This is a genomic window from Bacillus sp. NPDC094106, assembly GCF_044764345.1.
Lineage (GTDB): Bacteria > Bacillota > Bacilli > Bacillales > Bacillaceae_G > Bacillus_A.
Genome location: NZ_JBIWHY010000007.1, coordinates 173,015 through 230,685, shown reverse-complemented (window position 1 = coordinate 230,685; position 57,671 = coordinate 173,015). Strand labels below are relative to the sequence as shown.

Annotated in this window: 52 protein-coding genes, 4 tRNA genes and 1 pseudogene (2 of these 57 running past the window's edge); 48 read left to right on the top strand and 9 right to left on the bottom strand. The window is 35.8% G+C overall.

Features of this window, described 5'->3' with window-relative positions:
- Together soj and ACIQ7L_RS13250 are read left to right on the top strand one after the other, a co-directional pair.
- Window positions 1–559, top strand: the 3' portion of a protein-coding gene (gene soj / locus ACIQ7L_RS13255) for a sporulation initiation inhibitor protein Soj (protein ID WP_097894522.1). Its footprint begins 203 nt before the window's first position; the window shows 559 of its 762 coding nt (coding positions 204–762); its start codon lies off the left edge, out of view; its stop codon occupies window positions 557–559.
- Window positions 552–1,403, top strand: a complete 852-nt coding sequence (locus tag ACIQ7L_RS13250; protein WP_400569723.1) for a ParB/RepB/Spo0J family partition protein — start codon at window positions 552–554, stop codon at window positions 1,401–1,403. The genes soj and ACIQ7L_RS13250 overlap by 8 nt, the downstream gene beginning before the upstream one ends.
- Before the next feature lie 20 nt (window positions 1,404–1,423).
- Here ACIQ7L_RS13250 and yyaC read toward each other — a convergent pair whose 3' ends face one another.
- Window positions 1,424–2,020, bottom strand: coding sequence for a spore protease YyaC (gene yyaC, locus ACIQ7L_RS13245; protein ID WP_400569721.1), 597 nt, complete (start codon window positions 2,018–2,020; stop codon window positions 1,424–1,426).
- 300 nt (window positions 2,021–2,320) lie between these two features.
- Between yyaC and ACIQ7L_RS13240 the strand changes: the two genes are divergently transcribed.
- The 24 genes from ACIQ7L_RS13240 (at window position 2,321) to ACIQ7L_RS13125 (ending at window position 22,246) form a co-directional block, all read left to right on the top strand.
- Window positions 2,321–3,178, top strand: coding sequence for a mechanosensitive ion channel family protein (locus ACIQ7L_RS13240; RefSeq protein ID WP_400569719.1), 858 nt, complete (start codon window positions 2,321–2,323; stop codon window positions 3,176–3,178).
- Window positions 3,179–3,198: 20 nt separating this feature from the next.
- Complete coding sequence (locus ACIQ7L_RS13235; protein WP_000436053.1) at window positions 3,199–3,396, top strand: DUF951 domain-containing protein; 198 nt, start codon at window positions 3,199–3,201, stop codon at window positions 3,394–3,396.
- 115 nt (window positions 3,397–3,511) lie between these two features.
- The gene (ychF, locus tag ACIQ7L_RS13230; RefSeq protein ID WP_400569717.1) at window positions 3,512–4,612 is read left to right on the top strand and encodes a redox-regulated ATPase YchF; all 1,101 of its coding nucleotides are present in this window, start codon (window positions 3,512–3,514) and stop codon (window positions 4,610–4,612) included.
- A gap of 192 nt (window positions 4,613–4,804) precedes the next feature.
- On the top strand, window positions 4,805–5,095 hold the full coding sequence (gene rpsF / locus ACIQ7L_RS13225; RefSeq protein ID WP_097894516.1) for a 30S ribosomal protein S6: 291 nt from the start codon (window positions 4,805–4,807) through the stop codon (window positions 5,093–5,095).
- A gap of 27 nt (window positions 5,096–5,122) precedes the next feature.
- Window positions 5,123–5,644 carry a single-stranded DNA-binding protein gene (gene ssb / locus ACIQ7L_RS13220; protein WP_400569714.1) on the top strand — a complete coding sequence of 174 codons (522 nt, stop codon included), beginning with the start codon at window positions 5,123–5,125 and terminating at the stop codon, window positions 5,642–5,644.
- 45 nt (window positions 5,645–5,689) lie between these two features.
- Window positions 5,690–5,923 carry a 30S ribosomal protein S18 gene (gene rpsR, locus ACIQ7L_RS13215; RefSeq protein WP_000918874.1) on the top strand — a complete coding sequence of 78 codons (234 nt, stop codon included), beginning with the start codon at window positions 5,690–5,692 and terminating at the stop codon, window positions 5,921–5,923.
- Window positions 5,924–6,003: 80 nt separating this feature from the next.
- On the top strand, window positions 6,004–6,942 hold the full coding sequence (locus tag ACIQ7L_RS13210; protein WP_400569712.1) for a YybS family protein: 939 nt from the start codon (window positions 6,004–6,006) through the stop codon (window positions 6,940–6,942).
- A gap of 154 nt (window positions 6,943–7,096) precedes the next feature.
- A complete protein-coding gene (locus tag ACIQ7L_RS13205) occupies window positions 7,097–9,070 on the top strand; it encodes a DHH family phosphoesterase (protein WP_400569710.1) in 1,974 nt (657 codons plus the stop codon).
- Window positions 9,067–9,513, top strand: a complete 447-nt coding sequence (gene rplI / locus ACIQ7L_RS13200; protein ID WP_400569708.1) for a 50S ribosomal protein L9 — start codon at window positions 9,067–9,069, stop codon at window positions 9,511–9,513. Before ACIQ7L_RS13205 ends, rplI begins: the two co-directional genes overlap by 4 nt.
- A gap of 27 nt (window positions 9,514–9,540) precedes the next feature.
- Entirely contained in the window at window positions 9,541–10,902 is a 1,362-nt protein-coding gene (gene dnaB / locus ACIQ7L_RS13195; RefSeq protein WP_400569706.1) for a replicative DNA helicase, read from the top strand.
- A gap of 214 nt (window positions 10,903–11,116) precedes the next feature.
- Complete coding sequence (locus ACIQ7L_RS13190; protein WP_400569704.1) at window positions 11,117–12,406, top strand: adenylosuccinate synthase; 1,290 nt, start codon at window positions 11,117–11,119, stop codon at window positions 12,404–12,406.
- 154 nt (window positions 12,407–12,560) lie between these two features.
- Window positions 12,561–12,636, top strand: a tRNA-Lys gene (locus ACIQ7L_RS13185).
- A gap of 13 nt (window positions 12,637–12,649) precedes the next feature.
- Window positions 12,650–12,721 (top strand) — tRNA-Glu (locus ACIQ7L_RS13180).
- Between the two features lie 18 nt (window positions 12,722–12,739).
- Window positions 12,740–12,815, top strand: a tRNA-Asp gene (locus tag ACIQ7L_RS13175).
- A 42-nt stretch (window positions 12,816–12,857) separates the two neighbouring features.
- A tRNA-Phe gene (locus tag ACIQ7L_RS13170) sits at window positions 12,858–12,930 on the top strand.
- A gap of 283 nt (window positions 12,931–13,213) precedes the next feature.
- The gene (gene walR, locus ACIQ7L_RS13165) at window positions 13,214–13,921 is read left to right on the top strand and encodes a cell wall metabolism DNA-binding response regulator WalR (RefSeq protein ID WP_400569702.1); all 708 of its coding nucleotides are present in this window, start codon (window positions 13,214–13,216) and stop codon (window positions 13,919–13,921) included.
- Window positions 13,922–13,924: 3 nt separating this feature from the next.
- Window positions 13,925–15,757 (top strand): cell wall metabolism sensor histidine kinase WalK, encoded by a 1,833-nt coding sequence (gene walK / locus ACIQ7L_RS13160; protein WP_400569700.1) that lies wholly within the window; start codon window positions 13,925–13,927, stop codon window positions 15,755–15,757.
- Window positions 15,754–17,091, top strand: a complete 1,338-nt coding sequence (locus tag ACIQ7L_RS13155) for a YycH family regulatory protein (RefSeq protein WP_400569698.1) — start codon at window positions 15,754–15,756, stop codon at window positions 17,089–17,091. Before walK ends, ACIQ7L_RS13155 begins: the two co-directional genes overlap by 4 nt.
- Entirely contained in the window at window positions 17,078–17,920 is an 843-nt protein-coding gene (locus tag ACIQ7L_RS13150) for a two-component system regulatory protein YycI (protein ID WP_400569696.1), read from the top strand. Before ACIQ7L_RS13155 ends, ACIQ7L_RS13150 begins: the two co-directional genes overlap by 14 nt.
- On the top strand, window positions 17,904–18,698 hold the full coding sequence (locus ACIQ7L_RS13145) for an MBL fold metallo-hydrolase (protein ID WP_400569694.1): 795 nt from the start codon (window positions 17,904–17,906) through the stop codon (window positions 18,696–18,698). Before ACIQ7L_RS13150 ends, ACIQ7L_RS13145 begins: the two co-directional genes overlap by 17 nt.
- Window positions 18,699–18,761: 63 nt before the next feature.
- The gene (locus tag ACIQ7L_RS13140) at window positions 18,762–19,946 is read left to right on the top strand and encodes a S1C family serine protease (protein ID WP_400569693.1); all 1,185 of its coding nucleotides are present in this window, start codon (window positions 18,762–18,764) and stop codon (window positions 19,944–19,946) included.
- Between the two features lie 54 nt (window positions 19,947–20,000).
- The gene (locus ACIQ7L_RS13135; protein WP_400569691.1) at window positions 20,001–20,186 is read left to right on the top strand and encodes a CxxH/CxxC protein; all 186 of its coding nucleotides are present in this window, start codon (window positions 20,001–20,003) and stop codon (window positions 20,184–20,186) included.
- 59 nt (window positions 20,187–20,245) lie between these two features.
- Entirely contained in the window at window positions 20,246–20,725 is a 480-nt protein-coding gene (rlmH, locus tag ACIQ7L_RS13130) for a 23S rRNA (pseudouridine(1915)-N(3))-methyltransferase RlmH (RefSeq protein WP_400569762.1), read from the top strand.
- A gap of 642 nt (window positions 20,726–21,367) precedes the next feature.
- Window positions 21,368–22,246, top strand: a complete 879-nt coding sequence (locus ACIQ7L_RS13125) for a radical SAM/SPASM domain-containing protein (protein ID WP_400569689.1) — start codon at window positions 21,368–21,370, stop codon at window positions 22,244–22,246.
- Window positions 22,247–22,304: 58 nt separating this feature from the next.
- Here ACIQ7L_RS13125 and pepF read toward each other — a convergent pair whose 3' ends face one another.
- Entirely contained in the window at window positions 22,305–24,119 is a 1,815-nt protein-coding gene (gene pepF, locus ACIQ7L_RS13120) for an oligoendopeptidase F (protein WP_400569688.1), read from the bottom strand.
- Window positions 24,120–24,306: 187 nt separating this feature from the next.
- Window positions 24,307–25,290 carry a GMP reductase gene (gene guaC / locus ACIQ7L_RS13115; protein ID WP_400569686.1) on the bottom strand — a complete coding sequence of 328 codons (984 nt, stop codon included), beginning with the start codon at window positions 25,288–25,290 and terminating at the stop codon, window positions 24,307–24,309.
- 505 nt (window positions 25,291–25,795) lie between these two features.
- Here guaC and ACIQ7L_RS13110 point away from each other — a divergent pair.
- The 10 genes from ACIQ7L_RS13110 (at window position 25,796) to ACIQ7L_RS13065 (ending at window position 37,171) form a co-directional block, all read left to right on the top strand.
- On the top strand, window positions 25,796–27,229 hold the full coding sequence (locus ACIQ7L_RS13110; protein ID WP_400569684.1) for an amino acid permease: 1,434 nt from the start codon (window positions 25,796–25,798) through the stop codon (window positions 27,227–27,229).
- A gap of 260 nt (window positions 27,230–27,489) precedes the next feature.
- Window positions 27,490–28,812 (top strand): 4-aminobutyrate--2-oxoglutarate transaminase, encoded by a 1,323-nt coding sequence (gene gabT / locus ACIQ7L_RS13105; protein WP_400569682.1) that lies wholly within the window; start codon window positions 27,490–27,492, stop codon window positions 28,810–28,812.
- Between the two features lie 36 nt (window positions 28,813–28,848).
- Window positions 28,849–30,291, top strand: coding sequence for an aldehyde dehydrogenase family protein (locus ACIQ7L_RS13100; RefSeq protein ID WP_400569680.1), 1,443 nt, complete (start codon window positions 28,849–28,851; stop codon window positions 30,289–30,291).
- A 34-nt stretch (window positions 30,292–30,325) separates the two neighbouring features.
- Window positions 30,326–30,685 carry a DUF3870 domain-containing protein gene (locus ACIQ7L_RS13095; protein ID WP_097894484.1) on the top strand — a complete coding sequence of 120 codons (360 nt, stop codon included), beginning with the start codon at window positions 30,326–30,328 and terminating at the stop codon, window positions 30,683–30,685.
- Window positions 30,686–30,835: 150 nt separating this feature from the next.
- Entirely contained in the window at window positions 30,836–31,012 is a 177-nt protein-coding gene (locus tag ACIQ7L_RS13090) for a hypothetical protein (RefSeq protein WP_400569678.1), read from the top strand.
- A gap of 275 nt (window positions 31,013–31,287) precedes the next feature.
- Window positions 31,288–32,226, top strand: a complete 939-nt coding sequence (gene glaH, locus ACIQ7L_RS13085; protein ID WP_400569676.1) for a glutarate dioxygenase GlaH — start codon at window positions 31,288–31,290, stop codon at window positions 32,224–32,226.
- A 243-nt stretch (window positions 32,227–32,469) separates the two neighbouring features.
- A complete protein-coding gene (gene lhgO, locus ACIQ7L_RS13080) occupies window positions 32,470–33,702 on the top strand; it encodes an L-2-hydroxyglutarate oxidase (protein ID WP_400569674.1) in 1,233 nt (410 codons plus the stop codon).
- A 606-nt stretch (window positions 33,703–34,308) separates the two neighbouring features.
- A complete protein-coding gene (locus ACIQ7L_RS13075) occupies window positions 34,309–35,754 on the top strand; it encodes a DEAD/DEAH box helicase (RefSeq protein ID WP_400569672.1) in 1,446 nt (481 codons plus the stop codon).
- Between the two features lie 261 nt (window positions 35,755–36,015).
- Window positions 36,016–36,567 carry a sigma-70 family RNA polymerase sigma factor gene (locus ACIQ7L_RS13070; protein ID WP_400569670.1) on the top strand — a complete coding sequence of 184 codons (552 nt, stop codon included), beginning with the start codon at window positions 36,016–36,018 and terminating at the stop codon, window positions 36,565–36,567.
- Window positions 36,557–37,171, top strand: coding sequence for a hypothetical protein (locus ACIQ7L_RS13065; RefSeq protein ID WP_400569668.1), 615 nt, complete (start codon window positions 36,557–36,559; stop codon window positions 37,169–37,171). Before ACIQ7L_RS13070 ends, ACIQ7L_RS13065 begins: the two co-directional genes overlap by 11 nt.
- A 122-nt stretch (window positions 37,172–37,293) precedes the next feature.
- On the opposite strand, the gene ACIQ7L_RS13060 is transcribed toward ACIQ7L_RS13065, so the two are convergent.
- On the bottom strand, window positions 37,294–37,854 hold the full coding sequence (locus tag ACIQ7L_RS13060; protein WP_400569666.1) for a DUF1836 domain-containing protein: 561 nt from the start codon (window positions 37,852–37,854) through the stop codon (window positions 37,294–37,296).
- A 154-nt stretch (window positions 37,855–38,008) separates the two neighbouring features.
- Here ACIQ7L_RS13060 and trhA point away from each other — a divergent pair, with 154 nt between their 5' ends.
- The 3 genes from trhA to ACIQ7L_RS13045 all read left to right on the top strand — a co-directional run bounded on the left by trhA (window position 38,009) and on the right by ACIQ7L_RS13045 (window position 40,903).
- Window positions 38,009–38,656, top strand: a complete 648-nt coding sequence (gene trhA, locus ACIQ7L_RS13055) for a PAQR family membrane homeostasis protein TrhA (RefSeq protein WP_400569664.1) — start codon at window positions 38,009–38,011, stop codon at window positions 38,654–38,656.
- 192 nt (window positions 38,657–38,848) lie between these two features.
- A complete protein-coding gene (gene galE, locus ACIQ7L_RS13050; protein ID WP_400569662.1) occupies window positions 38,849–39,865 on the top strand; it encodes a UDP-glucose 4-epimerase GalE in 1,017 nt (338 codons plus the stop codon).
- 447 nt (window positions 39,866–40,312) lie between these two features.
- Complete coding sequence (locus tag ACIQ7L_RS13045) at window positions 40,313–40,903, top strand: AmiS/UreI family transporter (RefSeq protein ID WP_400569760.1); 591 nt, start codon at window positions 40,313–40,315, stop codon at window positions 40,901–40,903.
- A 190-nt stretch (window positions 40,904–41,093) separates the two neighbouring features.
- On the opposite strand, the gene sodA is transcribed toward ACIQ7L_RS13045, so the two are convergent.
- The gene (gene sodA, locus ACIQ7L_RS13040; protein WP_400569661.1) at window positions 41,094–41,720 is read right to left on the bottom strand and encodes a superoxide dismutase [Mn]; all 627 of its coding nucleotides are present in this window, start codon (window positions 41,718–41,720) and stop codon (window positions 41,094–41,096) included.
- 231 nt (window positions 41,721–41,951) lie between these two features.
- On the opposite strand from sodA, the gene ACIQ7L_RS13035 reads away from it, so the two are divergent.
- Window positions 41,952–43,022 carry a nitric oxide synthase oxygenase gene (locus ACIQ7L_RS13035; RefSeq protein WP_400569659.1) on the top strand — a complete coding sequence of 357 codons (1,071 nt, stop codon included), beginning with the start codon at window positions 41,952–41,954 and terminating at the stop codon, window positions 43,020–43,022.
- Between the two features lie 47 nt (window positions 43,023–43,069).
- On the opposite strand, the gene ACIQ7L_RS13030 is transcribed toward ACIQ7L_RS13035, so the two are convergent.
- On the bottom strand, window positions 43,070–44,368 hold the full coding sequence (locus ACIQ7L_RS13030; RefSeq protein WP_400569657.1) for an MFS transporter: 1,299 nt from the start codon (window positions 44,366–44,368) through the stop codon (window positions 43,070–43,072).
- Between the two features lie 541 nt (window positions 44,369–44,909).
- Here ACIQ7L_RS13030 and ACIQ7L_RS13025 point away from each other — a divergent pair.
- From ACIQ7L_RS13025 to msrB, 5 genes and pseudogenes are all read left to right on the top strand, one after another.
- On the top strand, window positions 44,910–46,685 hold the full coding sequence (locus ACIQ7L_RS13025; RefSeq protein WP_400569655.1) for a LytS/YhcK type 5TM receptor domain-containing protein: 1,776 nt from the start codon (window positions 44,910–44,912) through the stop codon (window positions 46,683–46,685).
- A complete protein-coding gene (locus ACIQ7L_RS13020; RefSeq protein ID WP_400569653.1) occupies window positions 46,660–47,400 on the top strand; it encodes a LytR/AlgR family response regulator transcription factor in 741 nt (246 codons plus the stop codon). Before ACIQ7L_RS13025 ends, ACIQ7L_RS13020 begins: the two co-directional genes overlap by 26 nt.
- Window positions 47,401–47,487, top strand: a pseudogene (locus ACIQ7L_RS13015) (antiholin LrgB); the annotation flags it as partial.
- Between the two features lie 316 nt (window positions 47,488–47,803).
- Entirely contained in the window at window positions 47,804–48,838 is a 1,035-nt protein-coding gene (locus tag ACIQ7L_RS13010) for an AI-2E family transporter (RefSeq protein ID WP_400569651.1), read from the top strand.
- 99 nt (window positions 48,839–48,937) lie between these two features.
- On the top strand, window positions 48,938–49,903 hold the full coding sequence (msrB, locus tag ACIQ7L_RS13005) for a peptide-methionine (R)-S-oxide reductase MsrB (RefSeq protein ID WP_400569650.1): 966 nt from the start codon (window positions 48,938–48,940) through the stop codon (window positions 49,901–49,903).
- A 25-nt stretch (window positions 49,904–49,928) separates the two neighbouring features.
- Here msrB and ACIQ7L_RS13000 read toward each other — a convergent pair whose 3' ends face one another.
- On the bottom strand, window positions 49,929–53,045 hold the full coding sequence (locus ACIQ7L_RS13000; RefSeq protein WP_400569648.1) for an efflux RND transporter permease subunit: 3,117 nt from the start codon (window positions 53,043–53,045) through the stop codon (window positions 49,929–49,931).
- Between the two features lie 150 nt (window positions 53,046–53,195).
- Here ACIQ7L_RS13000 and ACIQ7L_RS12995 point away from each other — a divergent pair, with 150 nt between their 5' ends.
- On the top strand, window positions 53,196–54,071 hold the full coding sequence (locus ACIQ7L_RS12995; protein WP_400569646.1) for a TetR/AcrR family transcriptional regulator: 876 nt from the start codon (window positions 53,196–53,198) through the stop codon (window positions 54,069–54,071).
- 59 nt (window positions 54,072–54,130) lie between these two features.
- Here ACIQ7L_RS12995 and ACIQ7L_RS12990 read toward each other — a convergent pair whose 3' ends face one another.
- Entirely contained in the window at window positions 54,131–55,723 is a 1,593-nt protein-coding gene (locus ACIQ7L_RS12990; protein ID WP_097894465.1) for an ABC-F family ATP-binding cassette domain-containing protein, read from the bottom strand.
- A 129-nt stretch (window positions 55,724–55,852) separates the two neighbouring features.
- On the opposite strand from ACIQ7L_RS12990, the gene ACIQ7L_RS12985 reads away from it, so the two are divergent.
- Both ACIQ7L_RS12985 and ACIQ7L_RS12980 read left to right on the top strand, forming a co-directional pair.
- On the top strand, window positions 55,853–56,425 hold the full coding sequence (locus tag ACIQ7L_RS12985) for a TetR/AcrR family transcriptional regulator (protein ID WP_400569644.1): 573 nt from the start codon (window positions 55,853–55,855) through the stop codon (window positions 56,423–56,425).
- Window positions 56,426–56,481: 56 nt separating this feature from the next.
- Window positions 56,482–57,420, top strand: a complete 939-nt coding sequence (locus tag ACIQ7L_RS12980; protein WP_400569642.1) for an SDR family NAD(P)-dependent oxidoreductase — start codon at window positions 56,482–56,484, stop codon at window positions 57,418–57,420.
- Between the two features lie 73 nt (window positions 57,421–57,493).
- On the opposite strand, the gene ACIQ7L_RS12975 is transcribed toward ACIQ7L_RS12980, so the two are convergent.
- A protein-coding gene (locus ACIQ7L_RS12975) for a glycosyltransferase family 2 protein (RefSeq protein ID WP_400569640.1) crosses the window boundary here: on the bottom strand, window positions 57,494–57,671 show its final stretch. It continues 761 nt past the right edge of the window; only the last 178 of its 939 coding nucleotides appear in the window; its start codon lies off the right edge, out of view — the gene reads right to left on this strand; it ends in the stop codon at window positions 57,494–57,496.

Below are 57,671 nucleotides of genomic sequence, written 5' to 3'. Positions count from 1 at the left end.
AGATGTTCAAGACGTTATACAGAAAACCGCAACTGAAAACTTAGATGTTCTACCCGCTACCATTCAATTGGCAGGAGCTGAAATTGAATTGGTGCCAACCATTTCCCGGGAAGTACGTTTGCAGAGGGCATTACAGCCGATTCGTAACGAATATGATTATATTATTATCGACTGCCCCCCATCTTTAGGGTTATTAACAATTAATGCATTAACCGCAGCAGATTCTGTCATTATCCCTGTTCAGTGTGAATACTATGCATTGGAAGGATTAAGCCAACTATTAAATACAGTCCGGCTTGTGCAAAAGCATTTAAATAAAAATTTAGCAATTCAAGGTGTATTGTTAACGATGTTAGATGCGCGCACGAATCTAGGGATCCAAGTTATAGATGAAGTGAAAAAATATTTCAGGGATAAAGTATATCGCTCGATTATCCCGCGTAACGTTCGTTTAAGTGAGGCACCAAGTCATGGTAAACCAATTATGCAGTATGATGCTAAATCAAGAGGGGCAGAAGTATATATAGATTTAGCAGAGGAAGTGATTGCAGGTGGCTAAAGGCCTAGGAAGAGGAATTAATGCATTTTTTCCTGATTTAGATGTGAAAGAAGAAGAAACAATTCAAGAGATTACAGTAACTGAATTAAGACCCAATCCGTACCAACCACGTAAACACTTTAATAGAGAAGCGATTCAAGAGTTGGCGGCATCTATTAAAGAACATGGTATTTTACAACCTTTAATTGCGAGAAAGAGTATTAAAGGATACGAAATTGTTGCTGGTGAAAGAAGGTATCGAGCTGCTAAGGAAGCCGGTCTTGAAAAAGTTCCGGCTGTTGTTCGACAATTAAGTGAGCAGCAAATGATGGAATTTGCTTTACTTGAAAATTTGCAACGTGAAGACTTAAATCCAATGGAAGAAGCAATGGCGTACCAAATGCTAATGAATGAGTTGAACGTAACACAAGAACAATTAGCAAAGCGTCTCGGAAAAAGTAGGCCATATATTGCGAATTATACTCGATTACTAAGCCTCCCTCCATTTGTTCAAGATATGATTGCAAGTGGAAAGTTATCTATGGCACATGGTCGAACATTACTTACGGTAAAAGATGAAGAACAATTAAAATCTTTACTGAAGCGCATTGAAAAAGAGAGTTTGAATGTTAGACAACTAGAGCAAATTGTTCAAGAAATTAACCAGCGCGTTTCACGTGAAACAAAGAAGGTGAAAATGGAAAGAAATATATTTTTTGTAGAACGTGAAACGCTATTAAGGGAAAAATTTGGCACAGGTGTAAAGATTAAAGAAACAAAAAAAGAAAAAGGTAAAATTGAAATAGAGTTCTTTAATAAAGATGATTTAAATCGTATTTTAGAGTTACTAGCAGGAAACAATTAAAAAGCAAACCATCTTTTTACTTATAGATGGTTTGCTCTTTTTAATGCTGATAATTTTTGATCTGTTTCTTTTATACTTTGAGAAATCACATCAGCCATTTTCATAACTAGACTCAATCTTGTATTCTGAAGGACAAAAAATTCCATAAAGCCATTCAAATTTACAATGCCATGTATGTGTAATTCTCCAACTGCTGGCAATTTCTTATTCATTGCTGCTCCAGGTTTGCTAGGTCCTTTTCCAATCGTTATGGAGCCGATATTTTGGGATTTTCCAAGGCAAGCGTCTATTGCGATAATAAAAGAGTCCAGAATAGAAGTTTGTATATTCTGAATTTTATCTTCGAGATTTAGTGCGTGTACTGGTTCATCGAGCGTGCCGAATACTTGGAAGTTTTGGATCTCCATCTGTTCTAATTTAGTCCCGACTAACGGTCCAAGTGCATCACCAGTTGAACGGTCTGTTCCAATGCAAATGAGAATGAGCGGGATATTTAGTTTAATGGGTATATGTGAGAGTAAGAAATTGCTGATTGTCTCGGAGGCCTCTACGTCGTGGTGCATAACATTTTGCGATTCTTTTTCAAAAAAAGGCAAGCGAAAACTCCCAATGTTCATGAAGCACCCATCCTTTTAATAAATTTTTACAACATGTTATAAAGTGTTTTTATATAAGGCTTTTATTTCATAATGAGTGAAAGAAAAATGTAACATGAAAAATTATAAGTTCATGATGTTTGCAAACTGTTTATGAGGGAGGAAATAATAGTACTAGTATATATATATTCATGTCATTTTATACCTGAATGAAGAAGAACAAATGTAAAGAAAGTCATAAAATTTTTTCAGAAATAGGGAAAACTTCTGATACAATAAAGAGTGAATAAAAAGAAATTTTAGTTGGAGAGGTACAAGTATATGGATTTATTAATACAATGGTTTGATTCGATAAATTGGGCCAATGTAGGAATGAGAACGATAAAAATAATAGTTATTTTAGTACTTGGTGTGATAGTGGTTCGTCTTGCTAGAGCGATTGTAAGAAAAGCATTCCATATGGGGAGTCGTTCGCCTATTCAAATTTCAGAGCGTCGCACAGTTACGGTAGCGAAATTGCTTGAAAATATTGTGGCGTACGTTGTTATGTTTGTTATGCTAATCGCGATTTTAGGTGTATTTGACATTAATGCATCGGGATTACTAGCTGGGGCTGGGGTAATCGGTTTAGCAGTTGGTTTTGGTGCTCAAAGTTTAGTAAAAGACGTTATTACAGGTTTATTTATTTTATTAGAGGATCAATTTTCAGTTGGTGATTATGTAAGAATCGGCCAATTCGAAGGAGCAGTTTTAGAAATTGGACTACGAACAACGAAGATGAAAAGCTGGACAGGTGAAATTCATATTTTACCAAATGGTAGTATTACGCAAGTAACAAACTTTTCCATTAGCAATAGTGTGGCATTCGTTGATGTATCGATTTCTTATGAGAGTGATATCAATCGAGCAGAGCAAGTAATTGAAAAATTATTACAAGAATTACCTGAAAAATATGAAGAAATGGTAACAATGCCGCAATTATTAGGGGTTCAAACACTTGCTGCATCTGAAGTGGTGTTGCGTGTTATCTCTGAAGTAGAACCGATGAAACATGCGGTTATTGCTAGGGCTCTTCGTAAAGAGATTAAAGCTCGTCTTGATTTACATGGTATTGAAATTCCATACCCGCGTATGGTTTTATATAATCGTGAAGAGTTGATGAGTGAAAAAGCAAATTAGTAGTGAGAGGGGTTTGGAGAGTGGAGCAAAAGCAGTATAACTTGTACGATGTTGTGGAAATGAAAAAAGCCCATCCTTGTGGTGAAAATCGTTGGAAGATTATTCGTATGGGAATGGATATCCGCATTAAGTGCGAGGGATGTGGCCATTCGGTAATGATTCCTCGAAGAGAGTTTGATCGTAAGGTAAAAAAAATACTTGTAAAGCACGAAGAATAGAGAAAAAGTAACAGCTGCCTCATGCAGCTGTTACTTTTTTGAGCTTTTAGGTAACTTGTCATTTTATTCGTTACTATCTATAATGATGGAAGATTGAGACATAGGAGTGAAAAATATGGGATTAACGGCTGGGATTGTTGGCTTACCTAACGTGGGGAAATCAACATTATTTAATGCAATTACACAAGCGGGAGCAGAATCTGCAAACTATCCATTCTGTACAATTGATCCGAACGTAGGGATTGTAGAAGTACCAGATGATCGCTTAAATAAATTAACAGAACTAGTAGAACCGAAAAAAACTGTTCCAACTGTATTTGAATTTACTGATATCGCAGGGATTGTAAAAGGTGCAAGTAAAGGTGAAGGATTAGGAAATAAATTTCTATCTCACATTCGCCAAGTAGATGCAATTTGCCAAGTTGTACGTTGTTTTGAAGATGAAAATATTACACACGTTTCAGGAAAAGTAGATCCAATTGATGATATTGAAACAATCAATTTAGAACTCATTTTAGCGGATTTAGAATCGGTTGATAAACGTATCGAACGTGTAGCGAAGTTAGCAAGACAAAAAGATAAAGAAGCAGTATATGAACACGAGATTTTAGTTCGTTTAAAAGAAGCATTTGAAGCGGGAAAACCAGCTCGTACTGTTGAGTTTACAGAAGAACAGATGAAAATTGTTAAAGGCCTTCATTTGCTTACAACGAAAGAAATGCTATATGTAGCGAACGTAAGTGAAGATGATATTATGGATCCATCTGAAAATAAATATGTGCAAATGGTAAAAGAATTTGCAGCAAATGAAAATTCACAAGTAATTGTAGTTTGTGCAAAAATCGAGTCAGAAATTGCTGAGCTAGATGAAGAGGAGAAAAAAGTATTCCTTGAAGAGCTAGGTATTGAAGAATCAGGTTTAGATCAGTTGATTCGTGCTGCATACGATTTACTAGGCTTAGCTACTTATTTCACAGCTGGTGTACAAGAAGTACGTGCATGGACGTTTAAAAAAGGCATGAAGGCGCCACAATGTGCTGGCGTTATCCATACAGACTTTGAACGTGGGTTTATTCGTGCTGAAACAGTTTCATATGATGATTTAATGGAGAATGGCTCTATGACAGCCGCTAAAGAAGCTGGAAAAGTACGTTTAGAAGGAAAAGAGTATATCGTAAAAGATGGAGATGTTATGCACTTCCGCTTTAACGTGTAAATTTATATTTCCTAGGAAAAATAGGGATATAAGCTTGGCAAACATATCATATGTTTGCCAAGTTTTTTATGTATTGGTAAGTTGATTCATTCAACTTACTATGATATAATCTAAACTCGTGAGTAATTACTATATAATTAATTGCTCCTTGCCCATTATGGGCCGTTTAGACCAAAAGGAGGTGAAAGTGTAATGAAAAAGTACGAAATCATGTACATCATCCGTCCAAACATGGAGGAAGAAGCTCAAAAAGCTTTAGTTGAGCGCTTCGCAGGCGTTTTAACTAACAATGGTGCAGAAATCATTAACACGAAAGAGTGGGGTAAGCGTCGTTTAGCTTACGAAATCAACGACTTACGTGACGGTTTCTACATGATCTTAAACGTAAATTCTAACGCAGAAGCTGTTACAGAATTCGATCGTTTAGCTAAGATCAACGAAGATATCCTTCGTCACATCGTTGTTAAAGAAGAAGAAAAATAATTAAGATATATAGGGAGAGTGGTTCGATTGATGAATCGTGTTATCCTCGTTGGTCGTTTAACTAAGGACCCTGACTTACGTTACACGCCCAATGGTGTTGCGGTAGCTACTTTCACGTTAGCTGTGAATCGCGCATTTGCGAATCAACAAGGTGAGCGTGAAGCTGACTTTATTAATTGTGTAATATGGCGTAAACAAGCAGAAAACGTGGCGAATTATTTGAAAAAAGGTAGCTTAGCGGGCGTAGATGGACGTCTTCAAACTCGTAATTACGAGGGACAAGATGGTAAACGTGTATATGTAACAGAAGTTCTTGCGGAGAGCGTACAATTTTTAGAGCCGCGTAATGGCGGTGGGGAGCAACGCGGTTCGTTCAATCAGCAACCATCAGGAGCTGGTTTCGGTAACCAAAGCTCTAACCCATTTGGTCAATCTAGTAACTCGGGTAACTCAGGTAACTCAGGTAACTCTGGATTTACAAAGAATGACGATCCATTTTCGAATGTTGGTCAACCGATTGACATTTCGGACGACGATTTACCATTCTAATGGTACGAATCGGTTATTTTTAACAAAGAATGGAGGGAAATAAACATGGCAGGACGCAAAGGTGGACGTGCGAAACGTCGTAAAGTGTGTTTCTTCACATCTAACGGCATCACTCGCATCGACTATAAAGATGTTGATTTATTGAAACGTTTCGTTTCTGAGCGTGGTAAAATTTTACCTCGTCGTGTAACAGGAACAAGCGCAAAATACCAACGCAAACTTACAGTTGCAATTAAACGTGCTCGTCAAATGGCACTTTTACCATATGTTGGTGAATAATAGCGTATGAAATGCACAGTAGAGTCCGACTCTACTGTGCATTTTGCTATGCTTTTCTTTTTGGAAAGAGAGGTTAAAAGATGAAACGTACAAGGCTTATTACAGAGGGAGCAGTATTATTAGCTGTATATGCGGTTTTACTTCTTGTATCCCTATATATTCCTATTTTAAGTATGGTTGTAACATTTGCGTTGCCATTACCGTTTTTATTGTTTATGGTAAGACACCCGTTTTCTAGTGCGTGTATGTTTTTTGTGTCTGCACTGTTTGTTACCATTATTGTGAGTTCGCCACTTAGTCTTGTAAAAACATTTATGTGCGGCATAATAGGTATTGCTTTAGGATATATGTATAAAAAGCAAAAAAGACCAGTGGAAATACTATTAGTAGGGACACTTGCATACTTGATTAGTTTTTTATTGATTTATATCGGAAGTGTCAAGTTTTTTAACATAGATTTAATGAAGCAAATGCAGGATATGTTTAAAGAAGGAATTGAACAAAGTGAGAAAATAATGACTGCTGCTGGTGCATCAATCACTGAGGAGCAAAAAGATTTATTAGGACAAATTAGTGACCTGCTTCGCATTCTCCTTCCAAGTTTACTTGTAATTGTTTCGGTAATGTATTCTTGGATTACAGTATTAATGGCGGGAAATGTTTTAAGAAGATTGAAGCATTCTGTAGTGCCATGGCCTAAATTTCGAGATATGCAATTACCAAAGAATATCGTTTGGTATTACGTTATATTTATTGTACTTTCCACATTTATGAAAGTTGAATCGGATTCATATTTACACATAGTGTTTTCTAATTTATATTTCATCTTTTCAATGCTCCTTGTATTTCAAGGTTTTGTGTTTATAGCCTTTTTGGCGCATGCAAAAGGTTATACAAAGGCACTCCCTATTATTAGCTTTATTGTATGTATGTTTATTCCTATGTTGTTCCCTCTTGTGACAATCTTAGGTATAATTGACTTAGGTTTTTCATTGCGTTCTAAAATACAATCAAAATAAGTAATAGCGAGGAGACGTTATAGCAGCTTATTTCATACTATGTGGACCTGTAGTGAACGTTTAACGTGAAGGCGTTTAATCTGTTCAACTAACCAACAGCTACAAGTGGATTATCTGCTAGCTGTGTTAGTTTTACTTTATAGGAGTTGGATCCATGCCTGAATTTTATAAGAGACAGCGTTTTTTATACCCTGTTTATGTATTGGCATTTTTTATGTTTGTGCTTATTACCATTCTTGGTTACTTTCACTGGCTAGTGGGGATGGCCACCTTTTTTATTTTTTGCATTGTACTGTTCTTTGTAATTCGTTTTGAACTTGCCTTTCAGAGGAATTTCGAAAAGTATACAACAGATATGATTACAAGGGTAAAGAAAGTAAGTAATGAAGCATTTAATCAAATGCCAATTGGTATTTTGTTATACAATAAGGATTATGGAATTGATTGGGCAAATCCTTATTTGTCTTCTTGTTTAGGACAGCATTCTTTAGCAGGATGGCATCTGTATGATGTATCAGAAACATTACTTCTTTTTATAAAAGGAGAAACTTCTGATGATATCGTATCTTTAAATAATCGCAAGTTCCGTGTGTTCGTAAGAAAAGAAGAAAAGTTAATTTATTTCTTTGATGTAACAGAGCAAACGGAAATCGAAAAGATGTATGAGGATCAGCGTACGGTTCTAGCGGTCATTTACTTGGATAACTACGATGAGGTTACACAAGGGCTAGATGATCAATTGCGTACGAATATAACAAGCCTTGTTACTTCACGTTTAAACGAATGGGCCATTAAATATGGTGCATATTTAAAACGTGCCTCTTCAGAGAGATTCTTTGTTGTGTTAAATGAAAGCATTTTGGCACAAATGGAGAAAGGAAAATTCGATATTTTAGATCAAGTACGCGAAGAAACGTCAAAACGAAATATTCCACTTACATTAAGTATTGGCGTTGGATCTGGTGATTTATCTTTATCAGAACTTGGAGCTATGGCTCAATCAGGTTTAGATCTCGCATTAGGAAGAGGTGGGGACCAAGTAGCTATTAAACAGGCGACTGGTAAGGTAAAGTTTTATGGCGGTAAGACGAATCCTGTTGAAAAACGTACACGCGTACGGGCACGAGTTATCTCTCATGCATTAAAAGATTTGGTATTGGAAAGTAGCAATGTTATTATAATGGGGCATAAAGCTCCAGATATGGATGCGATTGGTGCTGCAATTGGTATTTTAAAGGTAGCACAATTAAATGAACGTGAAGGATATATTGTATTAGACGAGAACGATTCTGATAAGGGGATTAAACGCCTAATGAATAAGGTGAAGCAAAGTGAAGATCTATGGTCTCGCTTTATTACACCGCAGCAGGCTATGGAATTTGCAACAGATGATTCATTACTTGTTGTTGTTGATACACATAAGCCCTCAATGGTGATGGAGGAAAAACTGCTGCATAAGATTGAAAATGTAATTGTGATTGACCATCATCGGCGTGGCGAAGAATTCATTGAAGATCCACTTCTTGTCTATATGGAGCCATATGCTTCTTCGACAGCAGAGCTTGTAACGGAGCTTCTTGAATATCAACCAAAGCGTTTAAAAATGACGATGCTGGAAGCGACAGCACTACTTGCAGGAATTATAGTAGATACAAAAAGTTTTACATTCCGGACAGGTGCTCGTACATTTGATGCAGCTTCTTATCTACGTTCGCACGGAGCGGATACAGTTCTTGTGCAAGAATTGTTAAAAGAAGATATGCAGCAGTATTTAAGAATTGCAAAAACAATTCAAAATGCTTACATTTATAAAAATGGAATTGCGATTGCCAAAGTAGATGGTGATGAATATTACAATCAAGTGTTAATTGCGCAATCAGCTGATACGTTGTTGACGATGACAGGGATAATTGCATCTTTTGTCATTGCAAAACGTGGGGAAAGCTTCATTGGAATTAGCGGACGTTCTTTAGGTGAAGTGAATGTGCAGCTAATTATGGAAAATCTAGGTGGCGGCGGACATTTAACAAATGCAGCTACACAGATGAAAAATATTACGGTAGATGAAGCTGAAGATAAACTTCAATTTGTTATTGATGACTATTTACAGGGAGGCACACAATCATGAAGGTAATTTTTCTAAAAGACGTAAAAGGTAAAGGGAAAAAAGGAGAAATAAAAAACGTACCAGATGGTTATGCAAATAACTTCTTGTTAAAACAAGGGTTAGCTGCAGAAGCAACTAATAGTAGTATGAAAACATTAGAGGCACAAAAACGTAAAGAAGAAAAAGATGCAGCAGCAGAACTTGAAAATGCAAAAAAATTAAAAGAAACTTTAGAGAAATTAACTGTAGAATTAAAAGCGAAATCTGGTGAAGGCGGTCGTTTATTTGGCTCTATCACAAGTAAACAAATTGTAGATGTAATGCAAAAAGCACATAATATTAAGCTTGATAAACGTAAATTTGAAATGGACGATGCAATTCGGGCATTAGGATATACAAATGTAACTGTAAAGTTGCATCCGCAAGTAGCAGCAACAGTAAAAGTTCATGTTCGTGAACAATAAAAATAAGTTAGGCAAGGAGGATTGCGTATGAGTGACATACTTGCTGATCGTACCCCTCCGCATAATATAGAGGCTGAGCAGGCAGTGTTAGGGGCTATCTTTCTCGATCAAGATGGGTTAACAGCAGCTTCAGAATTGCTGCTACCGGAATCTTTTTATCGAACAGCACATCAAAAGGTTTTTGGAGTTATGCTTGGATTATCTGATAAAGGAGAACCGATTGATTTAATTACCGTAACAGCAGCACTTGCTGATCAAGGGTTATTGGAAGAAATTGGTGGTGTTTCTTATTTAGCTGAATTAGCCGAAGCTGTTCCAACAGCAGCAAACGTAGAATACTACGCGCGCATTATTGCTGAAAAAGCGCTTTTACGTCGTTTGATTCGAACAGCAACTCATATTGTATCAGATGGATATGAAAGAGAAGATGATGTGGAAGGCCTTTTAAATGAGGCAGAAAAAAAGATATTAGAGGTATCACATCAGACAAATGCAAAAGCATTCCAAAATATTAAGGATGTTCTTGTAGATGCTTACGATAAAATTGAACTTTTGCATAATCAAAAGGGTGAAATCACAGGGATACCGACTGGATTTACTGAATTAGATAAGATGACAGCAGGGTTTCAGCGTAACGATTTAATCATCGTGGCAGCCCGTCCTTCGGTAGGGAAAACAGCTTTTTCGCTGAATATCGCGCAAAACGTAGCGACTAAAACAGATGAAAATGTTGCGATTTTTAGTTTGGAGATGGGTGCAGATCAACTTGTTATGCGTATGCTTTGTGCGGAAGGAAATATTGATGCGCAAAGGCTTCGTACTGGTTCATTAACTTCAGATGATTGGGCAAAATTGACAATGGCAATGGGAAGTCTTTCGAATGCTGGTATATATATCGATGATACACCAGGTATTCGAGTGAGTGAAATCCGGGCGAAATGTCGTAGATTAAAGCAAGAACAAGGGCTTGGAATGATTCTAATCGACTACTTGCAGCTTATTCAAGGAAGTGGGAAGTCAGGTGAGAACCGTCAGCAGGAAGTATCTGAAATTTCTCGTACATTAAAAGGAATTGCACGTGAATTACAAGTGCCTGTTATTGCTTTATCTCAGCTATCTCGTGGTGTTGAATCTCGTCAAGATAAACGCCCGATGATGTCTGATATTCGTGAATCAGGAAGTATTGAGCAAGATGCCGATATTGTGGCGTTCTTGTACCGTGAAGATTACTACGATCGTGAAACGGAAAATAAAAATACGATTGAAATTATTATTGCAAAACAACGTAATGGTCCGGTAGGGTCTGTCGAGCTCGCGTTTGTAAAGGAATTTAACAAATTCGTAAATTTAGAGCGTCGCTTTGATGATGGACATGCACCACCGGCATAGAAAAAGTATAAAAAAGAAACACATTTCTTATAATAAGGTGTGTTTCTTTTTTATGTATAAAAGATAGGGCTTTCATCGTGGGAATACAGAATTCTTACGAACGAAAATGATAAAATACAAAAAAATGTTCGTTTTTAAATTGACTTCTCTTTTCATTTTGGTACAATTATATTGTTTGAAAAGTTCGTTTGAAAATTGCGGAGGTGCTTGAATAATGTCTTCAGTAGTAGTTGTAGGAACACAGTGGGGCGATGAAGGAAAAGGTAAAATTACTGACTTTCTTTCTGAGCATGCGGAAGTAGTTGCAAGATATCAAGGTGGAAATAACGCAGGACATACGATTGTCTTTGGTGGTGTTAAATACAAATTACACTTAATTCCATCTGGTATTTTCTATAAAGAGAAAATTTGTGTAATCGGAAACGGATTAGTAGTAGATCCGAAAGCATTACTTGAAGAGTTAAAATACTTACACGATCGTGGTGTAAGTACTGATAATTTACGTGTAAGTAACCGTGCACACGTTATTTTACCTTATCACTTAAAACAAGATGAATTAGAAGAAGCAAGTAAAGGTGATAACAAAATCGGTACAACGAAAAAAGGTATCGGTCCTGCATATATGGATAAAGCTGCTCGCATTGGTATTCGTATGGCTGATCTTTTAGACCGTGAAGCATTTAAAGAAAAGCTTGAGCGCAATTTAGTACAAAAAAATCGTTTATTTGAAAAGATGTACGATACAGAAGGTTTCAGCGTAGAAGAAATTTTCGAAGAGTACTTCGAGTACGGTCAACAAATCGCGCAATATGTATGTGATACATCTGTTGTATTAAATGATGCACTAGATAACAATCATCGTGTATTATTTGAAGGTGCACAAGGTGTTATGCTTGATATTGACCACGGTACGTACCCATTCGTTACATCTTCTAACCCAATTGCTGGTGGTGTAACAGTTGGAACTGGAGTTGGTCCTGCGAAAGTTACTCGCGTTGTAGGTGTATGTAAAGCATATACAAGCCGTGTAGGTGATGGTCCATTCCCTACTGAGCTTCATGATGAAATTGGTCATCAAATTCGTGAAGTTGGTCGTGAGTATGGAACAACAACTGGCCGTCCTCGCCGTGTAGGTTGGTTCGATAGCGTTGTTGTAAGACATGCACGTCGTGTTAGTGGTTTAACGGATCTATCATTAAATTCTATCGACGTTCTAACAGGTATTCCGACTCTTAAAATTTGTGTTGCTTACAAATATAATGGAGAAGTTATCGATGAAGTTCCAGCAAACTTAAACATTTTAGCGAAATGTGAGCCTGTATACGAAGAACTTCCAGGTTGGACAGAAGATATTACTGGTGTAAGATCATTAGATGCGCTTCCTGAAAATGCACGAAAATACGTAGAGCGTGTTTCTGAGTTAACAGGAATTCAATTATCTATGTTCTCAGTGGGACCAGATCGTAACCAAACGAATATCGTTCGTAACGTATACGAAGCTTAATTGATATAAGAAACTGATTTTTTTAAGAAAAAGCTCATGCTCTCATGAGTTTTTTCTTATCTTTTATAAAAAAAATAAAAAAGGTATTGCAAATATTAAAGATATTATGTTATGATATCTCTTGTCGTCACGAAAATATGACGTTGGTGAGTATGAGCCATTAGCTCAGTTGGTAGAGCATCTGACTTTTAATCAGAGGGTCGAAGGTTCGAGTCCTTCATGGCTCACCATTTTATTTTTCGTGGCCCGTTGGTCAAGTGGTTAAGACACCGCCCTTTCACGGCGGTAACACGGGTTCGAATCCCGTACGGGTCATGTTTTTTTATATTTTTTGGTCCCGTGGTGTAGTGGTTAACATGCCTGCCTGTCACGCAGGAGATCGCCGGTTCGACCCCGGTCGGGACCGCCACTTTTGTTTATACCACCATTAGTGGTTTTATATATATGTTTTGGCTCGGTAGCTCAGTCGGTAGAGCAGAGGACTGAAAATCCTCGTGTCGGCGGTTCGATTCCGTCCCGAGCCACTCTCAGGATATTAGGTGGGCCCACTTAATATCCTTTTTATATTGTGCAATTTTACAAATGAGAGTAGTTATTTTACAATAGAATGAGGAGCCTCTAGCAGTTGAAGCTAGAGGTTTTTCTGTAGATCGTATAGGATTCCGTGTAAAAGTGGATTATACATGATTCTATGAGAATAGAGGAGAAAATACTTAAACAAAGGGTGGCGTCATATAGGGAAAGACTATATAAACATCAATGTGTTTGAGGATAATTGACCATATTTTTATGAGGAGGAAATACACGATGATGGGAAAGAAAATCTTAGTAGTTGATGATGAGAAGCCAATTGCAGATATTTTAAAATTTAACTTAGAAAAAGAAGGTTTTGAAATTGTAATGGCACATGATGGTGATGAGGCCATCGAGAAAGCAAACGAAGAACAACCTGATATGGTTTTATTAGATATTATGTTACCAGGAAAAGATGGACTAGAGGTTTGTCGTGAAATACGTAAAAACTCTGAAATGCCAATTATTATGCTTACTGCGAAAGACTCTGAAATTGATAAAGTATTGGGACTTGAGCTTGGAGCAGATGATTATGTAACAAAACCATTTAGTACAAGGGAATTATTGGCGCGTGTAAAAGCGAATTTACGTCGCCATCAGCAAGGCGGTACAGCAGAAAAAGAAGAAAATACAGAAATGGTTATTGGACCAATTGTTATTAATTCGAATGCATATAGTGTAACGAAACGTGAAGAAAGCATTGAGCTTACGCATCGTGAATTTGAATTGCTACATTATTTAGCGAAGCATTTAGGACAAGTTATGACGCGAGAACATTTATTACAAACAGTTTGGGGTTACGATTATTTTGGGGATGTACGTACAGTAGATGTAACAGTACGTCGTTTGCGTGAAAAAATTGAAGATAATCCAAGTCATCCTACTTTAATTGTAACGAGACGTGGAGTAGGATATTACTTGCGTGACCCAGAGCAGGAATAGTATATGAAGAAAGTTGGTTTTTTTCAATCTATTCATTTGAAATTTGTGCTTATATATATGTTATTAATATTAATAGCAATGCAAGTTATTGGCGTATATTTTGTACGCGAACTAGAGAAAAGTCTTGTACAAAGTTTCAAGGATTCTTTAACGCAGCAAACAAATTTACTTTCTTATAATTTGAAGCAAGAGTTCACAAAAAAGCGTGACAAAAATGAGTCAGTGGATGACGCTATTAGGAAGTCAATTACAGAATTTGCATCAGATCGTAAAAAAGATATTCAAGAGGTAAGTGTTATTGATGAACATAGGCGTTTAATAGCAATCTCAGATTCTTCTAAGCAAAATAAGGTAAATAAGACAACGACAGATATAGCTGTCCAACGGGTACTTGTACAAAAAAAAGCTGAGTCAAAGATTGAAAAAGATGGAAATACAGGCCATCGTGTTCAAGTTATGATTACTCCTATTGAAGGCGAGAATGGTAATCCTTATGGTGTCATTAAGATTGTTGCATCCATGGAAGACGTTTATAAACAGATGAAGGATATCAATCAAATTTTTGCGACTGGGACAGTAATTGCTTTATTAGTAACAGCAGTTCTTGGAATTTTATTAGCTCAGACAATTACAAGACCGATTTCAGATATGCGAAGACAAGCAATTGAAATGGCGAAAGGAAATTACTCTCGCAAAGTAAAAGTTCATAGTCATGATGAAATTGGACAATTGGCACTAGCTTTTAATAATTTATCAAAAAAATTACAACAAGCACGCTCTTCTACGGAAAGTGAAAGACGTAAGTTATCGTCAGTTTTATCACATATGACAGATGGTGTAATTGCTACAGATCGAAAGGGAGATATTATTTTATTAAATGATCCCGCTGAAAAGATGTTAAATGTTTCGCGTGAAACAGCACTTGATCAATCTGTCCTAGAAGTGTTAGGGATCCAAGAGGAGTTTACATTGGATCATCTATATGAAGAACCAGATTCAGTTTTATTAGATTTTAGTACGCGTAATGAACCATATATTTTGCGGGCTAGTTTTTCGGTTATTCAAAAAGAAACTGGTAAAGCGAATGGTTTAATCGCTGTATTGTATGATGTAACGGAACAAGAACGTATTGACCGTGAGCGCCGTGAATTTGTAGCGAATGTATCTCATGAGTTACGAACACCATTAACAACTATGCGTAGTTATTTAGAGGCACTTACTGATGGCGCATGGCAAGATCCAAATATTGCACCACAATTTTTAACGGTTACACAAGAAGAAACAGAAAGAATGATTCGACTTGTAAATGCATTGCTGCAGTTATCTAAATTAGATAGTACAGAACATCGTTTAATGAAAGAATGGGTAGACTTTACTGATTTCTTTAATAATATTATCGATCGTTTTGAAATGTCGAAGGAACAAAATGTTAGTTTCAAACGTTCTTTCTCTAAGAAATCTCGATTTATTGATATGGATGCAGACAAAATCACTCAAGTTTTATACAACATTATTTCAAATGCATTAAAATACTCTCCTGAAGGTGGAACGGTAACATATCGTTTACGCGATCGGGGAGATATGTTAGAAATTAGCGTCAGTGACCAAGGGATGGGAATTCCAAAAGAAAATGTAGAGAAGATTTTTGAGCGTTTTTATCGTGTTGATAAAGCGCGCTCGAGACAGATGGGTGGAACAGGTCTCGGTTTAGCTATCGCCAAAGAGATGATTGAAGCACATGGTGGATCTATTTGGGCGAAGAGTGAGGAAGGTAAAGGAACGACGATTTACTTTACTCTTCCAATGGCGAAGGAAGAAGAGGACGATTGGGAATGAATATGGAAAACTTTAAAACCATTGTTCTAATTAATCTAGTTGTCATTAGCCTGTTTCTTACCTTTAATTTATGGACATATGTACCTGATTCTAATTCAATGCAAAGTACAAAATTCGTCGAAGGTAATGCAGATGCACTAAAACAAGATATTTCAAATGTAATTGTTCCGTCTTCTATAATTGTTCATAAAGATAAGAAGCATTTCGTGAGTGAAAAGCAAGGGAATATAGACTTAATATATACCTTTCTTGAGAAAGGACAATTACATGATTGGACGGATATCACAAATACAGTTTCTAAAGGTGATTTTCTTTCTTATGTACATGGGGAAGGGAAAATCGAAATTATATTTCCTACAGAGATTCCGTTTGATGCGATTAGAGGCGTGTTAACAATTAAGGATAAGAAGTTGGAAAATCGAAGCTTTGATCGTATTATTATCGATTCTTCAAGAAGCCGAGATCAAAATATTGAAGTGAATTTTGTTTCTTATGGCAATCGTGAAATCTATAAAATGACATTAACTGGTGTAAATGTAAAGGATATTGTAAATGCACAAAATCAATTTGTAGCATTGGCAAAACCTTATTTTGAGTATGATATAAATGATACGAAAAAAATATTCTTACCAGATGGAATGACAGAAATCAGTAGCCTACTCTATATCCCCACTTACTTGGGAATAGACTCGTTTAAGAATGCATTATTTAGTGATCCGCGTTATGCAACTCTTATTTCTGATAAGTCAGAAGAGACATACACAGATGGTATTCATTCTATGCAAATTAAACAGAATGGTGTAATGCTAGAGTACACAAATTCATCTGTACCTAGTGATAGGCATATGCAAGATTCTCTTCTTGTACAAAAGAGTTTTGAATTTGTTAATGGGCATAACGGTATAACAGAAGGCTATCGATTTAACTATATAAACTCCAAGGGAGAAACAAAATTTCGTTTGTATGAGGACGGCCTACCTGTATTTAATAAGGATGGGATGACGGAATTAAAACAAGTATGGGGAGCAGAAGAATTAATTAGCTATAAAAGACCCTTATTTAAATTCAAAAATATTAGTCCTGAGGATAAGAAGGTACTTCCAACTGGTTGGGTTGTTACTCAATCATTAGAAAATAATCCTGAGATAGATAAAAAATTGATTCAAAATATCGGAATTGGTTATAAATTAGTGCCAGAAAATGAACCGTATGCTACAGGTGAAAAACCCGCAAGTGGAACTTTAAAACCAATTTGGTATGTGGAGTATGGGGAAAATCATGAAGTGCGTGAGTGGAGTGAAGAGGAGGGGGGAAAGCTAATTGGACTGGAATAGAATTAAAACAATATTCATTGTTACCTTTTTTGTTTTAGACCTCTTTCTCGTGTTTCAATTCATTCAAAAGCAAGATAGTAACCAGTTAGAACTCATGACGGAAACACAAGTGGATCAGCAATTAAAAGCTGATAAAATTACGGTTGGTGATTTACCTAAGGAATCAAAGAAAGATTCCTTTATTATCGCGAAAAATAAGACTTTTAAAGAAGAAGATATTCATTCTTTGAAAAATCAAACCCCTAGCTTACAGGATGAGTCAAAAACAATTGTAAGTTACTTAAAGGAACCATTGTTAAACGCAAAAACACCATCTAAAGATAAGTATAGTGAGTTTTTGAAAAATTATGTGTTAGATGGACAAAAGTATGAGTTTGGAAAAGCGGATGGATCGAAAATTTATTTCTTTCAAAAGTATAAAGATAAACCTATTTTTTATAATGAGCAAGGGATGATTGTTGTTGATTTAAATGAGAAGAATGAGATTGTTTCGTATAAGCAAACCATGTTAACTGATTTAGAAGAAATGGGTGAAAATGAAAAAGCAAAAGAGCAAGAAATTATTACAGCTCAAACAGCTTTAGAAAATTTATACTTGAAGAATGAAATAAAGAAAAATACGCATTTTAAAGAAGTAAAAATTGGCTATGCAACTATTGTTGCTTTGCATGAGTCTAATAAACAAGTACTTGCTCCAACATGGAATTTAAAAACAGAGCAAAAAGAGGATTTCTTTGTGAATGCTATTGAAGGACAAGTTATTAAGTTAAGAAAAGAGAAGGAAAACGAAAAGGATAATGGAGTGAGCGGGAATGAGTCTGCATTTTAGTGTACTTGCAAGTGGCAGTACAGGAAATGCGTTATATGTAGGAACTGAGAAACAAAAATTGCTTGTTGATGCAGGATTGAGTGGTAAAGCGACAGAGGCTTTATTTAAACAAGCTGAGTTAAATATCCAAGATATATCAGGTATTCTCGTAACACATGAACATAGTGATCATATTAAGGGTCTTGGTGTTTTAGCACGGAAGTATCAGCTACCTGTGTACGCAAACGAAAAAACGTGGAATGCAATGGAACATTTAATCGGGAACATTCCAACTGATCAAAAATTTATTTTCTCAATTGGTGATGTAAAAACATTTGGAGATATTGAAGTTGAGTCATTTGGTGTATCGCATGATGCGGCAGAACCAATGTTTTATGCTTTTCATCATAATGGTAGAAAATTAGCTCTTATTACAGATACGGGTTATGTAAGTGACCGTATGAAGGGGATTATTAAAGGAGCAAATGCTTTTGTATTTGAAAGCAATCATGATGTTGAAATGCTTCGTATGGGACGCTATCCGTGGAGTATTAAAAGACGTATTTTAAGTGATGTAGGCCACGTTTCCAATGAAGATGCTGCACTCGCGATGACAGATGTTATCACGGACGAGACGAAACATATTTATTTAGCGCATTTAAGTTTAGATAACAACATGAAAGAATTAGCACGTATGTCTGTAGCACAAGTACTGGAAGAAAAAGGATTTGGGGTTGGAGAATCGTTTGAAATACATGATACTGATCCAAAGAATCCCACGAAAATTCAATACGTATAATTCTTGATTTTAGTAAACAATAAAGGTGAATATAGTTGTTTTCAGGAAGATAGGTGAACAAGTATGTCCTTTATTGATGAAGAAGAGTTTCGTATGAAAAGAACAAACAAAAGGAAGCACAAAGGTATCATTATTTCTAGCGTAGCAGGAACAATCGTTGGAGCTTCATTATTTGCGTTTGGGGCCCCTTTGTTTTCTGAATCTGGAACTGGCTCTTTACAGCAAGCTGAGGCAAGTGATGGGAATATGGCAGTTAAACAATCACAAACAGCGAATCACGTTGGTTTGGTAGATGCTGTTGATCGTACATCGGAAGCGGTTGTTGGTGTAATAAACATCCAGCGTGATAATTTTTCAGAGGCAGATTCAGAAGCTGGAACAGGATCAGGCGTCATTTATAAGAAAACAGATAGTCATGCTTATATCGTAACGAACCATCATGTTGTTGCCGGGGCGAATCGCATTGAGGTAAGCTTAAGCAATGGCAAAAAGATTCCTGCTAAAATATTGGGTAGCGATGTAGTCACAGATTTAGCTGTTTTAGAAATAGATGCAAAGCCTGTAAAGAAGGTAATTGAGATTGGTGATTCTAATACGCTTCACCGAGGAGAGCCAGTTATTGCAATCGGGAATCCACTTGGATTACAATTTTCAGGGACCGTAACGCAGGGGATTATTTCTGCAAATGAGCGAATTGTTCCTGTAGATTTAGACCAAGATGGGCATTATGATTGGCAAGTGGAGGTATTACAAACTGATGCTGCTATTAACCCAGGGAATAGCGGTGGAGCGCTTGTAAATGCAGCTGGACAACTAATTGGGATCAACTCGATGAAAATCGCAGCAAAAGAAGTAGAAGGAATTGGATTAGCCATTCCTGTTACAAGAGCAGTTCCTGTTATGAATGAGCTTGAAAAATACGGAAAAGTAAGAAGACCGTATGTTGGAATTGAACTTAGATCACTAAATGAAATTCCGAATTATTATTGGTCTAAAACATTGCATTTACCAGATAGTGTAACAGATGGGGTTTGTATTTTAGATGTGAAGAGTCCATCGCCTGGTACGGATGCAGGGCTCAGAGAATATGATGTAATTGTAGCAGTAGATGGGAAGCCAATACATGATATTATTGGTTTTCGAACGGCCTTATATAATAAAAAAATCGATGATAAAATGACTCTTACATTTTATCGTGGTACTAAACGAGCAACAACAACGGTTAAGTTAGCCAGTCAAAATTATTAAAAAACAGGAGGACTGCCCTCCTGTTTTCTATTGTGAAAAAGTGAGGTGAGAACTATGAATTTACCTTGTTGTTTAGAGCATGTAGAATTAGCACTAGATATTATTGTGGATGAATGTGAAGTGGCGCCGGTTATCAACAGTGTGGATAACTCAGAAAAAGAACAAAAAACATGTGAATTTTGTCAAAAAAAGGCGACATATGTTGTATCGAACACAGATTCTCACACAATATGTGGGTAATGCATGTGGATATGTGGATAAGTTTTGTGGATAACGTGTTTGTAAAGTGGGGAATACATGTGAATATCTCGGTTATTTCAATCGGAAAATTAAAGGAAAAATATTTGAAACAAGGTATTGCAGAATACTTAAAACGATTATCATCTTATGCCAAAGTAGAAATTATTGAATTACCGGATGAGAAAGCACCGGAAAACTTAAGTGAAGCAGAAATGTTAATTGTAAAAGAAAAAGAGGGCATACGTATATTGGATAAAATTTCAGATGATACGCATGTCATTGCGCTGGCTATTGAAGGTAAACAAAAATCATCAGAAGAATTTGCTGAAGGGCTAGATCGCCTTGCTACATATGGGAAAAGTAAAATAGCATTTGTAATTGGAGGGTCACTTGGACTGAGTTCAGAAGTGATGAAGCGCTCTAATGAATCCCTTTCATTCTCAAAGATGACGCTGCCGCATCAATTGATGAGATTAGTGCTTTTAGAGCAAGTGTATCGAGCATTTCGGATTAATCGTGGGGAACCGTATCATAAGTAACTGATTTTTTTGAGGAGTGGTTCAATGGATTGCTCTTTTTTATTGAGAAGTTTATTGAAGTAATGGATCCACTTCTACTTTTGATGCCTGACTAAAGAAATAAAAATTTATAATTTGGGTATTGAATGATGAAATTTAATTTATATTTGCAATTATAAGTTGAAATATTATTCTATTAATGAATATTTCAACTTATAAAAAATGCCTTGACCTGTTAGAAAAACAACAGGCTAAGGCATTTTTTCATCTTATAACATAAATGTTTACGAGAACTGATAAGGTACAGGATGCCATTCCTCATTTTAAGATATGGTACCATTTATTGTTAAAATAATTGTTATCACTGACACAACCGAGTAAAGTGATACGATTCCCCATCCAACCATCCGTTTCCACCGGGGATTAGCGTGTTCTCCCATAACCTTTCGATTGTTGGTAAGCGGAACCTTTTCTCAACAGTTAAGGTAGTATATACAAACTATAAGAAATGAGTGAAATACAATTAGATTCTTCTAAATAGAGAAAATGGTAACATTAGTTTCCTTGAATAAGCATGTTCCCATTTCTGAAAAATTGTGCTGTAATAGTGATAGAACAATATTTTATCCTGTTCTAAGTAGTCAAAGAAGTGGGGAATTGAGGTTGAAAAAGTTTAAGAAGTTTTATTTAGAGATTACTAGTGTATGTAATCTCGCATGCAGCTTTTGTCCGCCAACAGAACGACAGAAGCAATTTCTTTCTGTGGAGGAGTTTTCTAAGAGATTAGACCAGATTAAACCTCACACAGACTACATTTATTTACATGTAAAAGGTGAGCCGCTGCTCCATCCTAAAATAGATCAATTATTAGACCTAAGTCATGAAAAAGGGTTTAAAGTTAATATTACAACCAATGGAACGTTAATTAATAAAAAGAGGCATAAATTATTAAATAAACCTGCACTAAGGCAGATGAATTTTTCACTTCATAGTTTTGATGGTCATCCAGGATCTGAAGATAAAGAAGGATATGTAAGAAGCATCCTTTCCTTTATTAAAGAAGCAACGAGTCAATCAGAATTAATTGTTTCGCTGAGACTATGGAACCTGACGCAAGACAATAAGACGAATCTTGAAATACAAAGAAACAGACAATTACTAGAAATCATTGAGAAAGAATTTGATTTACAGTACAAAATTGAAGAGAGGATCACACCAGGAAGCGGTGTGAAGATTGCGGATCGTATCTTCATCAATCAAGATTACGAATTTCAGTGGCCGGCCTTGCATGAAGAAGAGGATGATGGAAAGGGCTTCTGTCATGGTCTTCGAAATCAAGCAGGTATTTTAGCGAACGGAACTGTTATTCCTTGTTGTTTAGATGGGGAGGGAATCATTAACCTTGGAAATATTAATGAGGCCTCGTTTTCAGAAATTATCGAAAGGGATAGAGCGAAAAATCTGGTAGATGGATTTTCACGGAGAGTGGCAGTGGAGGAACTATGTAGAAAATGTGGGTATCGTAAAAGGTTTGGGAAATAAGAAATGAGGCCTCATAAGAACGATAAATACATTCTCATGAGGTCTTGTTTTTTTAGTATTATTGATAAGAACGCTCTAATTCATCAATTAATGAACCGACATAAGAAACAGCTTTGCGAATTGGGTCTGGTTTCGACATATCAACTCCAGCATGCTTCATTAGTTCAAGTGGTTCCATCGTTCCGCCTGCACGCAGTACATCGAGCCAACGATTAACAGCTGGCTGCCCCTCTTCTTGAATTAATTGGGATACGGCAGTCGATGCAGTTAAGCCAGCAGAATATGTGTATGAATATAAGCCCATATAATAATGAGGTTGACGCATCCACGTTAGGCCTGCTCCTTCATCAATCTCAACCGTATCGCCCCAGAACCCTGAAAGAACAGCTGTTTTTACTTCTGTTAAGGTTGTTGCAGTGAGGGCCTTCCCATCCTCAGCTAAAGCGTATACTCTACGTTGATAGTCTGCTTCAAGTAAATGGGTAACAAAGTTATGATAATAAGTTCCTAGTAGCTGCAAGATAACCCAGCGGCGCATTCTTTTATCTTCATTTGTAGCGAGTAAATGTTGAGCTAGTAGCATTTCATTCATTGTAGACGGTGCTTCAATGAAATACATGGATGGACGAACATTCATTATACGTTGATTTTTATTTGCTAAATAAAAATGCCCAGCATGTCCAAATTCATGTGCCAATGTAAAACAACCGCGCATGTTATCTTGCCATGTAATAAGGATATAAGGATGTGATCCATACGGGCTAGAGCAGAAGGCACCAGTTGATTTTCCAACGTTATCTGCAAGATCTACCCATCTTTCTTTAAAACCCTTTTCCATGATCTCACTGTACTCAGGACCTAATACTTTTAAAGATTCTAGAATGAGTTTACTAGCTTCCTCATAAGTAATTGTTGGATTGAAATCTGGGTCTAGTGGTGCTTTCAAGTCACAAAAAAGCATTTGTTCAAGTCCTAATACTTTCTTTTTAAGCTTAGCAAAGCGGCGCATATGAGGTGCCAATTCTTTATAAATAATATCTATTTGATTGTTATACATTTCGAATGTGACTTTTTGTGGATCCAAAAGCATATGAGTAGCAGATTCATACTTACGCAAACGAGCGAGTGTAACTTGTTTTGTCACCTCTGTGGCATAGGTAGTAGCAACGGTGTTTTTATATTGTTTTAGCGTTGAAACGAAAGATGTATACGCTTTTCTACGAATATCTGTGTTAGGAGAAAATTCATAACGACTTTCAAATAATGCAAAGGATACTGGTAATTCCGTACCCTGTTCATCCTGAATAGGAGAAAACGTCATATCAGCCAGCTTAGTCATTCCATAAATTTTATAAGGAGCCCCATGGACTTCACCAAGTGCTGCAAGAACTTCTTCTGTTTCTGGTGAAAGCTTATGCTTTCTCGATTCAAGAATTTCTAGTAGTGATTTCCGGAAAGATTCAAGCTCTGTTTCTTCCTGAAGATATCTTTCAATCGTCCCTTCTTCTAATGTGAGAATTTCAGTCGGAATAAAAGATAAAGCTGTATATAATTTCGTGCCCAAGGTAGAAATTTTTGATGAATTTGCCTGAATAATTGGATCTGTTCGATCTGTAGATTCATTTAAGCTTGCGAAGGCCACAAGCTTAATCAATTTCATTAAAAGCTGCTCTTGTAGGAGTAAGCAATCTAATAAAGTTTTTGATCCGGTATGTAATTTCGTTTTAAAGGCATCAATTTTCTTCATCTCTTCTTCTAATTCTTTTCGTGCATTCTCCCAATCTTGATCGGATGCATATAAATCGGTGAGATCCCATGTTAATTCGGGAGAGACTTCTGAACGAGTAAGGCGTTTTTCTATTACATTTTTCATCTTTAATATCCTCCGTATTTTTTATGATATCTAACAACATAATACTAGAAAATTCAGTAAATTGGAATAAATTATATACTTAGTATAATTTATTAAAGAAATCTCTTGAAAAATAAAAAATGAGCAAGTACAAAATAAAGTACTGTGCTCATTTTTAGTTCTATATTCTAAATGACAAATAATCTTCTTAATATACTTTATCCCCATTAAAAATAGAATTTTTAACGACAACATAATCTACAGTACGGATTGCTTCTAATTTTGTTCCACCAGCGTAAGAAATGGAAGATTGAAGATCTTGTTCCATTTCAATCAACGTATCTTCTAAAGAACCTTTATGCTCGACAAACATCTTTTTACCTTCGACGTTTTTCTTTTCACCTTTTTGGAACTCTGAAGCTGAACCAAAATATTCTTTATAAAGCTTACTGTCTTTTTCAATTGTTTCCCCTGGAGATTCCTCATGACCAGCAAATAGTGAACCGATCATAACCATAGTTGCACCAAATCGAATTGATTTCGCTACATCACCATGTGTACGAATACCACCGTCAGCAATAACTGGTTTACTTGCAGCTTTTGCACACCAACGAAGTGCAGCTAATTGCCAACCGCCAGTTCCAAATCCAGTTTTAATTTTCGTAATACATACCTTACCAGGTCCAATGCCTACTTTCGTTGCGTCGGCACCAGCATGTTCTAATTCCCTTACTGCTTCTGGAGTTCCTACATTCCCTGCAATAACAAAACTTTCAGGTAAGTATTTCTTAATATGTTGAATCATTTTTATCACAGCATTGGAATGGCCATGTGCGATATCTATTGTAATGTATTCAGGTAAAAACTGTTCAGCAGCTAATTGCTGTACGAATTCATACTCTTCTTCTTTAACCCCAACACTTATGGATGCAATTAATCCACGTGAATGCATATCTTGAATGAATGAGATACGTTTTTCTGGTTCAAAACGATGCATAATATAAAAATAATTATTTTCAGCTAAGTAAGTTGCAATTTTTTCATCTATAATCGTTTGCATATTTGCAGGTACAACAGGTAACTTAAATGTATGTTTTCCTAAAGCTACGCTTGTATCACATTCAGAACGACTGTTCACTATACATTTTGCAGGAATTAATTGAATATCTTCATAGTCAAATACATTTTCCATCATTTACACCCCTAAATACGAATGATTTACTATTTTTATATAAAATTGTTCGTCCAATTGGTAATGTACATCATTTTCCTCAATAAGTCAAAGTTTTTAGTATTTATATATCAAATAGGGATAAATTGTTAAAATAATTCTTGAATATTCAGTATATTTGTATTATTATTACTATATTATCCGATGACAGAGATTAGCCTCCCTGCAAAACCGGGTATTGTTACACTTAATTAAATAAAGGATAATTGGCTTCTTTCCACTTGAACTTCCTTAGCAGGAAGACGAGCCATAAGGATAGGGACAGTAAAATCCAATGTGATTTCTTACATTGTTTTTCTGGCTCTTTTTATTTTACCTATACATAAGGAATGAGTAGGAGAGCTTATAGGTGATATTCAGAAAGCGTTATCAATTATTCTGGTTTTTGATGAATCATGTAAGTTATGTATGTGTGGTTACTATAATGAATGGATCTTCGAAAATAAAATTATAGGTTGGTGATCTTTTGGCTAATGTAAAAAATGAATTGCAAAAAGAGCTAAAAACCAGGCATATAACGATGATTTCAATTGGGGGGGTTATTGGAGCTGGGTTATTTGTTGGGAGTGGGACAATCATTCGTACAACGGGTCCTGGTGCAATACTGTCTTATATCATCGGAGCTTTAATTGTTGTATTAGTAATGCGTATGCTCGGAGAGATGGCAGCAGAAAATCCTGATAGTGGTTCCTTTTCAACATATGCACATAAGGCTATTGGACCTTGGGCAGGATATACAATCGGTTGGTTATATTGGTTCAACTGGGTCATTATTGTAGCAATCGAGGCAGTGTTATTAGGCGCGATGATTAACAATTGGTTTCCTTCTATACCGGCATGGCTTGCTAGTGTATCAATGATTATTCTGATGACAATTACAAATATTTATTCTGTAAAATTGTATGGGGAATTTGAATATTGGTTAGCGCTTATTAAAGTTACAGCGATACTTGTATTTTTAGGTTTGGGTATTGCAATGATTATAGGAATTGTTCCAGGGGTGGAAAGACCAAGTTTATCCATTATTTCTGAAAATGGCGGTTTCTTTCCGAAGGGGATCCTTCCGGTATTTCTTAGTGTTGTATTTATTTCCTTTTCTTTGTCTGGAAGTGAAGTAGCAGCTATTGCAGCAGGTGAATCGGAAAATCCAGAAAAAAATGTAATAAAGGCAATTAACGCTGTTGTATGGCGGCTAATGCTTTTCTTTGTTGGTTCTGTTTCAATTTTAGTTATTTTCATTCCTTGGAACAATGAATCATTATTACAATTTCCATATGCGAGTTTATTTCATATGGCGGGAATTCCCGCAGCTGCTGAAATTATGAATGGGGTTGTATTTCTTTCTTTATTATCCGTTTTAAATTCAGGATTATATACCAGTTCTCGCATGTTGTTTTCCCTCGCTAAAAAGGGTGATGCCCCTAAATTGTTCTCCAAATTAAATAGTAGAGGAGCGCCAATTTGGGCAATACTTGCAAGTATATTATTTGCATTTATTTGTGCGATGCTTAAATTTTTGTCACCAGATAAATTATTTGCATTTTTAGCAAATAGTTCAGGTGGAGTCACAATGCTTATGTATATGTTTGTTGCAGTTTCCCATATTAAATTGAGAAGAATAGCTGAAAAAGAAGGACCGGAAAAATTAAAAGTAAAAATGTGGCTATTTCCGTATTTAACTTACGCGACCCTTTGCGTGATTGTTGCTATATTTGTTTCTCAAGTATTTATAGAAGATATGCGTATGCAATTTTATCTTACACTGCTTGCAACTGCCATTGTTATAGTTTCTTATTTTTGGAGATTTAGAAATGGAAGGATACCAGTAAAGAGTGAGAAAACGGAATTAGATGAGCTGACAATGATGAAAAATTCGGGGATCAGTTTGGAGGAAAAATAAGGGGTAATTTCTATATATACATCAATTAAAAAACCGACATAAAACCCCTCTTTTTAGGCGGGAGAGAGCATCTGGCCATGCATAGAAACGGTCAGGGCCTTTTTCTACCACATGCGAAGTAAAAACAGAAAGAGCAAACGAGTGTGGGTTACTTTTTATTCTGCATCGCAGGAATTTAGATGTCGAAAAATTAAAATGGATTTATATAGGTTTAAGTGGGAAGAGAATTTTAAAATGATAGAGTAAAAGGGGTATGCTAAATGTTAAAAGAAAATATTGTAACGACAAAATCTGATATTTTACATGAGAGAAGAAATAATGCGGTGCCTGTAGGTCCATATAATATTACTCATTTATATGTTCAATCTGCAAAAGGGGCCATTATTACAGATGTAGATGGAAACGAATTAATAGACTTTGCGGGTGGAATTGGCATGCAAAATGTTGGCCATTGTCATCCGAAAGTAGTGAAGGCGATTCAAGAGCAGGTTGCAAACTCCATTCATAGTTGTTTTCACGTTGCTCCATACGAAAGTTATATTGCGTTAGCTGAGAGATTTAATGAGCTTACACCGGGAAATTTTCCAAAGAAAACAATGTTTGCAAATAGCGGTGCAGAAGCAGTAGAAAATGCGGTGAAAATAGCGCGTAAGGCTACGGGGCGAAGTGCTATTGTTTCATTTGAACGTGCATATCATGGACGTACATTCATGACAATGTCTCTTACGAGTAAAGTGAAACCTTATAAACATGGATTTGGACCATTTGCCCCAGATGTGTATAAACTTCCATATCCGTATTATTATCGTGCAGAAGAAGGAATGACAAAAGAAGAAGTGGATCAAAAGATTTTGGATTATTTCGAACGTTTTATGTTAGAGGAAGTTGCCAGTGATAATATTGCCGCAATTATTTTAGAACCACTTCAAGGAGAGGGCGGTTTTATTGTACCAACTGCTACTTTTGTAAAAGGGGTAAGAGACCTTTGCGATAAATATGGAATTTTGATGATTGCGGATGAAATTCAAACAGGATTTGCTCGTACAGGAAGCTTATTTGCAATGGATTCCTTCGGTGTAGCACCTGATTTAATGACATTTTCAAAATCAATTGCGGCAGGGATGCCACTTAGTGCTGTTACAGGGCGTGCTGAGTTAATGGATGCACCAGGTCCTGGACAACTTGGGGGTACTTTCTCAGGAAGCCCAGCTTCTTGTGCAGCTGCTTTAGCAGTTTTAGACGTAATTGAAGAAGAAAATTTAGTGAAGCGTGCTCAAATTATTGGTCAGCGTATGATGGATGCATTTAATAGTTGGAAAGATAAATATGATGTGATTGGGGACGTTAGAGGTCTCGGTGCTATGACGGCTATTGAACTTGTGAAAGATCGTAATACAAAAGAGCCTGCAAGTGAAGAGGTTAAAACTGTTATGCAAGAAACACATAGTAAAGGCTTAATTACGATAAGTGCTGGGGTTTATGGAAATATACTGCGTTTCTTACCACCACTTGTTATAACAGATGAACAACTTGAAGAAGGACTTGATATTCTTGAATCAGCAATTGCTAACGTATCTAAATAATAAAGAACAATTAATTGTTAAGCTGGAGGGAGTATAGTGAAGTTTTGTAATTATATAAACGGTCAGTGGAAAGAGCCAATTTCAAGTCAGTATTCTAAAAATTATAATCCTCATAATGGAGAAGTACTTGGGGAATTTCCGCTAAGTACAGTAGAGGATACACAAATAGCAATCGCATCGGCTAAAGAGGCATTTTCAGATTGGCAATGCCTATCATTTCAGCAACGTGCAAACTATTTATGGAAAGCGGCAGCTATCTTAAAAGAGCGGGTTACAGAAATAGGTTATGATTTAACGCTGGAAGAAGGAAAGACACTTACTGAGGGCATTGGGGAGACAAAGCGAGCAATTAGTATTTTAGAATATTATGCAGGAGAAGCAACTCAACCAATTGGAGACATAATCCCTTCGGCTAATCCGAAAACGATGCTTTACAGTAAGCGGGTGCCGATTGGCCCAGTGGGATTAATTACGCCATGGAATTTTCCAATTGCCATCCCTGCATGGAAAATGGCTCCGGCCCTTATTTATGGAAATACAGTTGTTATAAAACCTGCTGAAATTACACCAAAATCAGTATATCACTTAGTAAATGCTTTTCATGAAGCAGGAATTCCTAGTGGAGTTATCAACTGTATATTTGGGAAGGGATCAGTAGTTGGAACGGAGCTAACAGAAAATCCAGATATAAAAGCAATATCTTTTACAGGATCCAATGGGGTCGGAAAAATGATTCAAGAAAAGGCGATCGCTACTGGGAAAAAAGTACAACTAGAAATGGGAGGAAAAAATCCATTAGTTGTATTAAATGATGCAGATATTGATAAGTCAGTAGATATTGCAATTAAGGGCGCATTTATGTCCACAGGGCAGAAATGCACGGCGACAAGTAGGATCATAATTGAAGAAGATATTTATGAAGAATTTCGAAATCGGTTAGTATTACGTACGGAAGCTCTTAAGATTGGAAACCCATTAGAAGATAATACTTTTATGGGACCATGTGTATCTGAATCACAATATCAGTCTATTTTATCAATGATTGAGGAAGGTAAAAAAGAGGGGACCTTAATTTGCGGGGGAAATGAATTAGAAGAACATGAATTGAAACAAGGTTATTATGTTCTGCCTACTATTTTTGAGGACGTGTCTAGAGAGGCGCGGATTGCGAAAGAAGAGATCTTTGGTCCTGTTATTTGTTTATTTAAGGTGAAAAATTATCAAGAAGCCATTCAATTAGCTAATGATACCGAATATGGACTGAGTGCATCTATCTGTACAAATAATCTTAGTCTTGCTCAACAATTTATCGATGATATGGAAGTTGGCATGGTTCATGTGAACTCGGAAACTGCGGGAGCAGAACCACAGGTTCCGTTTGGAGGAATGAAAAATTCAAGTGATGGACCGCGTGAACAAGGAAAAACGGCTGCAGAATTCTATACAAGAGTGAAGACAGTATATATGGATCAGATGTAATGGATGAAATCATGCATAATAATGGGGGATGAAAATGCGCAAAGGGACATTTTTTATGGCAGGACATGCGAGGCTTCCGAAGGGGATGGCTGTACGCAGTGTCTATGAAACATTAACAATTACAATAGAAGCTGATCACAAATATCATGTAATTATTGAATCCTCATGTACCCTTGCTACAGAACATGGGAGAGATTTTATCGCCCAAATTTTAAGGGGATACAGTCTGCGTGATGGTATTGATGATGTGATTCAAGAGATTTCCTATCATTATCAGGGAAAAGCACAAAATGCTATTATTAGTGCTTTGAAAGATTTGTACCGGCAATATACAAACTATTTAAATGGCAATAATCCTCAAGAGGAATTAGAGGAAACTGCTCAATTAAAATAATTATTTTTTTGAATTTTAAAATAAGAACTGCCGAGTTTATTATACTTCAATTTCTGAAGAATATTCGTAAACAAGAGCCAGTTATATTTCCGCTTATTTGGTGAGCGAAATATAACTGGCTTTTTCATTTCTATACAAGGAGGAAAGAATATGGGGAGATTAAGTGAAGCTCAAAATTTTAGGAAATCACCAAAGCAAAAAGGGGTATGTACGGGGAATAAGGCAATCGTGAAAGCATGTAAAATGTGCCAAGTATGTAATCAAGGGAACGAGGGAAACCCCGATTATTATAAACCAGCAGACGCAATTCAAATTAGTAAATCATAAAAGGAAAAAATGCTATTAAATGCATTGACAGTCAGAAAATTTTGAATTATTATTTACTTATAAGGTGACGGATCCATATGAGAAATTAGCCTTCTCTATCTCGATCTTCATTTCATGTTTTATATGGAGTTTAATAAAAAACTGTCTATTATTATTGTACTTTAAGAAATTAAAGAACATCCGTAATTTTAAGCCAGTTATACGCTTCTACAATTATGCATTGTAGGACGCGTATGACTGGCTTTTTAGTTTTTTCATACTAAGGAGGAGTTAATATGTCAGCGATTATTGAAAAAGAAATACAAATGAAATTTGCTAAAAAGTATGAAGGGTATGAAATTACTCCTCATCCAGAACATAAGAGGCTGTATCATATCATTCTAGATAATCAGTTACTTCAACAATTTTTTACTGAGGTAAAAGAACATTCTGAACAATCCTTGCAGTATATGCCATATTCTCGTTTTATTCTTGCTGATCAAATGAAAAAAATATTTGGTGGGTCTTTTATGGAAAATATCAGGGGGATTATCCATGATCGTGAAACAGGGGGATTTACAATTGGGGTGCAAGGTGAAACATCAGAGGCAGCTGATTATGTAAAATTTGCGACTGCATTGACGCATTTAATTGGTACTTCGAACTTTGATGCAATGACAGGCACATACTATGCGAGGTTTCATGTAGAGGACACGGATAATAGTGATTCTTACTTGCGTCAGGCTTATCGTCTATTCACCCTTCATACAGATGGGACATTTGTTGATGAACCTACAGATTGGTTACTTATGATGAAGTTTGCAGAAAGAAATGCGATAGGTGGGGAATCTCGTTTACTTCATTTAGACGATTGGGAAGAACTTAATAAATTCAGAAACCATCCGTTAGCATCTGTAAAGATCACATATAAAGCACCTCCAAGTAAAAATGCACAAGAGATTGTACAGCGTGAAACATTTTTTGATGTAAACAATGCACCGTGTATTTGTTTTATTGATCAGTTTGTTTATCCTGAAAATATTGAGCAGGCTCAGTATTTTAAAGAGCTATCAGAGTCCGTAGAAAATTCTACAGCAACTCATGCACTAAAGTTACCTGTTGGAGATTTAGTTCTTTTAAATAATTTATTTTGGATGCATGGAAGAGCTCCTTTTGAAAAGAACAAGGGTTTATATCGAGAATTAATGCGTCAACGCGGATGCTTTTCAAAATAAAGTGAAACTTTAATCAGTGGGGGTTTTCTTCATCCCCACTGATTATTAGCCCTCACCAATCGGGCTTTTACGGGCAGTTTATCTCCCACCTAAATTCTTTTTTTTCGCCAAATTTTGAGGTGGGAGTATTACTGCCCGTTAATGCGGGGTAAAACAAAAATGTTAATGATGGCGGGCCTTTATATGGCCTGCCTTTCATGATATATGCGGAAGCAAATTAATGTATTTCGAGGAGGAAAAATTATGTATGATTTTATAATAATTGGGGGCGGTATTGTAGGGCTATCTACTGGGATGGCGTTAACAAAAAAATTTCCCCATGCCAAAATAGCAATAATAGAAAAGGAAAATGAACTTGCACACCATCAAACTGGACATAATAGCGGGGTTATTCATTCAGGAATTTATTATAAACCAGGTAGTTTTAAGGCCAGATTTGCAAAAGAAGGTAATGCGGCTATGGTCAAGTTCTGTGAAGAAAATGGAATTGCTTATGATATGTGTGGAAAAGTTATTGTTGCTACTGAAAAAGAAGAATTGCCTCTGTTACATAATCTTTATGAACGAGGGACTCAAAATGGTTTGGATATTTCTAAAATCAATCAGGGGGAATTAGCTGAAATTGAACCTTATGTAAAAGGATTAGGTGCTATTCGTGTTCCTTCTTGCGGTATTGCAGATTATAAAGGAGTAAGCTATGCACTTGCACATTATATAAAAGAGCGTGGAGGAGAAGTGCATGTAGGAACGAAGGCAGAACGTATTTATGATAAAAAAGATATTGTTACAATTGAGACAAATAAAGGAGAGTTTGCAACACGATTTATGATTAATTGTGCTGGATTACATAGTGATCGAATAGCAAAAAAATCAGGGTTAATAACAGATATGAAGATTGTTCCTTTTCGAGGAGAGTACTATGAACTAATTCCCGAAAGACGCCATCTTGTAAAACACTTAATTTATCCAGTTCCAAATCCAGATTTTCCATTCTTGGGTGTTCATTTTACTCGAATGATAAATGGGGAGGTACATGCTGGGCCGAATGCAGTATTAAGTTTTAAGCGCGAAGGATATACGAAAAAAGACTTTGATTTAAAAGATTTTATGGAGACCATGACATATGCGGGCTTTTGGAAAATGGCAATGCCAAATATGAAAGAGGGCATGAAAGAGATGGTTCGATCGTTTAGTAAACAGTCGTTTCTTAAAAGCTTACAGCGTTTAATACCAGATCTTACGGAGAAAGACATTGTTCCAACACATGCTGGTGTAAGAGCTCAAGCGATTACAGCCAACGGGAATATGGTAGATGATTTTTGTATCATTACAGGGATAAATGCAATGCATATTTGCAATGCTCCATCTCCAGCTGCAACTGCAAGTTTGAAAATTGGAGAGGCAATTGCGGACCAAATTCCTGATTCAGTAGCAGATCGTGTAAGTTCTTCGAGAATATCTAGTCTACGGGCTTAATTGACTATATCGAAATAATATTATGATACAGAAAGATATTTCACATAAAATGGATAAAGAAAAGAGTATTAGAGGTAGGAATACTGCTTTTTCTTTATCTTATTTTATATACATCAATTAAAAAAACGACATAAACCGCCTCTTTTTAGGTGGGAGAGAGCATCTGGCCATGCATAGAAGCGGTCAGGGCCTTTTAAAAATAGAAAGGGCAAACGAGTGTAGGTTACTTTTTATTCTGCATAGCAGGGATTTAGATGTCGAAACATTAAAATGGATTTATATAGGTAGTGTTCCTAATAACTTCGTATTTTCTTTTCAATTCCTTCAAATCTTCCCCTAAGCTCTCCCCAATCTTAGGGGAAAATTCGTCATATATATGTATTAATTCCGATTAAGAGGCGGATTCAAGTATAATAGAACTATGCATATGATATTTATACAATGGTGAAAAATATATAAAGTGAAATTTTAATCAGTGGGGGTCACCGATTGGGCTTTTACAGACAGTTCATCTCCCGCCTAATTTCTTTGTTTTCACTGAATTTGAAGGTGCTATTGTTCGTAAATAGCGAGATAAAAGAATATATAACAAAATGAGGTTCGTACATGAGTAAAAGAAGTTTTAAAGATTACGCATTAAGTAAAGAAATTGTAAGGGCTCTTACTAGCTTGCAATATGAAAGTCCAACAGTAGTACAAGAAAAAGTAATTCCAGTTGCATTAGAAAAGAAGGATCTTGTTGTAAAATCACAGACGGGGAGTGGGAAGACCGCTTCTTTTGGTATTCCACTTTGTGAAATGGTTGAGTGGGAGGAAAATAAGCCGCAAGCATTAATTCTTACACCAACAAGGGAACTTGCTGCACAGGTAAAAGAGGATATTACGAATATAGGAAGATTTAAACGAATTAAGGCAGTTGCTGTGTACGGTAAGTCACCATTTGCACGTCAAAAGTTAGAACTAAAGCAAAAGACACATGTTGTAGTTGGAACTCCCGGGCGTGTGCTAGATCATATTGAAAAAGGTACTTTGGCTTTAGAAAGTCTGAAGTATTTAGTAATTGATGAAGCAGATGAAATGTTAAATATGGGTTTTATCGATCAAGTAGAAGCGATTATTGACGAATTACCTACGAATCGAATGACGATGCTATTTTCTGCGACATTACCGGAAGACGTTGAAAATTTATCTCGTACATATATGGAATCGCCAATCAATATTGAGATTAAAGCATCTGGTATTACGACAGATAAAATTGAACATACCCTTTTGGAAGTGAGCGAAGAGGGGAAATTTTCGCTTCTTAAAGATGTAACAATCATTGAAAATCCAGATAGCTGTATTATTTTTTGTCGTACGCAAGAAAATGTAGACCATGTATTTAGACAGTTAAAGCGCTCGGGTTATCCTTGTGATAAAATTCATGGCGGTATGGTGCAAGAAGATCGATTTGCAGTAATGAATGACTTTAAAAAGGGTAAATTCCGTTATTTAATAGCAACAGATGTAGCAGCGCGAGGAATTGATATTGAGAATATTACACACGTAATTAACTATGATATCCCATTAGAAAAAGAAAGTTATGTACACCGTACAGGAAGAACGGGGCGTGCTGGTAATAGCGGAAAAGCAATTACATTTGTAACGCCGTATGAAGATAGATTTTTGGCAGAAATTGAAGAGTATATCGGTTTTGAAATTGTAAAAATAGATGCATCTTCAAAAGAAGAAGTTACAAAAAGAAAGGCGGCATTTGAAGAAAAAATAAATGCTAAGCCGATGATGAAAAAAGATAAGAGTGCTAACCTAAATAAGGGAATTATGAAATTGTATTTTAATGGCGGAAAGAAAAAGAAAATCCGAGCAGTAGATTTCGTTGGTACAATTGCCAAGATTCCAGGCGTTACGGCGGATGATATAGGGATTATTACGATACAGGATAATGTCTCCTATGTTGATATATTAAACGGAAAAGGGCCACTCGTTTTAAGAGTAATGAAAAATACAACGATAAAAGGGAAACAGTTAAAGGTTCATGAGGCGATTAAGTAAAGGGAACTATCCACTCTAACAGGTGGATAGTTTTTTTATCCCGAATTAACGGGCAGTAGTATTCCCACCTCAAAATTTGGTGAAGACAAAGAAGTAAGGTGGGAGATAAACTGCCCGTAAAAGCTCGATTGGTGAGGGCTAATAATCAGTGGGGGATAAAGAAACCCCCCCACTGATTAAAGTTTCACTTTATGAAAAATAAGGAAATCATGTAAGAATATATTTATTTCATTCGTATATATAAGTGAAGGGGGAGCGGATATGAATGATAGGGAATTAGTAGATGAAATAAAAAAACAAAATACAGAAGCATTGGATCAATTGATTCTTCAATATAGTAAGTTGATTTATGGAGTAATTGGGAGTGTATTAGGGGAGCACCATGAAAGAGAAGAAATTGAAGAGTGTTATAACGATGTCCTCCTCATACTTTGGTATAAAATAGACAGCTTTCGAATTGAAAAAGGACAGCTTAAGAATTGGATTATTTCTATTGCAAAGTTTAAGGCGCTAGATTATAAAAGGAAACTTAAGCAAAAGCATATTGAACAAACAATAGAGCAACTGATTTTACAAGATGATGGAGATGTAGAAAAAGTATTGCTCAAAGAAGAGGAAAAAGAGTTTGTTTTAGGGGCTATTCATCAGCTAGATGATGTAGACCATAATATTTTTTATCGAAGGTATATTGCTGATGAGAGTATAGAGGATATTTCAAAAGGACTACATATGAGTACAAGTGCAGTGTATACAAGATTATCAAGGGGAAAGCAAAAGTTAAAAAGAGTAATGGAGGGGTATTATGAATTGTGAAAACTATAGTATCGATCGAATTGTTTTCGAGCAGTGGGATGAACAAGAAATATCCCAATTTGAAGCAATAGGGGAGCGCCTTATTGGGAGTTTGGAGAATAAGAAAAAAGATATTAGAAAACGAATTGCTAGAGAAAATCTTAAAGAGATAGAAGAAAAGGCAAATAATGAACTAGAAGAAAACGAATTTATCGAATTACAATTTCAAGCTCAAGCTACAGGTGGCTACTATGTGGGCGCAATTATGTGTTCAGCAGACTATGCAGCAATGCCATTAGTACTTATGGATGTAGGAAATCGATTCGTCGTTTTTGGAACAAGAGATAAAATTATGATCTATGAAGTAAAGGAGCTTTATCAAATTCAAAGAGTATACATTATTGATTATAATGATATCTTTAAATACTATTACAAAATAAGAAAGAACCATACGGTATTATGTTTTAAAGCTAAAAAGGATAAATATAGCCAGCTAAGGGAATGTTCGAGCTGGATGTTGTATGGGTATTTGCAAGGAAGAATTAATATGGTTATTAATAGTTCGGATAGAGATATTATAGCTAAGTATTTTGATAGAGAGATTCATTCGAAAAGAGATCATTAAAATGGATTTACAAAGAAAGAAAATGAAATGTATGTGTATCGTCGTATATCTGAATTTTTAGAACGGCATCAGTAAAAATTCTATGAAGAAGAGCCATCGATTTCGATGGCTCTTCTTCATGTTTAAGAGTCCTTCAAATCATCCACTAATTTCTCTGCTAAACGTCTATACATATTGCTCATTGTTACAAAAGAAGTCAGCAATAAGAATTTTTCCAACTCTTTATCCTCAAATGAAGCAGCAGCCTTTACCTCAGCTACTCGTGTATCTACATCTTTTTTAAAGTTTTCAACATTTGTTTCTGTAAGGTTGAGATAATCTTTGTAGAGGGTGTCCAATTCAAACGTATTGTCGTTTAGTAGTTTCTCATTGAGATTCGCCAACGAGCTTTTAATATCATTAATTGAGAGAGCACCCTTTAATTGATAAATTAAACTGATTAAAATCATATGTTCTTTTGAGTATTTCTTGTTTTTTATAGGGATGAATAATTTTCCCTTGGCATAGTTATTGATCATTGTTTTTGTTAGTACTTTTTCGTCTTCTGTTCTTGTTGTATCACCGTAGTTATTTTCAAATAGTTGAACAACTTGATCTACGTATAAATCCACATTAGGGATATCTTCAAGTGTAATATTTTTCTCTAAATGTAATGTTTCGAGTAAGTTCTTTATGTTTTCCATATAAACCCTCACCTTTGTAGGAATGATGTACATTTTATCTTTAAATATGGTATTACGAAACAAATGAATTGTAAATGTTGACCTTTGAAATGATTGTGTATATAATTACATGTAGTTATTAAAACTACATGTAATTATATGAGGGGTTGTTAATATGAATGCTTATATAAGAGAACCGGTTAATGCGTTTACCCATTTAGGTGGCGCCGTATTATCATTTATTGCTTTGTTAGCTATGCTTGTGAAAGTTTCTGTGAACATGCCATCTTTTGCTACAATTACGGCGGTTATCCTATTTGGATTAGGAATGATGATTCTCTATGCAGCTTCTACTGTATATCATAGTGTTATAGCAAATGAGCGTACTATTTATTTCTTTAGAAAACTAGACCATTCTATGATTTTTATGTTAATTGCAGGCACATATGCACCCTTTTGCCTAATTACCTTACAAGATGCAAACGGCTTGTTATTATTTGTGCTAGTTTATGTGACCGCGATATGCGGTATTGTTTTTAAAATGTTTTGGTTTAATTGTCCAAGATGGTTATCAACAGCAATTTATCTTATGATGGGATGGTTAATTGTCTTATTCTTTGCACCGTTATCAGAAAGCCTAAGTACGGGAGGAATCATACTTTTAGTACTTGGAGGTATTTTTTATACGATTGGTGGATTCATTTATGGTGCAAAACCAAAGTGGTTAGAGTTTAAGTACATGGGACATCATGAGATTTTTCATATTTTTGTATTGCTAGGTAGTCTTGCTCATTTTTTAAGTGTATATTGTTATGTAATTTAATGAGAAAAAATTATATATATAATAAAGCTACATAGCATAAGTTATGTAGCTTCTTTAATGGGAACTGGTCATTATAAAAAGTATATATGGGATAAAATGTAAGATGGTATTTTTGAGGAATAAACATGTACTAGGGAATATGTGGTATAATTTTAAAAGTTTATAATGAATAAAATATGGAGGACTATAATTATGGCCATACTTGTAACAGGTGGAGCAGGATATATTGGTAGTCATACATGCGTAGAATTGTTAAATAACGGTTATGAAATCATAGTAGTTGATAATCTTTCAAATAGCTCAGTAGAGTCGTTAAATCGAGTAAAAGAAATAACAGGAAAACAATTTAAATTTTATAAAGAAGATCTTTTAAATCGTGAGGAAATTGATACGATTTTTGGAGAAAATACAATCGAAGCAGTCATCCACTTTGCTGGCTTAAAAGCGGTTGGAGAATCAGTAACAATACCGCTTACTTACTACCATAACAACATTACAAGTACATTAGTACTATGTGATGTTATGCAGAAGCATAATATGAAAAAAATGATCTTCAGTTCATCTGCAACTGTGTATGGGATTCCTGAAACATCACCAATTACAGAGGAATTCCCATTAAGTGCAACAAATCCGTATGGTCAAACAAAATTAATGATTGAACAGATTATGCGTGATGTAGCTGTAGCTGATCCAGAGTGGAGCATTGCATTACTTCGCTACTTCAATCCCTTTGGTGCACATGAAAGCGGCCGCATTGGAGAAGACCCAAATGGAATTCCAAATAACTTAATGCCATATGTAACACAAGTAGCGGTTGGTAAATTAAAAGAGTTAAGCGTATTTGGAAATGATTATCCAACAAAAGATGGTACGGGTGTCCGTGATTACATCCACGTTGTTGACCTTGCAGCTGGTCATGTGAAGGCTCTTGAAAAGATTCTTGGTACAACAGGAGTAGATGCATATAACCTTGGTACTGGTACTGGTTATAGTGTATTAGAAATGGTTGAGGCTTTCGAGAAAGTGTCAGGAAAGGCTGTTCCTTATAAAATTACGGAACGTCGTCCTGGAGACGTAGCTGTATGTTTTGCAGATGCATCTAAAGCAAAACGAGAGTTAGGATGGGAAGCAAAACGAGGCCTGGAAGAAATGTGTGCGGATTCTTGGAAATGGCAGTCGAATAATAAGAGCGGTTATCAAGAAGTGTAATATATCGGATGAAATGACTAATAGTCTATAAGGTGAAAAATTTTGTAATAATTTTTCGAGAAAATGGTCTCAGTACATAGTGCTGGGACCATTTTCTTTCCTATCCACTCGAAACAATAGTAGGATATATGATTCTTATCGTGTGTTTAATGAATTCTAACGCTTGTATCGTTCTCGAAGTAAGTTTATAATCAAGGAATCCTATTTACTGTTTGATAGGAATAAATATCGTTGAAAGCGCTTTAAAACATGCGATAGTATTTTGTGTAGCTTTCTTTTCTAAGGTAGGAGGTCTGACTCATTTTTGTGAAAATATCGTTGTGAACCAGCAAAATATTTTCTATTTTCATGTATTCAGCTCTAAATCAGAAGAAAGATATCACTAGTATAATTTTATGTTGTGAGGAGGTTAAGGTGTGAAAAAACATGATTTTCACACAAACATATATGGGTTACGTTGGATTATTGCTTTCAGGTGCAGCTTTATTTTTAAATAGTCTTGTTATATTAGGGAAAGCTGAAGAAAAAAGTGCAGGTGTTTTTAATTTATTTGTAGGGGTACTACAAATTGTAATTCCGTTTTATCTTATTATGATTTCTGATCAAAGTAATTGGACTATTTATTCATATGCAGCTACTTTTCTATTTGGTTTAACTTATTTATATGTAGGCATTACCTTTATAACAGGAATGAGTGGTAATGGGTTAGGTTGGTTTTGTCTGTGGGTGGCCCTTGTCGCGTTATTTTATATGGCTGTATCGTTTGTTCAATTTCAAGACATCGTTAATGCACTGACTTGGTTTATGTGGGCACTTCTTTGGTACCTATTCTTTGTATTAAATGTACAAAAAAAGAATATAAATCAATATCTTGGCAGAATAGCATTTGTACAATCATGGGTAACGCTCACGTTTCCTTCTCTTCTTTATTTTATGGGGATATGGGAAACATCAGTAGTTTATCAGGCATGGATTTATGTCTCAGTGCTTTCAATTTTATACTTTTGTTATTGTGTTTTTAAATATCGAGTGCGGTAATGGTTGTACGATAAATAATACGAGAGCAAAAGAGTTAGGATTTCAGTTTAGAATGTTAGAGACTGATGTAAATCATATATTGGAACATTATATCAAAGTCATGTAATGGTTATTCATAGATCCCCCGGTGGCAATCCGGGGGATTTTGGAGGATTTCGACGACATTACCAAATTTACCTTATACGCATAACTAATGTTTTTGTGATTTAACTGCTTGTAAATACTTTTCATTTACTCGATCCCAGTTAACCGTATTCCACCAATTCGTAACAAATTCTGGACGACGGTTTTGATACTTCAAATAATAAGCATGCTCCCATACATCAATTACGAGCAATGGGATTTTTCCTTCTTGCAGTGGTGTATCTTGATTTGGTGTGCTCATGACAGAGAGTTCGTCACCATCAAGTACAAGCCATCCATATCCACTTCCGAAGCGACTAATTGCTGCCTTGGAAAGCTGGTCTTTTAGGTTGTCAAAGGTATTGAAATAATAATCAATTACTTTTGCAACGTCTCCATTAGGTTCGCCTCCACCTTTCGGACTCATCACTTCCCAAAAAAGGCTATGGCAGTAATGTCCACCACCGTTATTTCTTACAGCTGTAACAATGTCTGGTGGAAGAGTGTTTAAATTACATAATAATTCTTCTAAAGGTTTGTTCTGCAATTCTTTATAACCTTCCAAAGCTGTATTTAAATTCTTTACATATGTCGCGTGATGCTTTCCATGATGAAGTGCCAAAGTATCACCATCAATATATGGCTCTAATTCATCATAGTCATATGAAAGTTCAGGCAAATGAAATGAAGACATATAATTCACCTCCTTTTCTCTAAAGTTGCCCGCGGTAAAAATATTTTACCTAACTCAAAAATACACTTGTTTTTTTTATAAGTCAACAATAAAACATATAATTCTATTAATTTTCTGAAAAAACGAGCTTTAGTGAAGACAATAGACGCTTTTGATTTTGTTTGTTACAACACACCTTTTTGCTTATACTGTAAAGTAGTAGTGTGTTGTTGAAACAGAAGGAGATTGCTTATGAATAAAGTGAAGAAATTAATAGATGAAGCAAGAAAGTTTATTACAACTTGCTATCAAGAGCTTGGTAGAGAACAGCAAATAGAAGAACGCCTCAACCAAATTGTATCGGAAATAGAGCGGACAGGAACGTATGAACACACTTTTGATGAACTTGTTCACGGTGCACGGATGGCCTGGAGAAATAGTAATCGATGTATCGGAAGATTATTTTGGAATAAAATGCATATATTAGATGCTCGTGAAGTGAATGATGAGGAAGGTGTGTATAATGCACTTATTCATCACATTAGATATGCAACGAATGATGGGAAAATTAAACCGACGATTACAATTTTCAAGCAATATAGTAGTGAACAGAATAATATTCGTATTTATAATCATCAATTGATTCGTTATGCAGGGTATGAAACGGAAGTAGGGTTAATTGGCGATGCTCATTCTGCTTCATTTACAGCGTTTTGTCAGGAGCTTGGCTGGAATGGTGAAGGCACAAATTTTGATATATTGCCATTGGTATTTTCTATTGATGGACAGGAGCCTATATATAGGGAAATTCCTAAGGAGGATGTAAAAGAAGTTGAAATTGAGCATCCAGAATATCCATTTTCATCTCTAGGAGCAAAATGGTATGGTGTACCGATCATTTCAGATATGCGTTTAGAAATCGGAGGAATCTCCTATACAGCGGCACCTTTCAATGGCTGGTATATGGGGACTGAGATTGGGGCTCGTAATTTGGCGGATCATAATCGTTATAATTTGCTTCCAGCTGTTGCAGAGATGATGGGTTTAGATACATCTAGAAATAGCACGCTATGGGGGGATAAAGCATTAGTTGAATTAAATGTAGCTGTTTTACATTCTTTCAAAAAGCAAGGAGTAAGTATTGTTGATCATCATACAGCTGCACAGCAGTTTCAGCAATTTGAAAAGCAAGAGGCTGCTTGTGGTCGCGTAGTGACAGGAAACTGGGTATGGCTTATTCCGCCATTATCGCCGGCTACAACTCATATTTATCATAAACCTTATCCGAATGATATTCTTACTCCGAATTTCTTTCATAAATAATCAAAAAAGCATTGAAATAAAAGATTTCAATGCTTTTTTGATTAAGCTTAATCTAGTACTTTTCCTTTCGTCTCTGGTACACATACTAGCATTGTAATGAGCCCAATTGGATAAATGATGAAGATAAGTGATAATGCTCCAAGTAAATTTCCACCTGTAGCAAGCAACCCGATAATTACTGGTCCAAATCCCGCTAACCCGCGGCCAGTACCGAAAATAAAGTTTTCGGCTGTAGATCGTGCCTCTGCTGGATAGTTTTCTGCCAAAATTGCTCCGAATCCTCCCATCATACCGTTAGCAAAGAAACCAAGTAAGGCGCTTCCCCATAATAAAAATGTTGCATCTGTAAATAGGAAGAAGTAAATCAGACAGTATATAGTACCACCGATGTAGTAGATTGCAAAAGTTTTACGGCGTCCAATTTTATCAGCTAAAATTCCAAATGTTGCAATCCCAATTAACATTCCGATTGTAGAAATAAACATCCATCCACTTGCTTTCGCTAATGTGTAGTTATATTTATTCGCTAAAATTGTAGGCATCCATGTGAAAATACCATAGTATCCAAAGTTTTGAATAAATGACATAATAATAAGTCCGATCGTTGTCAGTGTTACTTTTTTATTTGAAAATAATTTACGAAGGGGAAACTTTTTCATATGCTTTAGTTGTTCTGCTTCATCAACTGTTAAAGTGCCCTTTGTTTCTTTTTGTAGTAATTCCTTCTTATATTGTTGTTTTTGTTCCCATATTTTTGGTTCACTTAAACTTTTGCGAACATAGACCGCTAGTAAGGCAGGGATTAAACCAAATAAGAAAACAGCTCTCCAGCCAAAGTGTGGAACGATAAAGGCTGGAAGCAATGAAGCAACTAACACTCCAAATTGCCATCCAAGTGCGACAACAGAAGTTGCTTTTGCACGCATTTCTTTCGACCATGTTTCTGTTACGATGGCCATTCCGATTCCAAATTCACCACCAACACCCATACCTACTAGAAAGCGAAGAATTAACAATTGCCAATAATCTGTTGCGAAATAGATTAGTGCTGTTGCTAGTGAGAATAATAAAATGGTAAAAGCCATTGTTCGAATGCGTCCAAATAAATCGGCAATAAATCCAAATAAATATGAACCGATTAGCATCCCAAGTGTTGTTGCTAGTGTAAGGTTTCCGCCTTCTACTGGTGTTAAGTGAAATTCCTTTAAAATATAGACGAGTACAAAAGACAAGAGTAGCATATCTAAACCTTCTGCTGCATAGCCTAGAGCAGAACCAAGCAATGTCTTATATCGTTTTGCTTTTGTCTCCTCTGCTACTTGTTGTAATTCACCTGTGATATTCATCATTACTCCTCCTCATTTGTTATACAGTCGCTATGGAAGAATAATAAAAGGCCTTCTCACCTAGTATTGTGAGAAGGCCAAAAAAAGCATACGTATCCCTTATGAAAGAACATGCGTATTTATATTCCGACTTCCTTCTCAACCTCACGGGGCTGTGTTAAAGGACTGTAATTAGATTACTTTATTTTTAGCACTCTTTGATTGTGTTGTCAAATAAAGAGAATAATTATTTTTGTAATCTTCTATTGTAGCATCTTATAAAATATATGTTATTCTTCTTGACGATACCTTCACTATTTTCCGATAATAAAACTAACTATATAAATCCATTTTAATTTTTCGACATCTAAACCCCTGCTATGCAGAATAAAAAGTAACCTACACTCGTTTGCTCTTTCTGTTTTTACTTCGCATGTGGCAGAAAAAGACCCTGACCGCTTCAATGCATGGCCAGATGCTCTTTCCCATCTAAAAAGAGGGGGTTTATGTCGATTTTTTAATTGATGTATATATAAACAAACAAACAAAGGATGAATCACAGATGCTAGATTTAGTGCTTATGATGATTGAGCGCGTTGGATTAATTGTTATCTTAGGTTTTTTACTTTCACATATTAAAACGTTTCGGCGCCTCGTTCAGAAACAAGATGGATATAAAGATAAGTTTATGCTCATTTGTATTTTTTCGCTATTTACAATTGTAAGCAATTACACAGGGATCGAAATTGCAGGGAATACCATTATGAATGAAAACTGGCTACAAGGTGTTTCTTCATCGAGTACCATTGCGAATACACGTATTATGGGCGTTGGGATTAGCGGTTTATTGGGAGGACCGATTATCGGGATTGGCGTTGGGTTTATTGCTGGCATTCATCGTTATATGCTTGGGGGAACGACAGCTCTTAGTTGTGCAATTTCGTCTATCTTAGCAGGAATTATTGCTGGCTATATTGGCCGTATTTTTCAAAGGCATAATCGTGCCATTACACCTAAGTTCTCAGCTATTTTAAGTGTTCTTATTGTTTCTTTAGAAATGATTATGATCTTATTTATTGTAGAAGATGGTTTTAACGTTGTGAAAACGATTGCGATACCGATGATTCTTGTAAACAGTTTTGGTAGTTTTATTTTACTTTCTATGATACAAGCTATTTTACGCCAAGAAGAAAATGCAAAGGCTTTACAAACTCATAAGGTACTTGGGATTGCTGATAAGACATTACCTTATTTTCGCCAAGGTTTAACGGAGGAATCTTGTAAACATGTGGCACAAATTATCCATCGCTTTACAGGAACAGATGCGGTATCTTTAACAGATACAGAAAAAATATTAGCGCACGTAGGATTAGCGTCTGATCACCATATACCTTCTCATAGTTTAATTACAGGGTTATCAAAAGCAGTTTTAAAAACAGGGAAAATAATGAAAGCGAAATCGCGAGAGGTAATTGATTGTCAACATGAAGGATGTCCCTTGCAAGCAGCGATTGTGATTCCGTTAACCTCGCACGGGAATACAATGGGGACATTAAAGTTGTATTTTAAAAATTCGAACCAATTAAGTCGTGTGGAAGAAGAATTAGCAGAAGGGTTGGCGAAGATTTTCTCAACACAGCTTGAGTTAGGAGAAGCAGAATTACAAAGTAAATTACTTCAAGATGCAGAAATAAAAGCATTGCAAGCACAGATTAATCCGCATTTTCTATTTAATGCAATTAATACAGTATCAGCTTTATGCCGCACAGATGTAGAAAAGGCTAGAAAACTTTTATTACAGCTTAGTGTTTATTTCCGTTGTAATTTACAAGGGGCTCGTCAATTGTTGATTCCGCTGAAGCAGGAGCTGAATCATGTACATGCATATTTATCGTTAGAACAGGCAAGGTTTCCAAATAAGTATGAGGTGAAAACATATATCGAAGAAGGGTTACAGACAATTTTTCTTCCGCCATTTGTATTGCAGTTGTTAGTAGAAAATGCACTTCGTCACGCCTTTCCAAAGAAACAGCCAATTTGTGAGGTAGAGGTTCATGTATATGCGACAGGAGACATGGTTCATTTTAAAGTGAAAGATAATGGACAAGGGATTGAAAGGGAGCGTTTAGAGCAGTTAGGAAAAGCTGTTGTTGTATCGAAAAAAGGAACGGGGACGGCTTTATATAATATTAATCAGCGGTTGATAGGATTGTTTGGGAAAGAGACAATTCTTCATATTGAGAGTGAAGTAGAAAAAGGGACAGAGATTGTATTTACAATTCCGATTCAAAACATAGAGGAGGAAGAGAGTGGTGTTAAAAGTATTAGTAGTCGATGATGAAATGTTAGCACGGGATGAATTGAAATATTTATTGCAGCGTACAAAAGAGGTTGATGTAATCGAAGAAGCTGATTGTGTGGAAGATGCATTGGAAAAGCTAATGGAGAACAAGCCGGATCTTGTCTTTTTAGATATTCAGTTATCAAATGATAATGGGTTTGAAATCGCAAATATATTAAAGAAAATGAAGAGTCCACCTGCCGTTGTATTTGCAACAGCGTATGATCAATATGCATTGCAGGCATTTGAAGTGGATGCATTAGATTATATCTTAAAGCCGTTTGATGAGGAGCGTATTGCACAGACATTGAAAAAATATAAGAAGAGAAAGGAGAATGAAACAGAGAAACATCAAAATATGAAGAGTATAGATGTAGCTCCGGAGATGCATAAGCTTGCACTTCCAATCGAAGAATCCATTGTACTTGTGAATATTAAAGATATTGTTTATGTAGGACTTGTTGACGGAAGGGTAACTGTAAAGACACTCTGGGAAACATACGTAACATATGATACGCTTGTTATTTTAGAAAAGAAACTGCCGCAAACAAGTTTTATGCGCGTTCATCGTAGTTTTATTGCGAACATTAACCACATTTCGGAAATACAGCCTTGGTTTAACTCTACTTATAATTTAATTATGAAAGATGGTTCCAAAGTACCGGTAAGTCGCACATATGCAAAAGAGCTGAAGAAGCTGCTTCGTATTTGAGAGGCAGCGATGGCAAGTATTGCAGTAACAGTAGTTGGGGTTGTAACAGTTGTTATTATTCCAATGTCAATGCCATTCCTTGGATAATAGAATATGTTTTGTAAAAATATAAAAGCAAGCTATTTGTAGCACAGATTTCTACTGATAGCTTGCTTTTTGTGTTACAGTAGTTGTATGACCTATTTTATTATGAAAGAACATAAGATTTTCCTTAAATCTTCATTAATACTTTGCATAATGCGTTCTGAAAAGGACCATTGTATTGTAAAATAGAAAGTAACATCATGTATCCGAACTTAGATCTAGAGGAGATACCGATAAACGCCTAATTTGTGGGAGAGATAAAGAAAAGCCCACTTATTAAAGTTTCACTTTATAGGACAGGAGAGATCACTCGTCGATTATGCAAATGAAAAACCTGTTTCAAAGCAAAGGATTTCAAAGATTACTGGTATTGCTTTTATTAGCTCTTATATTATATGGGCTACAAAGTATGTTTAATTTAATTTTAATCACGTTTATGCTTACGTATTTAATGGATCGATTTCAAAAATTTATTTCTCGAAAACTCGATCATTTTCTGCCGATTAATCGAAAAATTATTATAGCGTTATTATATGTGATGTTAGTTGGTGGAATTGCCGTTACGTTAGTTAAGTATCTGCCAGTACTAACGGTGCAAATCTCACAATTAATCTACCAGTTTAATGTATTCTTTAAAAATCCGCCAGATAATGACATGATAAAGGCAGCAATTAATGCCATTAACCATATGGAGCTTTCCAAATATATTGGGCAAGGTGTGGACATTCTTTATAAATCTATCGCTAATGTTGGGAAATTTGGGCTGCAATTTTTCCTTTCTCTTATTTTAAGCTTATTCTTCTTGCTTGAGAAGGCGCGTATTGTCGCTTTTACCGCGAAATTTAAAGAGAGCAGACTTGCCGTTTTTTATAATGAAATTGAATATTTCGGAAAGAAATTCGCACGTTCTTTCGGAAAAGTAATTGAAGCGCAGTTTTTAATTGCTATTGTTAATTGCGTTTTATCTGTTATAGCACTATGGATTTTAGGATTTCCACAATTGCTTGGTTTGGCGTTAATGATCTTTTTACTCGGCTTAATTCCAGTAGCTGGTGTAATTATTTCGCTAATTCCGCTCTGCATGATTGCTTATAATATTGGTGGTATTACATATGTTGTCTATATTATAATTATTGTTACTTTCATTCATGCACTTGAAAGTTATGTGTTAAATCCAAAATTCATGTCACAAAAAACGAATTTACCAATTTTTTATACATTTATGGTATTAACTTTCTCTGAACACTTTTTAGGTGTGTGGGGGCTTATTATTGGTATACCAATTTTTGTGTTCCTATTAGATGTGTTAGATGTGACGAGCGATGAGATAGAAAAAGATTCTGCTAAAAAATAGAGTAAAAGAAAAAGCATCGGACGCCGGTGCTTTTTCTTTTATAACTTCTAACTTCTTATGCCATACTGTAAGAAGAATTAAATAATTGGGGTGAAATAAATGGCTATAAACGAAAAGGTAGAAATTGCAACGTTTGCAGGAGGATGTTTCTGGTGTATGGTTTCACCATTTGAAGAGATGGAAGGTATTATACAGGTTGTTTCAGGTTATACGGGTGGGCATAAAGAGAATCCGACTTATAAAGAGGTTTGTTCTGAAACAACAGGGCATTATGAAGCGGTACAAATTACATTCGATGCAAATAAAATGCCGTATGAAAAATTATTAGGCATTTATTGGAGACAAATTGACCCAACAGATATTGGAGGTCAATTTCATGATCGTGGACAATCGTATGAGACTGTAATTTTTTATCATAGCGAAGAACAGCGTGAGCAAGCAGAAGCTTCAAAAATGGCACTTGCTGAGAGCGGCCGGTTTTCGAAACCAATTGCTACAAAAATACTCCTTGCTACTACATTTTATCCAGCTGAAGGGTATCATCAAGATTATCATAAGAAAAATACATTTCGCTATGAGTTATATCGTCAAGGATCAGGACGTGATGCTTTTATAAAAAAACATTGGCCTAAAGATAATGCTTATTTAAAAGAACGATTAACAGATATGCAGTTTTACGTAACACAGGAAAATGGAACGGAGCCTCCGTTTCAAAATGAATATTGGAATCATAAAGAGGAAGGTCTATATGTAGATATTGTATCAGGTGAACCGCTGTTTACTTCACTAGATAAATTTGATAGTGGATGTGGTTGGCCAAGTTTTACAAAGCCGGTTATGTCAGCTAGTGTGAAAGAGAAAATGGATGTTAGCCACAATATGACGCGTACGGAAGTAAGAAGTAAAGAGGGAGATGCCCACCTTGGTCATGTATTCCCAGATGGACCAGGTCCAAGTGGTCTCCGTTATTGTATTAATTCAGCGGCACTTCGATTTATTCCGAGAGAGGACTTAGAGAAGGAAGGCTATGGAGATTTTCTAATATTGTTTGGAAATAAAAAATAACCTCGCTGCGCGCGAGGTTATTTTTTTATTCTACAGTTTTCTTTTTAAATTTGCTGAGTACTTCGTAAACAATTGGAACGATAAGAAGAGTTAATAATGTTGAACTTGTTAATCCACCAATTACCGTTACTCCAAGGCCTTTAGAAATTAATCCACTGCCCTCAAATCCTAGTGCAAGTGGGATAAGGGCACCAATTGTTGCGATTGCGGTCATTAGAATTGGGCGTAAGCGTGTTGCGCCAGCTTCTAACAATGCTTCGCGTGTTGATAGGCCTTCACGCTCTTTATGAATAACACGGTCGATGAGGACAATCGCATTCGTTACGACGATACCGATTAACATAAGGGCACCAATCATTGCTGATACGCTTAATGTCTCACCAGAGATTAATAAGGCAACAAGAGCACCGATAATTGTAAATGGTAGCGAGAATAAAATTGCGAGTGGTGCAAGGGCACCGCCAAATGTAACGACAAGAACGAAGTATACAATGGCAATCGCAGCCAACATCGCTAACCCAAGTTGTTGGAATGATTCTTGGATATCTTTTGTAACACCACCCATAGAAACATCTACACCAGAAGGTAGGTCCATTTTATCTACTTCTTTCTGAACAGCAGCGGATGCTTTCGAAACATCATCGGATGTTAATTTTGCACTTACTGCTGCATAAACACGACCATCACGACGTGTTACCGTGTTGGAAGTTTCACCTTCTTTTACAGTCATAACATCTTTAACAGCAACTTCATTACCAAGTGGTGTTGTAATTTTACGATTTGTTAAATCATCAATGGTTTCATAATTTTGTTTTTCTGCTTCTACATATACGTTAATATCTTTACCATCTTTTTTAATGGTTGTAAGAACAGGACGATCATGTTGATTAGAAAGTCCCATTCCAATCTGTGCAGCAGTTAAGCCCATTTTACTTAGTTTTTCTTGATCTGCGACTAATGTGTATTCTGCATATGTTTTTGCAATACTAGAGTCGATATCTTTTAAGTCTTTATTCTTTTCCATGATATTTTGAATATCTTTAACGACAGGTTTGATGTCTTCTGAGCTATCTCCGTATACGTATAGCTTAATTTCATTGCTACCGCCACTAGCCCCGAAGTCTTGGCTTTTCCATTCGCCTTTTCCTGCCATTTTTTGTAGGTCTTTAATGACTTGTTCTTTCTCTTTTTCGAAGTTTTTCGTGTCATTATCATACTGAACGAAGAACATGGCTTGATTTTTCTTACCTGGACTCATTGGGTTTTCTCCACCTAATGAGAACTGAATTGTTTTTACATCTTTTTTATCTTGGAAGTGTTTTTCTGCTTTTGTTGTTATTTTTTCAATGTCTTCCAATGTTTGCCCTGGTTCAGGGTTATATGTTGCAATAATCATTTTTTCTTCTTCAGATGGTAGGAAACTTACGCCGATAATTGGTACAAGTGTAAGACTGCCCACTAATAAAAGAACAGCGATGCTAGATGTAATGATTTTATGGTTTAATGCCCAACCAAGCAGGCGTTTATAGCTATTTGCTAATTTACTTGGTTTTTCTTCATGATGTACTTGTTTTTCTTTCATGCTTTCCTTTTTGAATAAAGAATGAGCTAGCATTGGTACAATTGTAACAGCTACAAGTAACGAAGCTAACAAGGCAAAGACAATTGTTAAAGCGAATGGTAAGAACATTTCGCCGATCATACCTTTTACAAGTCCAAGTGGTAAAAAGACGGCGATTGTTACGATTGTAGAAGACATAATTGGAATAAACATTTCTTTTGTTGCTTCACGAATTAAATCTTTTCCTCGTAACTTCTCTTCTGATAAAGACATACGTCTATAAATATTTTCAATAACAACAATTGAATCATCGACAACGCGCCCGATAGCGACCGTCATTGCCCCAAGCGTCATAACATTGAGTGTAATACCCATTTGTTTTATTACTAAAACAGCAATCAATAAAGAAAGCGGTATGGAAATGACAGAAATTAACGTTGTTCGGATGTTTCGTAGGAACAACATAATAATGACAATGGCGAAGATGGCACCAAACATTGCCTTGCTAAGCATTGTATCAACTGATTTCTCAATCGGTGCACCTTGGTCAAATGTTGAGATGATTTCTAGATCTTTATATTTCTTTTCAAAGTCTTTTACTTTATCTTTGACTGCATTTACGACATCAACCGTATTTGCATCAGCAGCTTTGACGATTTGAATGCCGATTGCTTCTTTCCCATTTGTACGAGAAATAGATTCAGCTTTCCCTACTTCTTTAATATCAGCGATTTCATCTAATGTAACAGTTGGGATTCCGCCAGCTAAAGCTGGATTCATCTGAGGTGCTTGTGCTTGGGAACCTGCTCCAGCGTTGCCTTGGCCACTTGCTGCTGAAGGAACAACAGGAATCTTCATTTCTTTTAAAGCTTTGAGCGTTGTAATATTACCATCTACAACAACTGATTTCTCCGTATCTTTAAATGTATATAGGCCAAGTGGTAAGGATACGTCAGAACCTTTAATCATATTTTTAACAGTATCTTCACTTAAACCTAATTCTTTCATCTTATCTTTTTTGAAGACAAGTTGTACTTCATCTACTTGTTGTCCAGCAATTTGAACAGATGCAACACCATCAAGTCCTTTTAATCCTGGAACGATATTTTTTTCAACTTTTTCAGTTAAGGCAGCTAAAGATTCATCTTTACTCGCCACGCTTAATGAAATAACAGGAAAGGCATTAAAGTTTACTCGAGAAACTTTTGGGTCCTTCACGCCTTCTGGTAATTTCACATTTGCAAGTGCCTCTTTAATTTCAGTTTCAGCTTTTTCCATGTTCTTATCAAAGTCATATTCTACTTGAATAGAAGAGGCATTTTGATAAGAGGAAGAACTTACAACGCTAACTCCACTTAAATTTTGCAGTTGTTCTTCCATCGGTTTCGATACCTTATCTGCTACTTCTGCTGGTGTAGCACCAGGATAAACCGTCGTTACCGTTACAACAGGTGTTGTAATGTCAGGAATTGTTTCTAGCTTCATATTAAGACCAGAATAAATTCCTGCAATGGTAACAATAATGGTTAATAGCCAAACCGCGAACTTGTTTTTTAACGAAAAGTTAATAATTTTGTTCATGTTTGCGCTCCCTTTTACAATATATATTGACCGACTGGTCAGTCTAATACATAATATAACTGACTGATTGGTCAGTCGTCAATCAAAAAGGGTGTTATAATAAAATTAATTTGAAATTTTATGATGCAGGATAAACTTAGGAGAGAAAATATGAAAGAAAAAGAACGTTTAATTATCGAAATGGCAATGAAGTTATTTGCGAATAAAGGTGTGAACGCAACATCGGTACAAGAGATTGTAACAGCTTGTGGCATATCAAAAGGAGCGTTTTATTTATATTTCAAGTCGAAAGATGAATTATTATTAGCGATACTTCGATATTATTATGACAAAATCCAAAAGAAGATGATGGCTATTGATGGAGAATCGTTACTACCACGTGAAAAGTTTGAAAAAAAATTATACTGTCAATTTAATGATGTGCAAAAACATAAGGAATTCATTATTATGCATGCACGGGAAAATGCAATTCCATTCAATAAAGAAGTAGAAGTATTTATGATGAAAATGAAGTTAGAATCACATGCATTTTACCGAAATAGTTTACTATCTATTTATGGTGAAAAAGTTATTCCATATTTATTAGATCTTGTAATTATGGTAGAGGGAATATGCGGAGGATATTTAGAACTAATTATTTTAAATACAATAGAGATTAATTTATCTCATGTTTCTACATTTATTCTAAAGAGAATAGATGATCTTGTAGAAGGACTTGTGAACTCTTCCGATGTACCTGTTTTACATGAAGAAAAGTTAGGAAAACTTTTTTGTAGTTCAGAGCTTATTAAGGAGCAAGCGAAGGAACATTTTTTACAAGAAATTATTACGTTCAAACGCACGCTAGCAGATCAATTAGAAAATGATGAATTGTTAGTTACACTAGATGTTTTGGAAGCTGAAATGAGGTTACCAAATCCAAGGATTCCAGTTATTCAAGGGATGCTGGCAAATTTAAAATCTTATGATGATTTGAAGGATTTTCGGTTGAGGTTAGCAGGGTACTATCATATAAAAGTTACGTGAGATGGATATATGTATCTATAATAAGAAAAAGGTGGATCGTAGTGGATCCACCTTTTTTATTAGTTACTAGATTGTGCCCATTCTTCCACGTTCCAAACTTTTGTTATCCAATCTTCATAGAAATCTGGTTCATGACATACAAGAAGAATTGTTCCTTTATATGCTTTTAAAGCCTTTTTTAACTCTTCTTTGGCCGTAACATCAAGGTGATTTGTCGGCTCATCGAATAGTATCCAGTTGCTTTCTTCACCCATTAATTTACATAGGCGGACTTTTGCTTGCTCTCCACCACTTAATTGACTTAATGGACGAGAAATGTGCTCGTTTTTCAAACCACATCGTGCTAACATTGCACGAACTTGGTGCTGATCTAAATGTGGGAATGTATTCCATACATCATCGATTGGCGTTAAGTTTTCAGCTTTTACTTCTTGTTCAAAGTATGCTGGTTCTAAGAAATCACCAAGGATTGTTTTCCCGCTTAACGGTTTAATCTTACCTAGAATCGTTTTTAATAATGTTGATTTACCAACACCATTACATCCAACAATTGCAATTTTTTCACCGCGTTCAATTGTCATTGTTAGCTTAGGTAGTAATGGATGTGTATAGCCGATTTCTACGTCTTCACCTTCAAAGACAAAGCGGCTACTTGCACGACATTCTTTGAAAGAGAACTCTGGTTTAATCGCTGTTTCTGGGCGATCAATACGTTCCATACGATCAAGCTGTTTTTGACGACTCTTTGCACGACCTGTTGTTGAATAGCGCGCTTTATTTTTTGAAATGAAGTCTTCTTGTTTTTTTATGAATTCTTGTTGTTTTTGATAAGCATTCAAATGTTGATTTTTATTCATCTCAGCTAGTTCTAAAAATTTCTCATATGTCGCTGTGTAACGTGTCATTTTTGAAAATTCTAGATGGAAGATCACATCAACACATTTGTTCATAAATTCCGTATCATGAGAAATTAAAAGGAATGCATGTGGATACTCTTTTAAATAGTTTGTTAACCACTGAATATGTTCAACGTCTAAATAGTTGGTAGGCTCATCTAGTAATAGTACTTCTGGTTGCTCAAGTAATAGCTTTGCAAGCAATACCTTTGTACGTTGTCCACCACTTAATGCAGAAACATCACGGTCTAAACCAATTGCATCAATTCCAAGACCACGTGCTGCTTCTTCAATTTTAATATCTAGTAAGTAGAAGCCACCTGCTTCAAGCGCATCTTGTATTTCTGCCATTTGGTCTAGAAGCTCTTCTAATTCTTCTGGCGTAGCCGTACCCATTTTTTCTGTAATGATATTTAATTCTTTTTCTTTCTCGAATAAAGGTAAGAAGGCATCTGTTAAGACGTCACGAATTGTTCTTCCAGCTGTTAAAATTGTATGTTGATCTAAATATCCGTAATGTGTACCAGGTGTCCATTCTACACGCCCGTCGTCATGAATAAGTTGTCCAGTAATAATATTCATAAATGTTGATTTACCAACGCCATTTGCACCTACTAAGCCAACATGTTCTCCAGCTAATAAACGTAATGATACGTCTTTAAATAATGTGCGGTCACCAAATGTATGACCTAAGTTTTCGACTGTTAATAAGCTCATAATGTCCTCCGTCCATTTCAAAATAGTATCTTGAATCATGATACTAAATTCTTGGGTATAATGCTATCCTTTCGAAATGTATATTTTTACAAGAAGAGGGTTGCATATTTTCGGAAAAGGAATATAATGTAATTGAACAATGGTTAATTAAATGGAGAGGTATAAGAAATGTCGCCAAGAAGAGCAGTTAAACAAGAGCTAACAAGAGAAATGATTATAAATGCAGCGAGAGGTTTATTTATAAAACAAGGATATCAGCACACTTCAATGCGTAAGATTGCAGCAGAACTAGGATATAGTCATGGCTCAATTTATTATCATTTTAAAAATAAAGCAGAGCTTTTTTATGCAATGGTTGAACAAGATTTTCAACTATTAAATCAAAAATTAGATGAGATCATTGATCAAAAATTACCAAGAGAAGAACAATTAAAAGCAGTTTTATTTGGATTTATTGAATTTGGTCTACAAAATCAAAGTTATTATGAAATCATGTTTTTAATTAAGGATGACGAATTAAAAGAGTGTTTAGCAGATGGGCCGAATGTTAGTTATGAGAAGTTTGCTACTGTTGTAGCTTCTTTATGTAATGGAAGTATACATGTCATGACAATATGGTCTGTTTTTTTATCATTACATGGATTTGTGGCACATTATTGTGGAAGTGGTCAAATATTTGAAGACGTACAAGAATTAGCTAAAGCACATGTGGATTTTATTGCAAAATCGCTTCTTATGTAAGTGATTTTCTTTTTAATATTAATTGAACACCGGTTAATTAAAAGGGGGATACTATGATGAAAAAGGCTTTAGTATTGGGTGCATCTGGGGCAATGGGATATGCAATTACAAAGGAGTTATGTAATCAAGGAATTGAAGTGGTCGCTTTTGCGAGAAATAGGAAGAGGCTAGAAAATTTGTTTTGTGAGGAAGAAAACATACAAATAGTAGTAGGGGATATATTCAAGCAAGCGGATGTAATGGATGCTGCTAAAGATGTCGATGTTATCTTTCATGCTGTAAATATACCGTATACAGATTGGGAAATAAAACAGCCGAAGTTATTACAGAATGTATTAGACGTAACAAAACACTATGGTGTGAAATTAGCGATAGTAGATAATATTTATGCGTATGGAAGACAAAACCGAGAGAAGGTAACAGAAGAGACTGAAAAGAATCCGCACACAAAGAAGGGGAAAATCCGTTTAAATCTTGAGTTGATGGCAAAGCAAGCTGGTGTATCAGTACTCATTGCCCATTTTCCAGATTTTTATGGGCCAAATGCGGAAAGTACGCTTATTCACCATACGTTGCAAAATGTTCTGGAAAATAAAGTATCTAGTTTTGTTGGGGACAAGGGGCTTGCAAGGGAGTATATTTACACACCAGATGGAGCGAAAGCTATTGTTAAATTGGCATTACGTGATGATGCATATGGACAGAATTGGAATGTACCCGGTTGTGGTTTGATTACAGGAGAAGAGATGATTCAACATATAAGGGGATTAACAGGATATACAAAATCGATAATGACTGTGAAAAAAGGGATGATCAGGTTAATAGGCTTATTTGATAAGCAGATGAAGGAATTTGTGGAGATGTTATATTTAACAGAGGAACCAGTTGTACTGAGCGGTGAAAAATATGAGAGATATATTGGGGAGGTACCGAAAACTTCGTATTATGATGGATTAAAGGAAACGATTTTGCATATGAAGAGAAATGGTATGTAGAGAAAGAGTTTGGACATATTTTATTATAGTAAAAAAGTTACTTCTACATCAGGTAGAAGTAACTTTTTTGATATTAAGCCTTTTGTTTCACTTTACTGACTTTCTTCTCAGCTACAATAAAATGTGGTCTACGTTTTGTCTCGTAGTAGATACGTCCAATATACTCACCAATGACACCTAGGAAAATGAGCTGGATACCACCGATGAATAATATAGCGGAAATTAAAGTGAAGTACCCAGGTACATCAATT

Excerpts from the sequence above, each read along its gene's own strand:
- ACIQ7L_RS13095 (WP_097894484.1), top strand. The coding sequence starts at position 30,326 with ATGCGCAAAGGGACATTTTTTATGGCAGGACATGCGAGGCTTCCGAAG.
- ACIQ7L_RS13030 (WP_400569657.1), bottom strand. The coding sequence starts at position 44,368 with ATGAATATCACAGGTGAATTACAACAAGTAGCAGAGGAGACAAAAGCA.
- ACIQ7L_RS13010 (WP_400569651.1), top strand. The coding sequence starts at position 47,804 with ATGCAAATGAAAAACCTGTTTCAAAGCAAAGGATTTCAAAGATTACTG.
- lhgO (WP_400569674.1), top strand. The coding sequence starts at position 32,470 with ATGTATGATTTTATAATAATTGGGGGCGGTATTGTAGGGCTATCTACT.
- ACIQ7L_RS13035 (WP_400569659.1), top strand. The coding sequence starts at position 41,952 with ATGAATAAAGTGAAGAAATTAATAGATGAAGCAAGAAAGTTTATTACA.
- ACIQ7L_RS13070 (WP_400569670.1), top strand. The coding sequence starts at position 36,016 with ATGAATGATAGGGAATTAGTAGATGAAATAAAAAAACAAAATACAGAA.
- ACIQ7L_RS12990 (WP_097894465.1), bottom strand. The coding sequence starts at position 55,723 with ATGATTCAAGATACTATTTTGAAATGGACGGAGGACATTATGAGCTTA.
- ychF (WP_400569717.1), top strand. The coding sequence starts at position 3,512 with ATGGGATTAACGGCTGGGATTGTTGGCTTACCTAACGTGGGGAAATCA.
- ACIQ7L_RS13210 (WP_400569712.1), top strand. The coding sequence starts at position 6,004 with ATGAAACGTACAAGGCTTATTACAGAGGGAGCAGTATTATTAGCTGTA.
- rplI (WP_400569708.1), top strand. The coding sequence starts at position 9,067 with ATGAAGGTAATTTTTCTAAAAGACGTAAAAGGTAAAGGGAAAAAAGGA.
- gabT (WP_400569682.1), top strand. The coding sequence starts at position 27,490 with ATGTTAAAAGAAAATATTGTAACGACAAAATCTGATATTTTACATGAG.
- galE (WP_400569662.1), top strand. The coding sequence starts at position 38,849 with ATGGCCATACTTGTAACAGGTGGAGCAGGATATATTGGTAGTCATACA.
- sodA (WP_400569661.1), bottom strand. The coding sequence starts at position 41,720 with ATGTCTTCATTTCATTTGCCTGAACTTTCATATGACTATGATGAATTA.
- ACIQ7L_RS13025 (WP_400569655.1), top strand. The coding sequence starts at position 44,910 with ATGCTAGATTTAGTGCTTATGATGATTGAGCGCGTTGGATTAATTGTT.
- ACIQ7L_RS12995 (WP_400569646.1), top strand. The coding sequence starts at position 53,196 with ATGAAAGAAAAAGAACGTTTAATTATCGAAATGGCAATGAAGTTATTT.
- guaC (WP_400569686.1), bottom strand. The coding sequence starts at position 25,290 with ATGGAAAATGTATTTGACTATGAAGATATTCAATTAATTCCTGCAAAA.
- pepF (WP_400569688.1), bottom strand. The coding sequence starts at position 24,119 with ATGAAAAATGTAATAGAAAAACGCCTTACTCGTTCAGAAGTCTCTCCC.
- ACIQ7L_RS13155 (WP_400569698.1), top strand. The coding sequence starts at position 15,754 with ATGAATATGGAAAACTTTAAAACCATTGTTCTAATTAATCTAGTTGTC.
- dnaB (WP_400569706.1), top strand. The coding sequence starts at position 9,541 with ATGAGTGACATACTTGCTGATCGTACCCCTCCGCATAATATAGAGGCT.
- rpsR (WP_000918874.1), top strand. The coding sequence starts at position 5,690 with ATGGCAGGACGCAAAGGTGGACGTGCGAAACGTCGTAAAGTGTGTTTC.
- ACIQ7L_RS13135 (WP_400569691.1), top strand. The coding sequence starts at position 20,001 with ATGAATTTACCTTGTTGTTTAGAGCATGTAGAATTAGCACTAGATATT.
- trhA (WP_400569664.1), top strand. The coding sequence starts at position 38,009 with ATGAATGCTTATATAAGAGAACCGGTTAATGCGTTTACCCATTTAGGT.
- ACIQ7L_RS13140 (WP_400569693.1), top strand. The coding sequence starts at position 18,762 with ATGTCCTTTATTGATGAAGAAGAGTTTCGTATGAAAAGAACAAACAAA.
- ACIQ7L_RS13060 (WP_400569666.1), bottom strand. The coding sequence starts at position 37,854 with ATGGAAAACATAAAGAACTTACTCGAAACATTACATTTAGAGAAAAAT.
- yyaC (WP_400569721.1), bottom strand. The coding sequence starts at position 2,020 with ATGAACATTGGGAGTTTTCGCTTGCCTTTTTTTGAAAAAGAATCGCAA.
- ACIQ7L_RS13240 (WP_400569719.1), top strand. The coding sequence starts at position 2,321 with ATGGATTTATTAATACAATGGTTTGATTCGATAAATTGGGCCAATGTA.
- ACIQ7L_RS13045 (WP_400569760.1), top strand. The coding sequence starts at position 40,313 with ATGGGTTACGTTGGATTATTGCTTTCAGGTGCAGCTTTATTTTTAAAT.
- ACIQ7L_RS13065 (WP_400569668.1), top strand. The coding sequence starts at position 36,557 with ATGAATTGTGAAAACTATAGTATCGATCGAATTGTTTTCGAGCAGTGG.
- ACIQ7L_RS12985 (WP_400569644.1), top strand. The coding sequence starts at position 55,853 with ATGTCGCCAAGAAGAGCAGTTAAACAAGAGCTAACAAGAGAAATGATT.
- rpsF (WP_097894516.1), top strand. The coding sequence starts at position 4,805 with ATGAAAAAGTACGAAATCATGTACATCATCCGTCCAAACATGGAGGAA.
- ACIQ7L_RS13090 (WP_400569678.1), top strand. The coding sequence starts at position 30,836 with ATGGGGAGATTAAGTGAAGCTCAAAATTTTAGGAAATCACCAAAGCAA.
- ACIQ7L_RS13205 (WP_400569710.1), top strand. The coding sequence starts at position 7,097 with ATGCCTGAATTTTATAAGAGACAGCGTTTTTTATACCCTGTTTATGTA.
- glaH (WP_400569676.1), top strand. The coding sequence starts at position 31,288 with ATGTCAGCGATTATTGAAAAAGAAATACAAATGAAATTTGCTAAAAAG.
- walK (WP_400569700.1), top strand. The coding sequence starts at position 13,925 with ATGAAGAAAGTTGGTTTTTTTCAATCTATTCATTTGAAATTTGTGCTT.
- ACIQ7L_RS13190 (WP_400569704.1), top strand. The coding sequence starts at position 11,117 with ATGTCTTCAGTAGTAGTTGTAGGAACACAGTGGGGCGATGAAGGAAAA.
- walR (WP_400569702.1), top strand. The coding sequence starts at position 13,214 with ATGATGGGAAAGAAAATCTTAGTAGTTGATGATGAGAAGCCAATTGCA.
- ACIQ7L_RS12980 (WP_400569642.1), top strand. The coding sequence starts at position 56,482 with ATGAAAAAGGCTTTAGTATTGGGTGCATCTGGGGCAATGGGATATGCA.
- ACIQ7L_RS13000 (WP_400569648.1), bottom strand. The coding sequence starts at position 53,045 with ATGAACAAAATTATTAACTTTTCGTTAAAAAACAAGTTCGCGGTTTGG.
- msrB (WP_400569650.1), top strand. The coding sequence starts at position 48,938 with ATGGCTATAAACGAAAAGGTAGAAATTGCAACGTTTGCAGGAGGATGT.
- ACIQ7L_RS13075 (WP_400569672.1), top strand. The coding sequence starts at position 34,309 with ATGAGTAAAAGAAGTTTTAAAGATTACGCATTAAGTAAAGAAATTGTA.
- ACIQ7L_RS13145 (WP_400569694.1), top strand. The coding sequence starts at position 17,904 with ATGAGTCTGCATTTTAGTGTACTTGCAAGTGGCAGTACAGGAAATGCG.